This window comes from Enhygromyxa salina (assembly GCF_000737335.2).
Taxonomy (GTDB): domain Bacteria; phylum Myxococcota_A; class Polyangia; order Nannocystales; family Nannocystaceae; genus Plesiocystis; species Plesiocystis salina_C.
In genome coordinates, this window is record NZ_JMCC02000038.1 from 1 (window position 1) to 57,671 (window position 57,671).

General features: G+C 68.3%; 44 protein-coding genes (1 of these 44 running past the window's edge). 13 read left to right on the forward strand and 31 right to left on the reverse strand.

Annotation, left to right across the window (positions count from 1 at the left end; translation table 11 throughout):
• Window positions 1–516 precede the first annotated feature (516 nt).
• The 6 genes from DB30_RS15690 to DB30_RS15715 form a co-directional block, all read right to left on the reverse strand.
• On the reverse strand, window positions 517–1,257 hold the full coding sequence (locus DB30_RS15690; RefSeq protein ID WP_052549657.1) for a hypothetical protein: 741 nt from the start codon (window positions 1,255–1,257) through the stop codon (window positions 517–519).
• A 119-nt stretch (window positions 1,258–1,376) separates the two neighbouring features.
• On the reverse strand, window positions 1,377–2,036 hold the full coding sequence (locus tag DB30_RS15695) for a hypothetical protein (RefSeq protein WP_052549659.1): 660 nt from the start codon (window positions 2,034–2,036) through the stop codon (window positions 1,377–1,379).
• A 64-nt stretch (window positions 2,037–2,100) separates the two neighbouring features.
• A complete protein-coding gene (locus DB30_RS15700) occupies window positions 2,101–2,916 on the reverse strand; it encodes an ABC transporter permease (RefSeq protein WP_052549662.1) in 816 nt (271 codons plus the stop codon).
• Complete coding sequence (locus tag DB30_RS15705; protein ID WP_052549664.1) at window positions 2,913–3,713, reverse strand: ABC transporter permease; 801 nt, start codon at window positions 3,711–3,713, stop codon at window positions 2,913–2,915. The genes DB30_RS15700 and DB30_RS15705 overlap by 4 nt, the downstream gene beginning before the upstream one ends.
• Window positions 3,710–4,744: an ABC transporter ATP-binding protein gene (locus DB30_RS15710; RefSeq protein WP_146659099.1), complete on the reverse strand. Its 1,035-nt coding sequence runs from the start codon at window positions 4,742–4,744 to the stop codon at window positions 3,710–3,712. Before DB30_RS15710 ends, DB30_RS15705 begins: the two co-directional genes overlap by 4 nt.
• Window positions 4,745–4,791: 47 nt before the next feature.
• Complete coding sequence (locus tag DB30_RS15715) at window positions 4,792–6,135, reverse strand: M24 family metallopeptidase (RefSeq protein WP_052549667.1); 1,344 nt, start codon at window positions 6,133–6,135, stop codon at window positions 4,792–4,794.
• Window positions 6,136–6,285: 150 nt separating this feature from the next.
• Here DB30_RS15715 and DB30_RS15720 point away from each other — a divergent pair, with 150 nt between their 5' ends.
• Complete coding sequence (locus tag DB30_RS15720; RefSeq protein WP_052549669.1) at window positions 6,286–6,687, forward strand: hypothetical protein; 402 nt, start codon at window positions 6,286–6,288, stop codon at window positions 6,685–6,687.
• Between the two features lie 5 nt (window positions 6,688–6,692).
• Here the strand turns inward: DB30_RS15720 and DB30_RS15725 are convergent, their stop codons facing one another.
• Both DB30_RS15725 and DB30_RS15730 read right to left on the reverse strand, forming a co-directional pair.
• On the reverse strand, window positions 6,693–7,754 hold the full coding sequence (locus DB30_RS15725; RefSeq protein ID WP_052549670.1) for a Glu/Leu/Phe/Val dehydrogenase dimerization domain-containing protein: 1,062 nt from the start codon (window positions 7,752–7,754) through the stop codon (window positions 6,693–6,695).
• Window positions 7,747–9,579: an alanine/glycine:cation symporter family protein gene (locus DB30_RS15730; RefSeq protein WP_240480244.1), complete on the reverse strand. Its 1,833-nt coding sequence runs from the start codon at window positions 9,577–9,579 to the stop codon at window positions 7,747–7,749. The genes DB30_RS15725 and DB30_RS15730 overlap by 8 nt, the downstream gene beginning before the upstream one ends.
• A 106-nt stretch (window positions 9,580–9,685) precedes the next feature.
• On the opposite strand from DB30_RS15730, the gene DB30_RS15735 reads away from it, so the two are divergent.
• Both DB30_RS15735 and DB30_RS15740 read left to right on the forward strand, forming a co-directional pair.
• Window positions 9,686–10,570 (forward strand): DUF481 domain-containing protein, encoded by an 885-nt coding sequence (locus DB30_RS15735; RefSeq protein ID WP_146659101.1) that lies wholly within the window; start codon window positions 9,686–9,688, stop codon window positions 10,568–10,570.
• A gap of 263 nt (window positions 10,571–10,833) precedes the next feature.
• The gene (locus DB30_RS15740) at window positions 10,834–11,604 is read left to right on the forward strand and encodes a hypothetical protein (RefSeq protein ID WP_205632992.1); all 771 of its coding nucleotides are present in this window, start codon (window positions 10,834–10,836) and stop codon (window positions 11,602–11,604) included.
• A 164-nt stretch (window positions 11,605–11,768) separates the two neighbouring features.
• Here the strand turns inward: DB30_RS15740 and DB30_RS15745 are convergent, their stop codons facing one another.
• The 6 genes from DB30_RS15745 to DB30_RS15770 all read right to left on the reverse strand — a co-directional run bounded on the left by DB30_RS15745 (window position 11,769) and on the right by DB30_RS15770 (window position 19,888).
• Complete coding sequence (locus DB30_RS15745) at window positions 11,769–14,471, reverse strand: penicillin-binding protein 1A (RefSeq protein ID WP_146659105.1); 2,703 nt, start codon at window positions 14,469–14,471, stop codon at window positions 11,769–11,771.
• Between the two features lie 9 nt (window positions 14,472–14,480).
• Entirely contained in the window at window positions 14,481–15,197 is a 717-nt protein-coding gene (locus tag DB30_RS15750; RefSeq protein ID WP_052549676.1) for a TrmH family RNA methyltransferase, read from the reverse strand.
• A gap of 57 nt (window positions 15,198–15,254) precedes the next feature.
• A complete protein-coding gene (locus tag DB30_RS15755; protein WP_165703789.1) occupies window positions 15,255–17,618 on the reverse strand; it encodes a biosynthetic peptidoglycan transglycosylase in 2,364 nt (787 codons plus the stop codon).
• 289 nt (window positions 17,619–17,907) lie between these two features.
• Window positions 17,908–18,426 carry a hypothetical protein gene (locus tag DB30_RS15760; RefSeq protein WP_052549680.1) on the reverse strand — a complete coding sequence of 173 codons (519 nt, stop codon included), beginning with the start codon at window positions 18,424–18,426 and terminating at the stop codon, window positions 17,908–17,910.
• Window positions 18,423–19,217 carry a hypothetical protein gene (locus DB30_RS15765; RefSeq protein WP_052549682.1) on the reverse strand — a complete coding sequence of 265 codons (795 nt, stop codon included), beginning with the start codon at window positions 19,215–19,217 and terminating at the stop codon, window positions 18,423–18,425. The genes DB30_RS15760 and DB30_RS15765 overlap by 4 nt, the downstream gene beginning before the upstream one ends.
• Window positions 19,217–19,888, reverse strand: a complete 672-nt coding sequence (locus DB30_RS15770) for an RNA polymerase sigma factor (protein ID WP_240480245.1) — start codon at window positions 19,886–19,888, stop codon at window positions 19,217–19,219. The genes DB30_RS15765 and DB30_RS15770 overlap by 1 nt, the downstream gene beginning before the upstream one ends.
• 389 nt (window positions 19,889–20,277) lie before the next feature.
• Here DB30_RS15770 and DB30_RS15775 point away from each other — a divergent pair, with 389 nt between their 5' ends.
• Window positions 20,278–21,450: a hypothetical protein gene (locus DB30_RS15775; protein ID WP_052549684.1), complete on the forward strand. Its 1,173-nt coding sequence runs from the start codon at window positions 20,278–20,280 to the stop codon at window positions 21,448–21,450.
• On the opposite strand, the gene DB30_RS15780 is transcribed toward DB30_RS15775, so the two are convergent.
• Genes DB30_RS15780 through DB30_RS15800 form a run of 5 tightly spaced genes read right to left on the reverse strand, consistent with a single transcriptional unit; the run spans window position 21,430 to window position 26,770 of the window.
• Complete coding sequence (locus tag DB30_RS15780) at window positions 21,430–22,242, reverse strand: hypothetical protein (protein WP_052549686.1); 813 nt, start codon at window positions 22,240–22,242, stop codon at window positions 21,430–21,432. The genes DB30_RS15775 and DB30_RS15780 overlap by 21 nt on opposite strands.
• Window positions 22,242–23,234, reverse strand: coding sequence for a DUF4150 domain-containing protein (locus DB30_RS15785; protein WP_052549688.1), 993 nt, complete (start codon window positions 23,232–23,234; stop codon window positions 22,242–22,244). The genes DB30_RS15780 and DB30_RS15785 overlap by 1 nt, the downstream gene beginning before the upstream one ends.
• 4 nt (window positions 23,235–23,238) lie before the next feature.
• Window positions 23,239–24,285, reverse strand: a complete 1,047-nt coding sequence (locus tag DB30_RS15790) for a hypothetical protein (protein WP_052549690.1) — start codon at window positions 24,283–24,285, stop codon at window positions 23,239–23,241.
• Window positions 24,282–25,358, reverse strand: coding sequence for a DUF2169 family type VI secretion system accessory protein (locus tag DB30_RS15795; protein ID WP_052549692.1), 1,077 nt, complete (start codon window positions 25,356–25,358; stop codon window positions 24,282–24,284). Before DB30_RS15795 ends, DB30_RS15790 begins: the two co-directional genes overlap by 4 nt.
• 5 nt (window positions 25,359–25,363) lie before the next feature.
• Window positions 25,364–26,770, reverse strand: coding sequence for a hypothetical protein (locus DB30_RS15800; RefSeq protein WP_146659111.1), 1,407 nt, complete (start codon window positions 26,768–26,770; stop codon window positions 25,364–25,366).
• 41 nt (window positions 26,771–26,811) lie between these two features.
• Between DB30_RS15800 and DB30_RS15805 the strand changes: the two genes are divergently transcribed.
• Both DB30_RS15805 and DB30_RS15810 read left to right on the forward strand, forming a co-directional pair.
• Entirely contained in the window at window positions 26,812–30,000 is a 3,189-nt protein-coding gene (locus DB30_RS15805; protein ID WP_052549696.1) for a coiled-coil domain-containing protein, read from the forward strand.
• Entirely contained in the window at window positions 29,997–31,760 is a 1,764-nt protein-coding gene (locus DB30_RS15810; protein ID WP_146659113.1) for a peptidase MA family metallohydrolase, read from the forward strand. Before DB30_RS15805 ends, DB30_RS15810 begins: the two co-directional genes overlap by 4 nt.
• Window positions 31,761–31,778: 18 nt before the next feature.
• On the opposite strand, the gene DB30_RS15815 is transcribed toward DB30_RS15810, so the two are convergent.
• On the reverse strand, window positions 31,779–33,347 hold the full coding sequence (locus DB30_RS15815; RefSeq protein ID WP_052549699.1) for a zinc metalloprotease: 1,569 nt from the start codon (window positions 33,345–33,347) through the stop codon (window positions 31,779–31,781).
• Between the two features lie 351 nt (window positions 33,348–33,698).
• Between DB30_RS15815 and DB30_RS15820 the strand changes: the two genes are divergently transcribed.
• Entirely contained in the window at window positions 33,699–35,303 is a 1,605-nt protein-coding gene (locus DB30_RS15820) for a zinc metalloprotease (RefSeq protein WP_146659115.1), read from the forward strand.
• Window positions 35,304–35,351: 48 nt separating this feature from the next.
• Here DB30_RS15820 and DB30_RS15825 read toward each other — a convergent pair whose 3' ends face one another.
• Complete coding sequence (locus tag DB30_RS15825; RefSeq protein WP_420870672.1) at window positions 35,352–36,035, reverse strand: hypothetical protein; 684 nt, start codon at window positions 36,033–36,035, stop codon at window positions 35,352–35,354.
• A gap of 15 nt (window positions 36,036–36,050) precedes the next feature.
• Here DB30_RS15825 and DB30_RS15830 point away from each other — a divergent pair, with 15 nt between their 5' ends.
• The 3 genes from DB30_RS15830 (at window position 36,051) to csrA (ending at window position 38,550) form a co-directional block, all read left to right on the forward strand.
• The gene (locus DB30_RS15830) at window positions 36,051–36,575 is read left to right on the forward strand and encodes a hypothetical protein (protein ID WP_165703788.1); all 525 of its coding nucleotides are present in this window, start codon (window positions 36,051–36,053) and stop codon (window positions 36,573–36,575) included.
• Window positions 36,576–36,921: 346 nt separating this feature from the next.
• Window positions 36,922–38,043: a hypothetical protein gene (locus tag DB30_RS15835; RefSeq protein ID WP_052549704.1), complete on the forward strand. Its 1,122-nt coding sequence runs from the start codon at window positions 36,922–36,924 to the stop codon at window positions 38,041–38,043.
• A gap of 249 nt (window positions 38,044–38,292) precedes the next feature.
• Window positions 38,293–38,550: a carbon storage regulator CsrA gene (gene csrA / locus DB30_RS42290; RefSeq protein ID WP_052549706.1), complete on the forward strand. Its 258-nt coding sequence runs from the start codon at window positions 38,293–38,295 to the stop codon at window positions 38,548–38,550.
• 9 nt (window positions 38,551–38,559) lie between these two features.
• Here csrA and DB30_RS15845 read toward each other — a convergent pair whose 3' ends face one another.
• On the reverse strand, window positions 38,560–39,360 hold the full coding sequence (locus tag DB30_RS15845) for a M15 family metallopeptidase (protein WP_052549708.1): 801 nt from the start codon (window positions 39,358–39,360) through the stop codon (window positions 38,560–38,562).
• A gap of 35 nt (window positions 39,361–39,395) precedes the next feature.
• Between DB30_RS15845 and DB30_RS15850 the strand changes: the two genes are divergently transcribed.
• A complete protein-coding gene (locus DB30_RS15850) occupies window positions 39,396–41,633 on the forward strand; it encodes a molybdopterin-dependent oxidoreductase (RefSeq protein WP_052549710.1) in 2,238 nt (745 codons plus the stop codon).
• Between the two features lie 68 nt (window positions 41,634–41,701).
• Here DB30_RS15850 and DB30_RS15855 read toward each other — a convergent pair whose 3' ends face one another.
• From DB30_RS15855 to DB30_RS15875, 5 genes are all read right to left on the reverse strand, one after another.
• Window positions 41,702–42,997: a flotillin family protein gene (locus DB30_RS15855; protein WP_240480246.1), complete on the reverse strand. Its 1,296-nt coding sequence runs from the start codon at window positions 42,995–42,997 to the stop codon at window positions 41,702–41,704.
• Between the two features lie 5 nt (window positions 42,998–43,002).
• Complete coding sequence (locus DB30_RS15860; RefSeq protein WP_052549712.1) at window positions 43,003–44,514, reverse strand: flotillin family protein; 1,512 nt, start codon at window positions 44,512–44,514, stop codon at window positions 43,003–43,005.
• Window positions 44,515–44,621: 107 nt separating this feature from the next.
• A complete protein-coding gene (locus DB30_RS15865; protein ID WP_153258336.1) occupies window positions 44,622–45,185 on the reverse strand; it encodes an NfeD family protein in 564 nt (187 codons plus the stop codon).
• 234 nt (window positions 45,186–45,419) lie between these two features.
• Window positions 45,420–46,901, reverse strand: a complete 1,482-nt coding sequence (locus DB30_RS15870) for a hypothetical protein (protein ID WP_052549716.1) — start codon at window positions 46,899–46,901, stop codon at window positions 45,420–45,422.
• Between the two features lie 63 nt (window positions 46,902–46,964).
• Window positions 46,965–48,350 (reverse strand): aldehyde dehydrogenase family protein, encoded by a 1,386-nt coding sequence (locus DB30_RS15875; RefSeq protein WP_165703792.1) that lies wholly within the window; start codon window positions 48,348–48,350, stop codon window positions 46,965–46,967.
• 159 nt (window positions 48,351–48,509) lie between these two features.
• On the opposite strand from DB30_RS15875, the gene cls reads away from it, so the two are divergent.
• Window positions 48,510–50,015 (forward strand): cardiolipin synthase, encoded by a 1,506-nt coding sequence (gene cls / locus DB30_RS15880; RefSeq protein ID WP_052549720.1) that lies wholly within the window; start codon window positions 48,510–48,512, stop codon window positions 50,013–50,015.
• A gap of 28 nt (window positions 50,016–50,043) precedes the next feature.
• On the opposite strand, the gene DB30_RS15885 is transcribed toward cls, so the two are convergent.
• The 4 genes from DB30_RS15885 to DB30_RS15900 all read right to left on the reverse strand — a co-directional run bounded on the left by DB30_RS15885 (window position 50,044) and on the right by DB30_RS15900 (window position 55,411).
• Window positions 50,044–50,448 (reverse strand): hypothetical protein, encoded by a 405-nt coding sequence (locus DB30_RS15885; protein ID WP_052549721.1) that lies wholly within the window; start codon window positions 50,446–50,448, stop codon window positions 50,044–50,046.
• 33 nt (window positions 50,449–50,481) lie between these two features.
• On the reverse strand, window positions 50,482–52,596 hold the full coding sequence (locus DB30_RS15890; RefSeq protein WP_052549723.1) for an ammonia-forming cytochrome c nitrite reductase subunit c552: 2,115 nt from the start codon (window positions 52,594–52,596) through the stop codon (window positions 50,482–50,484).
• Between the two features lie 21 nt (window positions 52,597–52,617).
• Window positions 52,618–53,856 carry an FHA domain-containing serine/threonine-protein kinase gene (locus tag DB30_RS15895; protein ID WP_052549724.1) on the reverse strand — a complete coding sequence of 413 codons (1,239 nt, stop codon included), beginning with the start codon at window positions 53,854–53,856 and terminating at the stop codon, window positions 52,618–52,620.
• Between the two features lie 664 nt (window positions 53,857–54,520).
• Window positions 54,521–55,411 carry a metallophosphoesterase family protein gene (locus DB30_RS15900; protein WP_052549726.1) on the reverse strand — a complete coding sequence of 297 codons (891 nt, stop codon included), beginning with the start codon at window positions 55,409–55,411 and terminating at the stop codon, window positions 54,521–54,523.
• A 1,106-nt stretch (window positions 55,412–56,517) separates the two neighbouring features.
• Here DB30_RS15900 and aspS point away from each other — a divergent pair.
• A protein-coding gene (gene aspS, locus DB30_RS15905) for an aspartate--tRNA ligase (protein ID WP_052549728.1) crosses the window boundary here: on the forward strand, window positions 56,518–57,671 show its 5' portion. 700 nt of this gene lie beyond the right edge of the window; only the first 1,154 of its 1,854 coding nucleotides appear in the window; it begins with the start codon at window positions 56,518–56,520; its stop codon lies beyond the right edge, outside the window.

The window sequence follows — 57,671 nt, forward strand, 5'->3', positions numbered from 1 at the left end:
CGAGTTTCATCCCCGGACGCTAGCACCCGCACACCGCGCCCGCTCCGCCATGACCTTCCAGCCCTTCCGGGGGCCCACACATACCCGTGGGCATCAACAGACGACACGCAATTGGAGAGCCCCCCCACCAGCCTCCAGGTGGTCAGACAAGAGCCCCCCTTCGAGCCCTTCGAGGGCCACACATACCTGTGTGCATCAAAAGACAACACGTAAATGGAGAGCCCCCCACCAGCCTCTAGAGCACCGACCAGTTTGAATTCACGACGCCAGGCACATCTGGGGCCGCTCCTGCCGTTGTCGACTCGGCGCTCGCAGTATGCCGGATACAGCTTCGGCCTCGCTCCTAGTCAGGAACGGCCCCAGACGCACCTGACGACGCGACTCCAAACTGATCGGCGCTCTAGGTGGTCAGACGAGAGCCCCCTTCGAGGGGGCCACACATACCCCCGCGAACAAACGGCCCACTGGGAGCGAGCGAAGCGAGTGACCGCGCGGTGCGAAGCCGCCTGTGGGGGTCTAAAAAGAAGAAGGACAGCTGAGCTCGACGAGCAAGTCCAGTCGCATGATCGGCTCACTGCCGTACAGCGTCTTGTGTCGCGCACCGTAGTGCAGCGCCCACTCCCCGCCCATGTCCGCCATGGGGTTGTCGACGAGATCACGCACCCCCACGCTGCCGCGACTCGTGTAGTGCAGGAACACGCCAACGCGCGCGCGCGACTCCGGATCGCTGCTGGCCATGTCGGACCGCCGCTCGTTGAGGTCGTTGCACAGCTCGGCGGGGATCGGCCGACTGAGCTGCAGCGCCAACACCTCGGGCCGATCGTCGTAGCCAACCAGCGAGGTCACCACCATCGGCGGCTCGTAGTTGTCGCCGCCAGACAGATCGTAGTAGTAGCCGCTCGCGTAGCCTGCCCCGTAGTCGGTGGTCGAGTAGGCCATGCTCAGGCGAAACTGCCGCGGGTTGACCTGCGCCGTGGGTGCGAGGGCCTCGCTGAAGGTCAGCTGCACGCGGTCACGCTCGACGAAGCGAGCGCCAAGCACGACCGGCGGCTCTTGGTCACCGCTCGTTCCGGGGCGCGGCCGCGCCGGGGCTGCCGGCGCCCGATCGCAGTCGGCGTCCGCCGTCGAGTTGTTGGCCACCGCTTCGCCCCCGGCCTCGGGGTCCACGACGGCCGTCGGGGTCTTGCGACACCCGGCGGGGACCAACAGGACGCAGGAGGCGACGCCCGTCGCGAGTTCGCGGATGCGCACGCTCATCCTGGCGATGGTACTCCAAGATCCCCGGTGCTCGCGCTCGGGGTGAGTTCAGAGGCCCCGAGCGCAGTCCCTGCTCGCGCGGCCGCTCGACGAGCGCGCGACCGGTGGCTGGCACGCGGCTACTCGTCGGCCTCGAACAGGCCCACGAGCGAGACCACGCCGTCGCCGGTTGTCTCGGTCCGCATGGACTGGCCGTGATAGTAAAACTCGCCCGACAGCCGCCCTCCGTTGATCCACAGGATGGCGCCAAACACCTGAGTCATGTCCCACTCGGCCTTCTCGTGCAGTTCGTCCGAGAACAGGCTGATCGGGGAGTACTGCGGCGACGCACCGTAGGCATCCCCCGCCATGTCTTGCCGCAGGGCGGTGACCGGGACGCTGAGGATCACGGCGTCCTGCTCGTCGGTGATCGTTAGCGTCCCATCGACCATGACCGTCTGCCCGTCGCACGCGATCCCGCGACCGCCCGCGACATGGTCGCTGAATCGAATGGTGGTTGGGTCGTGGACATAGGTCGCCCACGCAGGCTGCTCGAAGCCGCTCTGATCGATCTCGATCGACTCGGTGCTGTCGCCCCACCGCCAAGTGCCGTGCTGCGGGACCTCCAGGGCAGCGATGTCATCGGCGGGCGTCGTGCCCCACGGGGTCTCGGCGTCGGCAGCGAGCGAGACCACTTCATACTCGCAGGGCGAGTCGTCCCCGCCCACGCAGCTGGTGCACAGGGTCTCACGCAGCAGCAGCGCGCAGGCGAGCGGAGCGATCAGACTCGTTCGAAGCAAGGCTGTTGCTGTTGTCACACATGCGAGCCAACCACCACGCCGAAGATTCTGCGTCCCACGCCGATCAGCTCGACGCCGACGTGTACCCACGCAGCGCCCGCCCCCAGATCACCCGCGCCCCCACCGTCAACGCGAGCGTGGTCCCAACCGCGCCCAACAGCTCCGCCCAGCCAAGCCCGCCGATCAAGCTCTGCGCCGGGTAGCTGGTCATCACGGCAAATGGCACCACGAAGGTGAACACCAGCTTGAGCGGGCCACGAAACACGGAGACCGGCCAGTGGGCGAAGCCCAGCAGCGTCTCCATCAGCGACGTCAGGTTCTGCAGCTCCATCGCCTTGAAGCTCGCGCTGAGCATCAGCACGCCCAGCGCGACCAACGACAGCAGCCCGCACACCAACACCACCGCGAGCGCGCCAAGCTGCCCAACGCTTGGCGACAGGCCCAACTTCGCGGTCGCCACGATCACCACCACGATCCCCGTCAGCGTCTCGATCAAGCTCCACGGCTCGAACTGCGCCGTCAGACACGAGGCCAGCGGATCGACCGGACGCAGCAGCAGATAGTCCAGCGTGCCCGTGCGGATCTGCGTCATCGACCGCGACACCGCCGGCTGGACCACGGCCGCGTACACCCCCGAGATGATCAAGAAGAACCCCGTGAGCAGGACCAGCTCCCAGGGCCCCCAACCCGCGACGTCCGAGCGGTGCTCGAAGGCAACCACCAACGGTACGACCCCGCCCAGGCTCCACGCCAATCCGACCACGCCCTCGGTCCAAAACCCAACCCGGTACTCGAGGGCGGCCAGGGTCGACAGCCGCAGCTGCGCGCCAAGCAACCGCAGGTGGCGGCGCGCCGCGCCGTGCTCGAAGCCCGCGCTCATGCCCCGAACGCCCCGTATGCTCGCAGCCCGCGGCGCCAGGCCAGCGCCGCGATCCCCCCGATCACGACCAGCCACACCAGCTGCAGACCAATGCCCGCCAACGCCTGCGCCGACGACAGCCGCCCGATCAACAGCTCGACCGGGAACCCCAGCGCCGCGTGAAAGGGCAGCACCCGCGCGACCTCGGCCAACCCCGCAGGAAACAGGCTGGTCGGCACCAAGTACCCTGCCAGCACGACGTACGCCCCGATCCAGACGTCGTAGAGCGCGGCCGCCTTGGTCAGCCAAAACGCCAGGCAGCCGATCGCCAGCTGGGTCAGGAAATTCAGACACCACGCCAACACCAGCGCCGGGATCGCCAGCGCCAGCGCCACCGGGTTGGTGGTGATCGACATGCCCCCCGTGACCAACAGCACCGCGATCGCCACCGGCGCCGCGAGGGCCGTGCGCAGCGGCAGCGCGGCCAGGTTGATCATCACGTGGTGCGCGACCGGATGGACCGGGCGCATCAGCAGCGCGCTCAGGGCCCCGGTGCGGATCTGTCCGTCGAGATCCCAGACGACCCAAGACACGCTGAGCTGCCGGACCACGAACGCCGCGATGAAGTAGCTGTCGAACCCGGCCTGATCGTAGTCGCCGATCGGCCCGCCACGCGCCAGCGCCCGCCACAACACCAGGCTGATCAACGGCATGGTCGTGGCCAGCACCCAGACCAACAATGAGGTGCGATACGCGGTGGCCTCGGCCACGCCCAGGCGCCACAGCGCGCCGAGCTTGCGCAGCTGGACCCCGCTCACGCGCCGTCCCCGGTGTCCGTGGCGCCCTCGCGGACCGAAGCTCGCCGCGCGAACAGCTCGCGCATGACCTCCTCGAGCGGGGCATCCTGGACCTCCAGATCGCGCGCGCCTGGAACCGCGAGCAACCTGGCCACCACCTCGGGCACGCGCTCGGGATCGACGTCCAAGGCCAGGCGCGGCGGGCCGACCAGCGCGAGCTGGCCAAGCTGCTCGAGCGCGCGCTCCTGACCTTCGTCGAGCCGTTGCGTCACGCGGATCGCAACCCGCCGCAGCGGTCGGATCCGTCGGACCAGCTCGCCAATGCTCCCGTCGAAGCACAGCCGGCCCTCATCAATCACCAAGATCCGCTCACACAGGGCGGCGACGTCCTCCATGTAGTGGCTGGTCAACACCAAGGTCGCCCCGTGGCGGCGGTGGTACTCGCGAATGAACTCGCGGATCGCCAGCTGCATCGAGACGTCCATGCCGATCGTCGGCTCGTCGAGGAACAGCACCTCGGGCGCGTGCAGCAGCGCCGCGACCAGCTCGCACTTCATGCGCTCACCGAGCGAGAGCGTGCGGACGGGCTTGCGCACGACCTCGCCAAGATCGAGCAGCTCGGTCATCTCGGCCAGGCGGCGCTCATACAGCTCGCGGGGGACGTCAAACACCACGCGGTTCAACTCGAACGTATCGAGCGACGGCAGATCCCAGCTCAGCTGTCGCTTCTGGCCCATGACCAGGGCGATCCGGCGCAAGAATTCGGGTCGCCGATCCGCGGGGTCGAAGCCAAGCACCCGCGCCCGCCCGCCGCTTGGATACAGCAGGCCAGCGAGCAGCTTGAGCGTGGTGGTCTTGCCCGCGCCGTTGGGGCCCAAGAAGCCGACCCGCTCGCCGCGCTGGATCTCGAACGAGAGCTCGGCGACCGCCGCGACCTCGACCCACTCACGCCGGAACAGGGCCCGGATCGCCGGCCACAGCCCAGGCTCGCGCTGGCTGACCCGAAAGTTCTTCTCGAGCCCCTGCAGCGAGATCGCGGGCTCGTCAGCCACGCCGCGAGGGTACTTGGTCGTCGCGGCCCCGGCCAGACCACGCCCGACTACCCCCCAAACGGAGCGGCCAGCGAGTCCGCGCGCGGGCCAAACACTTCGGCCCCCTCTGCTGTGACGGCGACGATGTCCTCGAGTCGGATCCCGTAGCGCCCGGCCAGGTACAGCCCCGGCTCGTCGGACATGGTGTTGCCGACCTCGAGCCGATGCTCGGCGTCGCGGACCAAGTACGGGGCCTCGTGCACCTCCATCCCGATCCCGTGGCCAAGCCTGTGGCTGAAGTGGCCGTAGTCCGGATCAAAGCCAGCGGCGGCGATGACCGCCCGCGCGGCGGCGTCGACCTCGGCGCAGCGAACTCCTGGGCGAATCGTGTCGAGCGCGGCGGTCTGGGCCGCGCGCACCACCTCCCACGCGCGCTGGCGATCCGCGTCGATCGCCGACGGCTCGGGAAACGCCCACGTCCGGGTGATGTCGCTGGCGTAGCCGTGCAAGAAGCCGCCGGTGTCGACCAAGATCAGGTCACCCGGCGCCAGCTCGCGCCCCTCGGGGGTGCCGTGGGGATACGCAGCGTTCGGGCCGAACAGCGCCAGCACCCACACGTTGTCCAGGCCCGCGGCGAGCTGAGCCGCGCGCACGTGATCGGCGAACTCGTGCTCGTGCATGCCCGCGCGCACGTGGGCCGCGGCCGACTCGATCGCGCGCTTGGTGGCTTCGTTGGCCCGACGCAGCAGCGCGAGCTCGGCTGGGCTCTTGACCCGCCGACACGCCTCGATCGCAGCCTGCCCTGGGCCGAAGCTCCGACTCGGGGCCGCGTCGCGCAGGCCATCGATCACGAAGCTGCGCGTGGCCGGCCCCGTTGCGATGATCGCCTCGGCCTTGATCCTGGCGTCGCTCAGGCTGGCGAAGACCAGCGCGTAGGGGCTCTCGTGCTCCTCCCAGGTCCGCACCGCGAACGCCAGCGGACCGCGGCGGGCCTCGAGGGTCCCACGCTCGAACGCCGGGCCGACCAGCAGCGGCTCGCCGTCGCGGGGGATCACCAACATCAAGGGACGCTCGCTCTGGCCCCAGCGGGGGCCGCCGAAGTAGCGCATGTCGACCCCCGCCTCGAGGATCAGCGCCCCCTGCCCCGCCTCGGCCAGCTTGGCGCGGACCCGCTCGATCCGGCGCTCGTACTCGGACGCAGCGATCGGCTCGACGCCGTCACAAAACCCGGCCAGCTCCGCGAACGGATCATCGCCAGGGCCGGCGGCGGCCGATGGCGCCTCGGTGACCGCTGGAGCCTTGGCCCGCCCACACCCCAGCGCCGGCGCGCAGGCCCCGAACGCCCCAAGACCGACGACAAAGCCCCTCCGACCGCGATCCATGCGGATCAGGCTCGCGCCCCGTTCACGCATCTGTCAAGCGAGGTTGACCTGACGAGATCACGATCCACCTTCGGCGACGTGACTGACCAACCCGGCGCTTCCGCTCGATCCAATGTCAGCTCGGGCAAGCCTTCTCGCCCCGTCACCGGGGGCCAGCGCCGGCTTGGATTGCGCCGAAGCATGGCCGCGCTCACGGTCGCCGACGGAAAGCTCGGCTGGGCGCCGATCTTCGCCGCGCTTGCGATCGACCTGGCCGACTTCGCAACTGCAGGTCCGATCGGCCTGGTCATGGGGCTGTTCGTCGGTGGCATGCTCACCACGATCGTCGCCGGGCTCAGCGGCGCTCGCCTGAGTCGCGCGGTTGGGTTGGGCATGTTGGGCGCGGTCTACTGCGCGCTGCCGCTGACCGAGCCGGTCCCGCTCGCAACCATGCTCACCGCGTTGCACGTGTTCTTGTCCCGCCGCAAACACGCCGAGCTGGAAGCGACGACCACCCCAACCTCGCAGGGCGCCAGTGAAGACGTGGCGGGTGGCGGCCGGGTGATCCAGGTTGGGCCTGGGCAGCGAGCCGCGACCGGCTGAACGCATCAGCTCACGGGACCGCGCAGGGCCGCGCGGGCCTGCTCGATCGCCAGCTCTGACACGCAGCGATCTTCGGCCCGGGCCCGCAACAGCAGCTGCGCGCAACGATCCGCGATCGCCTCGATGGCGTGGTCAACGCGATCCCGGACATCACTTTGATCCCCCTGCGGACCCGCGCCGACCGTCGTCGCGACCCCTTCGATCACCGCTCCCGCGTTGACCACGAAGTCTGGTGCCCACGCGATCCCACGTTGCCGCAGGGCCGCCGCTGCGCCCTGATCCGCGAGCTGGTTGTTGGCCGAGCCACACACCGCCCGCCACGGCGCGCGCTCGCACAGCTCGCGCGTGAGCGTGTGGCCGAGCGCGCACGGCATGAACACGTCGCAGGGTTCGGACACCAGCGCGGCCGGATCCAACAGCTCCACGCCCAGCGCCTTGGCCCGCGCGCGCGCAGACGGATCGGGATCCCAACCTGCCACAGACGCCCCCGCGCTCAGCAACGCAGCCGCCAGCGCCGAGCCGACGCCACCCAAGCCCTGGATCACGCAGCGCCGGCCGGCTGGGCTCGGGTCGTTGAACACCACGCGCAACAGCCCGCGAAGCCCCGACACCACGCCCGCCGCGGTCGAGCGGCTCGCGTCGTTCTGCGCTGGGTTGACCCAGCTGGTCGCGCGCCGCAACGCCGCGAGCTCGGCCTCGCCGGTCCCGACATCGGGCCCGCACACGTACGCACCGCCCAGCCCCTGAATGACGTCACCGAGCGCCGCGTAGCCAGCTTCACGATCGAGCTGGGGCCCGTCGAAGATCACCGTCTTGCCGCCGCCTGCGGGCAGCCCCGCGAGCGCGCACTTGAGGCTCATCGACTCTGCGAGCCGCTTGGCGTCGGCCAAGCCTGCGCGCTCGCTCGCGTACGCGACCCGACGCACCCCACCAAACGCGGGCCCGCGGGCCAGGCTGTGCAACACCACGATCGCACGTAGGCCCGCGCTCGCGTCCTGCACGGCGATCAGCCGCGACCAGTCCCCACCCGGCTCATCGCCCCCAAACAGCGACACGATCTCAGCCACTGGTGGCGTCTCGCTTGGCGCCAGGCTCGTAGCGCTTCATCTCCCCGCTGCGCAGCTTGGCCATGTAGGCGTCGAGGCGCCCCTTGACCGTTCCGCTGAGCAGCACCAACCCAAGCACGTTCGGGAAGCCCATCGACAGGATCATCAGATCGCCGAAGTTGAGGATGTTGCTGGCGGTGATGATCGAGCCCAGGAACACGAACACCACGTAGATGATCTTGTAGGTGGTCGAGGCCCGATCGCCGAACAGGTACACGAAGCAGCGCTCGCCGTAGTAGGACCACGAGATCATCGTCGAGTACGCGAACAGCACGACCGCGACGGTGAGCACCCACGGGAACCACGAGATCTCAGCCCCCATTGCCCTGGCGGTGAGCGCTGCGCCCTCGGAGCTGGCGATCACGTCGAAGTTGTCGGGGTTCTCGTACGCCCCGGTGATCACGATCACCAGGCCCGTCATCGTGCACACGACGATCGTGTCGATGAAGGGCTCGAGCAGCGCGACGATGCCCTCGCGGACCGGGTACTCGGTCTTGGCGGCCGAGTGAGCGATCGAGGCCGAGCCGACGCCGGCTTCGTTGGAGAACACCGCCCGCCGGATACCGGTGACCAACACGCCCACGAACCCACCAAGCCCGGCCGTCGGCGTGAACGCCTCGGACACGATCCGGCCGAACGCAGCCGGGATCGCGCCCACGTGCGTGATCAGGATGAACAAGCACGCGGCCACGTAGATCCCACACATCAGCGGGACGATCTTCTCTGCGGTCGCCGCGATCCGCTTGATCCCACCCAGGATCACGACCCCCACCGCCGCCGCCATCACCAGCCCGTAGATCCACGGCATGCTGTCGAACAGCGGAATCTGCGTGCGCAGGATCCCCAGCGACTGGCTGACTTGGAAGGTGTTGCCGCCGCCAAACGACCCGCCAATGCACAGCACCGCGAACATCACGGCCAGGACCTTGCCGAGCGGCTTCATGCCCTTCTCGGTCAAGCCCGCGTCCAGGTAGGACATGGGCCCGCCCAGCACCCGACCGTCGGGCCGAACCTTGCGATAAACCTGCCCAAGCGTGCACTCGACGAACTTCGAGGACATGCCCAAGAACCCCGCGATGATCATCCAGAACACCGCGCCCGGACCCCCCATCGCAACCGCGATCGCGACCCCAGCGATGTTGCCAAGCCCAACGGTGGCCGACAGCGCCGACGCCAGCGCCTGAAAGTGCGAGACCTCGCCCTCGTCGTCGGGGTTGTCGTACAGACCGCGGACCACGTCGATCGCGTGGCGGAAGCCCCGAAGGTTGATGAACCCCATGCGCACGGTGAAGAACACCGCGCCAAGCAGCAGCCACAGCGCGATGATCGGGATCCCGCCGGTCTTGGCCGCGAGCGTCGAGCCTTTCGCGTCCTCGCTGCGGACGACCGTGAACGTGCGCGTGCCCTTTGGGATCGTTGGGACCACGGCCGCGCCAAGCTTGGTCGTGAGCGCCGCGGCCTGCTCCTCGGTGACCGCGCTGGCCGGCACCGTGAGCGTCAGGCTCGCGTTCTCGAGCGCGAATTCCTTGGCTTCGATCTGCGCGACCAGGGCTTCGATCTCGGAGACTTCATCAACGAGAATGTCGCTGCTCGCCGACGCCTCGCTGGCAAACAGCGGCGCGAACAAGACCGTGTTCAGCCCGTTGACCACCACGCCGAACGCCTCGTCGACGCCCTGCTCGAGCCGACTTGGTTGCTGATCCCCCTGCCCCGCCCACGCCGGTGCGGGGCTGGCGAGGGCGCACACGAGAGCGATCAAGATCAACACAGCGTTGCGGGCTGACACGCGGCGAATGTACCAGACCGCGCCGTCGAAAACGTCGCGGCGGGGCGTCCGATCCTCGCGTGGTCCCGCGCTTGGGTAGTCGGGCACGATCTGCTAGGACCATCGCGTGAGTCGGCGTCCGAGCGCGCGATCGCTGGTGCTTGGCGCCGCGCTGGCTCTTGCTGTTTGGCTGTGGTCCGCGACCGCGACCGCGACCGGTCTCAACGTCGAGCAAGTCCGACTGCACCCCGATCAAGACGGCCTCTACGGCGGCGTGCAATTTGGGATCGACTTCTCCGCTGGCAACACCAACCGCCTCGATCTGCGCAGCTCCGCCTCGCTCGCCTACCGCCACGGCCGCCACGTCGCGTTCTTGCTTGGCAGCAGCCAGGTCTCCACGCGCACGCAGCCCAGCGACGAGCTCTCGCAGCTGCTGCGTCCCGAGTCGCGCTTCGTCAACAAGGCCAACGCGCACCTGCGCTACAACTATGAGCTGCTCTCGTGGCTCACCGCCGAGGCCTTCACCCAGCTCGAGCGCAACGAATTTCTGCTGCTGAAGAGCCGCGTGCTGTTTGGGATTGGGCCGCGCTTCGTGGCCGTCAACAACGGCGAGTTCAGCCTCGCGCTCGGCACCGACTACATGTTCGAGCACGAGTCCCTGGATCCGGCGCGGGTCCTGAGCCCGCTGCCTCCGCAGACGAACGTGCACCGCTGGAGCTCGTACCTCAGCCTGATCTACGCCGCCAACGACCGCCTGAACATGAGCTCGACGACCTACGTGCAGCCGCGCTTCGACCTGTTCTCGGATCTTCGCTTGCTGTCCGAGGCCATGCTCGACGTGACGCTGCTCGAACCCATCTCGATCCGCTTGACCCTGCGGCTGCGCTGGGACTCGGATCCTTCAAGCTTCTGCAGCGATCCGGTTGGTCTTGGTGGTTGCCCAGCAGGCAAGGAGTTGCGGCTGCGAGAGTTCGACATCGGCGTCGAGAATTCGATCAGCGTCAGCTTCTGAAGGGTCACAGCAGCGGTGGGGCGTGCACTAGTATTTCCCATACTGACGCGATTTTCGCGCCCAGCCAGACCTGGCTCGCTTACGATCCGTACTGCCGGCAAAACCGAACGAAGCAATTCGAGCGGTCCAATGGACAGTCCCATTCATTCGAATTCGACACAATACAACCGGCGGTTTTCACGCCCACCCTTCGGGCAGCCCATCGATCGGTCGTTGTACCGAGTTGTGTGGCCTGTTAGCTTTTCCAGACTCTGATGCCTAGCTTGCCCCGACGAACGATCTTGGCGCTCAGCTGCTTGGTAGCAATCGCCAGCCCCGGATGTGGACTCGTCGATCTGATCGACGGGGATCCGGTCGCCACCGTGCGGTTCTTCGCGACCCATGCCGGCACCTTGACCCCCGACGGCTACCCGAACTACGGCGACTCCCAGACCACGCGGGTATTTTTCAACGACACGGGCTGGCAGATCGCGTTGAGCGAGGCCCGGGTCACGACCGCGAGTGTCCACTTTGTTCGCTGTCAGCAGCAAACGGGCACGGCGATCGAGATGTTTTGGGGCCCCTGCCCCGAGGCCTTCATTGCGACCGACGACCTCGAGTCCGTCCCGCTAGGCGCCGTCACCGTCAACGATGGGGTCTACTGCACGATCGACGTCAACTTCGCGCCGTTCATCCCCCCAGAGGGCGGCGATGAACACATCGTCGGCGGCGATCCAATGATCGAAGGCAACACGCTCGTGATCCGCGGCGTCGCGCGGCGTGGCGAAGCCCCGATGATTGAGGAGGTCCCGTTCGAGATCGTGAGCGACGCGAGCGTGGTGTCCCACGTCGATGTCGCCAAGCTCGAGGGCGGACTCCCCGTGCGGCTGGAGAAAGAGAACTTCGCCCGCGATCTGACGATCATCAAGACCTACGACACCTTCTTCGATGGGCTCGACTTCGCCACCGCGACGCCGGCAGACATCGAGGCCGCGGTGCTCACCAGCCTCGAGCGCGACACCTACGCGTACGACGGCACCTTCGACTTTGACTAGGTGCCGCACACCCTAAGTTCGTTCCGGGTTAGGTGCGGAGCTGAGGCCCAAGGGCGAGGAGCGGCGACGACGCTGTACCGGGCGTACTGCTAGGAGCTGCGACACTGCCATTGGGCCTCAGTGCCGTGCATAACCCGGATCGAACTTAGGGTGTGCGGCACTAGTCACAGCGACGGCAGCCCGTCGTAGTTGTCTGGATCCGCCGCGTCGTCTGACTCTGGAGCGTCGCCCGGATCTGGCTCCGCTGGCTCGGGGTTTGGAACCGGAGCTGCTGGGGGTTCATCCGCGGCGAAGTCATCGCCCGGGGGCGCGTCGTGGGCTTCGAACCCATCGAGCTCGGCGTCGGCCGGTTCGTCACCGTAGAGGTCGAGCAAGATGTCGGCTTTGGCTTCGGCGAGCGCCGGCGCGACCTCGGTCGGCTCGGTGCCCGGGATGAAGTACTCCTCCATGATCGTGTCTGCCGCTGGCGGTCGCTCGATCCCTTCAGCGTCGATCACAAACGGCGGCGCGAGCAGACCGGTCGCCTTGTCGATCGTCCGCACGCTCACGCTTGGCGGCGGCGAGAACGGTGAGCTGGACGGCGCGAAGGCTGGATCCGCGACCGGCCCTGGGCGTTCCCCCGCGGCCTGCATCGCGGCCAGCCAGATCGGCAGCGCCGCCTTGCCCCCGCTCTCGCGCTTCATCGGCTTGGGTGTGTCGAAGCCGACCCACGCGATCCCTACCAAGTCCTGGGTGAACCCCGCGAACCATGCGTCACGACTCTCGGCGGCCGTGCCGGTCTTGCCCGCGACCGGGACCCCGAGCGCCTTGGCCCGCTGACCGGTGCCGTCCTCGACGACCGAGCGCATCATGCTAGCGAGGATGAACACCAGCCCGCCGTCGACCACCTGCTCGACCGCGCGATCGGGCGTCCAGGTGGTCTGCCCCGGGATCTCGATCGAACGGATCAAGATTGGCTCGATCCGCGACCCGCCGCGGGCCAGCGTCAAGTAGCCACGCATCAGCTCGAAGGGCGTGACCTCGGCGGTTCCAAGCGCGAGCGAGAGGTTGGGCTCGAGCGCCGACTCGATCCCACAGGCGCGGGCGAACGCGATGGCCTGATCGATCCCAACCGCGTCGAGCAGCTTGATGGCGATGGTGTTGACCGAGTGGGTCAGCGCCACGCGCATGCGAATCTCACCGCGGTAGACGTCGCGCTCGTAGTTGGTGGGTCGCCACTTCTCGTAGATCTCTGGCGAGTCCTCGATCAGGCTGGCGGCCGTGAACTGCTGGCTCTGCAGGGCGGCGCCATACACGAAGGGCTTGAACGCGGAGCCCGGCTGACGGCGCGCATCGATCGCACGATCGAAGTCGCCGCGCCCGTAGCGGTAGCCGCCGACCATGGCCAGGACCTCACCGGTGTCGACGTCGGTGACGATCGTGGCCGCCTCGGGCCCCGAGCCGATCTCTGCGAGGCCCCAGCCCTCAGGCAAGCCCCGCTCCTTCGCGTTCGGCAGCGAGAGCGCGAGCACCCGCCCCATGGTGATCCCGCCCGCTGGGAACTGCTCGAGGTGCGAGAGCTTTGGATCGTCGAAGCGGCTGCCCTCCGGGACCTGCACCCAGACATGAAAGTCCTCGCCGATCACGGCCGGGAAGCCTTGGCTGAGCGCCGCGGGCGGCAGCGCCTCGTCGCGCGCCTGGATGATGACCGGATACGTCCGCCCAACCACCGGCGGACCATCGGCCGCGCCCGTCTTGATCGCGCGCGCGGTGTTCTTGGCCTTCGCTGGCTTGATCCCGTGCCCCCATCCGCGGCGCTTGTCCATCGCCACCAAGCCATCGAGCACCGCCGCGCGAGCCTGGCGCTGCAGCTCGAGATCCACGGTCATCGTGACCGTCGCGCCGAGCTCTCCAAGCGCCTCCTCGCCGTATCGCTCGATCAACTCCGCCCGCGCGACGTCGACGAATTCTTCGGCGCCGGGCGAGACCTTGGATGCCCGCGTTGGATCGGTCTCGGTGTCCGCGTCCGCGTCGGGCGAGCGATCCACGATATCGAGCGGGGCCTCGATGTAGCGCGCGACCTCTTCGGGCTTGGCGAACCCGTGCTTTTGCATCTGCTCGAGCACGTAGACCTGCCGGGTCTTGGCCTTGTCGTAGTTCTTGTACGGCGTTGCGACGCTGGGCGCCTTGGGCAAGGTCGCGAGCAGCGCGGCCTGGCCAAGGTTGATCTCGGCGATGCCCTTGCCAAAGTAGAACAGGCTGGCTTCCTCGATGCCGTAGCGACCGTGGCCCAGGTAGATGTCGTTGAGGTACAGCTCGAGGATCTCGCTCTTGTCGAGCAACTCCTCGATGCGCCGGGACAAGATCAGCTCCTGCACCTTGCGATCGAAGGTGCGCTCTTGGGAGAGCAAGAAATTCTTGACGACCTGCTGGGTGATCGTTGACGCGCCCTGGCGAAGCGAGCGCGCGCGCACGTTGGCGACCAGCGCACGCACCATGCCGACGTAGTCCATGCCCTCGTGGCGATAAAAGTCCGCGTCCTCGGCCGCCAAGAACGCGTTCTCCACGTGCGCCGGGATGTCCTTGTAGGCCACGAAGGTGCGGCGCTGGCTGAAGATCTCACCGATCAGGGTGCCGTTGCGATCGACCACCCGCGTGACCTGGGGCGGCCGATAGTCACGCAGCGCGGCCTCGTCGATCTCCGCGACATCGCGGCCGTAGTACCAGAAGATCCCCACCACGCCGGCGACGCTGCCGAGCACACCGAGCAGGCCGGTGATGGTCACGATCAGCACCGTGATCTTGAGCCAGCGTGGCGGCGCGTAGCGCTGGCGTGGTCCCTGTTCAGCCACGCTCGCGCCCCCTTGCTGCGGAACTTGATCGACCACGGCCGCAGTCTACTCCAGGCTTGGAAACAACACCCGAACGTGCCGCGGCTGGACGCTGCGCATGTACCAGCGCGCGCGCTCGAGCTCGACGGCGGTGTCATCGAGATCACCCGCTCGGCCCAGGGTCGCGCGGCGCCGGGTGGTCTGGGAGTAGAGGCTGAGCGCCGCGGCGACCGACAGGTTGTAGCTCTCGGCGAAGCCATGGATCGGAATGCGAAACCGCACCGAACACGCCGCCTGGGCCTCTGGGCTGAGTCCGGCGTGCTCGTTGCCGAACAGCAGGCAGATCGGTCGGTCGGTCGGCAACTCCTCGAGCATGTGCGTCGCGTCGACGCACGCACCGGCCAGCAGCATTCCCGATGGGTTGTCAGCGCCTGGCCCCGATGGCTGTTCGAGCGCGGACAAGAATTCCTCGAGCCCGTCGTGGTGGCGGGTCTCGATCCAGTGATGCGTGCCCTTGGTGGTCCCGCTCGCCTGCAAGATCCGCTGGCTGGCCGCGATCACGTGCACGGTCCAGGCGCCGACCGCCTCGGCGCTGCGCACCACCGCCGCAGCGTTGTGCGGGTCATAGGGGTTCTCGATCGCAACCGCGACGCTGCGCAGGCGGCCGGCGAGGACGGTCTCGATCCGCGCCCGCCGGTTCTCGCTCACGAAGTCTCGCAGGCCAGCGACAATTGCCGGCGCGCCGTAGTGCGCGGCGAGCCGCTCGAATTCGCCGCGTTTCACGGTCGTCCTCCCTGGGTTGCGCTCCGCGTCACACCGCAGTTGCTAAACAATCGCGCCTCACTCGTCCATTGCCGGGATCCCGGGCGCGTCGGAATTGGCGGGATCGTGCTCGAAGGGATCCTGCGGGAGCGAGGGCTCGAGCCGTTGGCCTGGGGCGCGCTCGCCGTCTGGACCGAACCACTCCGCGCCGCTGGGATCGAACACGGGCAGCGGCGGGCGCACGCCCCAGGTGCGGCTGGGCGCGGTCGCGCCCCAATCCACCGCGTCCAGGCTGTCCCCCGTGTCTCCGCCGTCTCCGAGCAAGCCAGACAGCGATCGCTGGGTCTGGGTCGCGGCCATCAGCGTCTCGATCTCTTCGAGGCACGCCTCGGGATCGCCACGCTCGTAGGGATCAAAGCTGATCAACGTGGCCGCGTAGACCTCGTGCTCTTGCGCGGTGATCCGCTCGCGCTCGAGCATGAGATCGTGAATCCAGCGGACCTTCTGATCAAAGCGCTCGCTCAGCTGATCGTCGCAATAATAGACGTGGCGACGCACGGGGCTGGGCAGCATTGAAGCCAGGTACGCAGCCTCGAGCGAGCTCAGCTCGCCGGGGTGCTTGCCAAAATAGTGGCGACTGGCGTCGGTGACCCCGTAGACCCCGGGGCCAAACTCGATCACGTTCAAGTACAGCTCCATGATCCGCTGCTTGCTCAGCGCCTGCTCGACCCACCAGGTCAAGAACAGCTCCTGCAGCTTGCGCGAGAGCGTGCGCTCGTGACTGAGCAGCACATTCTTGACCATCTGCATGGTGATCGTGGAAGCCCCCAGGCGGACCTTGCCCGACTCGAGGTTGCGACGCAGCGCGACCTCGAGTTGCGACCGGTTGAAGCCGTCGTGGCGGCGGAAGCTGCCGTCCTCGGTCGTGAGCACGGCCTCCGCCATGTAGCGAGAGATCGCGTCGAGGGGCGTGTAGTTGCTCGATCCCGCGTACAACCCAACCCGCCGCGTCCGCCCGTCACGCATGGTCACGCGGTGGACAAAGCCGCCGTTGAGGTGCGCCGCGCTGGCCAGGCGGGGGGCGGCGCGTACCCGACACGCCTCAAAGTCTATGTCGGCGTCGAGCTTCAACGCTGCGAGATCCGCAAAGTCAGCGTCAACGTTCACGTGCGCCGCGAACTGCCCTTCCAACTCGAAGCCAGCCAGGCCGGGCACCAGCTCGCGGGGGATCGCGTCGAGCACCTCTTGGCAGCCGACCGCAGGGATCTCGAGATCGACCTGGTAGCGACGCTGCTCGCGGACCCGGGCGTGGACCAGCTCGCCGCGAACGAGCAGCACGACCCCAGCCCGCTGGACGGCGAGCCGGCGCACCGACAACTTGCGCGCGGCGGGATCCACCAACGCGTCGATCTCGACGCTGAAGCCGACGTCGCGCACCACGTCGCGCGCGAGCAGCTGATGACTGACGTTGAGACCCGCCAGACTCAGCTTGCCGTCGAGCTGCGCCACGCCGTCGCCAAAATCGATCTCGAGATGCCCGCCGAGGGTCGCAAGGTCCGACTCGACGACCGGCAGGCTGGCCAGCACCTCGGGGACCCGACCGAGCTCGAAGGCGGCCATGTCCACGGCGATCTTTCCGGCCGAGAGATCACGCGCGAACCGGCCCGATACAGACCACAGATCTCCGCCTTCGATCTCGGCCTCCTCGTTGGCGCCGAGCTGCGCGAAGCCGCCAGCGAGGTCGACACTGATCTCGGTGGCGTCGCGATCGTGCGCTGTGATCGTGCCATGTACGCCGGCCACGGCGATGTTCTCGTCGACCTCGGCGGCGACTCCAGCCAGGGTCGAGGTGATCGGGAACAATAGCTCTCCGTCGCGCTGCTCGAGCGACGTTCGCAGCGACGCCGCGCGCAGCGGACGACCCAGGCCGAGCTCAGCGACCAGACTGGTGACGCGCAGCTCGACGCGCCGCTGGGCCGGCTCGACCGTCGCGGCCATGCTGCCAGTCGCTCGCCGATCGCCGTCGCGCAGCGTGAAGCTCAGGCCCCGCAGCTCGACCGCGTCGGGGGTCAAGCGAGTGCGCCGGCGCAACCATCCGTGCGCGCCCTCGGCCTCGCCCTCGAGCTCACGCAGCTCTTGGACGATCTGTGTCAGCGCGTCGCGGCTGCCGTGGAGGTATCCGCCGACCGCTTCGATCTCCACAACCTCGACCCGACCCGACCACAGCGCTTGCCGATCCACGCTCACGTGGACAGCGTCGACGCGCGCGTCGAGGTCAGCGAGCCGCAGGGTGACGTCGTGCAGCTCGGCGCCGCTCCAGTTGGCCGTGAGCTCGGCGATCTCGACTTCGGCGCCCAAGCGAGCGCCGACCCGCCGCTCGAGCTCGGCCTTGATCCTGCCAGCACCCCAGCGGGGCGCCGTGAAGATCGCGACGGCGGACACGAGGAGCACGAGCCCCAGCGCGCCGCCGCTCCACGCAGCGATCCTTCCCCATCGCGGGCGGCGACGAGGAGCACGGTGGGCGGCGCCGCTCGTGGAACGGCTCGGAGGCGAGGCCTCGATCATGCTCTGGGACCATAGCGCAGGCACTCTTGGCTCGACGCGTGGCGGGGCTGATCTCGTCCCGCGCGGCCGACCGCGCAATCGACGTCAGCCTCGCGGGCGAGACCGATACCAAATGCGAAAGCGGAGGACCTCAGGCCCCCCGCTCCTCGCCGTTGATGCGCACTCGCTATCGGTGCTTGCACTGGTACGCAAAGATGATGGTTTGATCGCCGCGCCTGACCGGGATCAACATGATCTGGTTGCTGCCGACCACGAAGTCCATGTCGACCAGGTTGGAGCTGCCCCGCTTGAGCTTGGTGTTGAGCTCGAGCTTGCTGTCCTTCTCGCCGAGCAACGTCAGCTCGACGTTGTGACCGGACTTGAACTTGTGATCGACGACCTTGTTGAGCTCGAGCTTGAAGTCGAGCGTGTCGATCAAGCGAAACTCCCTGTAGCGGGCGAATTCAGGGGCTCGCAGGCGATCCGCCAAGAAGTCGAGGTTGGCGGGGATCCCACCCTCGCCCTTCTCGAGCGCCTCGACTGCGTGGATCCGACAGGCGGAGTCCTGGACCGTGGCTTGCGACACGCTGGGGGTCGCCAGCGCGAGCACCCCGGCGAGCGCGGGCAGCCCGAACACGAGCGCGGTGGTGAGGGCCGGGGCCAATGAGAAGGCCAGGGACTTCGAGTAGGTGCTGCGGTGCGTCATAGCGAACGCTCACTGTCGACAGGGCCGTCGTCTTCGGTCACCCAGATCACCGTGGTCGTGCCCCGCGTGCCCTCGACCTGCGAGATGGTGCCGGTCCGTCCGCCAAATTCGATGCGGCGGATCTCGGCTTCACCTGGCTCGGGCTGCGGGTACATCTCGGGGGCGATCTCGGGGCTGGGTGGTTCTGGGGCGACGGCGACCCGGGGAACGGGCTCGGGTGCCGGTGCAGGCGCGGGGTTGGTGCGCGCCTGCGCTGTGGGCTCGGCATCAGACGCCGGCTCATCCTGTGTATTCGAGGGCTGCGAATTCGCGGCGACCGCCGGGTCGTGCGCCCCGACATCGTTCGGCGCCCCGGCCGAGCGAGCGAACACCAACACGAGCGCGCCGGCTGCACCCACGACCGCGAGCGGCAGCCGAACGGGCCGAATCCACTCGGACAGCCGCTGCCACACGGAAGGCGGCGCCTCGGCGGCCTCTTGCAGCCGGGACTCGCGCTCGAGCGCCTGCTCGAAGCCATCCCAAACTTGCTCGAAGCGGGCTTCGGGGACGCGCTCTGCCTGGTGCTCGAGCGCGCCAACGATCATCGTTCGCATGAACGCGAGATCCGCCAACTTTGCGGCCAGCTCTTCGTCGCTGTCGAGATCGCCCGGAGTCTCAGCATTGACGAGCGCTCGCAGTGTCGCACCCAGCGACTCGGCGTCGCCCGCGTCCAAGCTGCCGTCACCGAGCTCCCCATCAAAGTAGGCGGACAGTTGCTCGTCGAATTCCGTAACGATGGACTGGTTGTTCATCAGATCCCTCCGCCCGCGACACCGGCGGTGTGTAGCCCATGGCTGGCGTTGCGCTCGAGCGCGCGCGCTTCGATCTCTGTGGCGTCCTGGGCCGGCACGCATGCGCCAAGCCGGTCCGTGAGGAGCTTTTGCATGTTGCGACGCGCATGAAACAGGCGGCTCATGATCGTGCCCTTGGAGCACTTCATGCTCTGCGCCATTTCCTCGTAGGACATGCCCTGCAGCTCACGCATGACGATCACCGCGCGGTGCTTGTCGCTGAGATGCTCGAGGCTGGCTTCGACTGCCGCGAGGATCTCTTTGCGCCGCAACATGTCCGACGGATCTCCAAACTGGGCCAGATGCGGCAGCAAGTCCGACGGTGGCTCGTCCTTGCCGTCGTGCCGCAGCCCGTCATCGAATTCGACGTCGCGGTGCCGCTTGGCCTTGCGCAGATGATCGATGCAGAGGTTCGCCACGATTCGGTACAGCCAGGTGTAGAAACTAGAGTTGCCTTCGAACTTGCCGATGTAGCGGTGGACCTTGATGAAGCTCTCTTGGACGACATCGAGCGCGTCCTCTTGGTTACGAAGAAACCCGTAGGCAACCGCGTAGACCTTGCGCTGATAGCGCTGCATCAGGACCTTGAAGGCACGTTTGTCTCCGCCTTTGACGGCGGTTACGAGGGCCAAGTCCTCGGCGTCTGGGGGGACCACGTGTGTCGCTGCCTTTGGACGGGTGCTCAATGCCGCTATTCAGCGGCGGGGAGATGGGAGGGATCGGGTTCCGGGAACGCCGGCGTACAGGACATGCCGGTCTCGAGACCGCGCACTTCTCGCTCCGCGAGGGTTGTCCCGTCTCGACGGTTATACCCAATGCAGGCATTTGTGGCCCCGTGCAAGCCAGGAACCTGGCCCTGAGGCTGTGAAGACCAACATCCTGGGCATATCGGCGCGGCGAGGGCCGCGGCCGCGCAAGGGCGAGAACTGCGATCTGAGCCGTCCGGGCTTCAGGTGCGGCTGCGACACTCGCTACGTGTTCAGTGCGCCCACACACGCCCGAAGTTGGGCATCCTGGAGACATGCAGATCAACCAACTCCTCGCGCTCATGCGCGAGCTCGAGGAGATCGCACCATGGTGGCGTGGGTGGAGCAGGCCGATCGACGCGGCCGAGGTCGCGCGCTTCGAAGTGACCCACGCGATCACGCTGCCGTCTGGGTATCGCCAGGTGCTCGAGGCGATCGGCGATCATGCCCCGCTGCCGGCGAGACCGGGGGGGGCCGTGCTCCCGCTGGCCGAAGCGCGAGCGCTGCCGACCGCGAGCGCATTCCTGGGACCGCTGTGCTCGCCCTTCCCCCACTCCGGCGCCGCGGCCGTCGAGATCGCCTGGGACGAGATCAGCGACGACTACGAAGATCCCGCGTGGCTGCGCGGGTGTCTGCCCCTCGCTGGCGCTGGCTGCGATGAGAGCTACGTGCTGGTCGTCACCGGGCCGGACCGGGGACGGGTGTGGGGCGTGACCCCGAGCGGGTCGCCACAACTGCACCCGACGGGGCTCGAGTTCACGCGCTGGTATCAGGCGGAACTCGAGCGTGGCTTGGCCCCAGCGCGGGCCCGCGTTCGTGAGCTCGCCGCGCTCGAGCGGCGGCTCGCGGATGCTGACGATGTCGACCAGGAGGCAGCGATCGCGCTCGGTCGAGCGCTGCTGTTCGAGGATCGGGCGCGCGCCGAGTCGCTGCTCGAGCAGGCATGGGCGCGAGTCGGCGCTGGCACCCGCGAGCTCGACCGGGCGATCACCGAGCTCGACCTGTTGACGGGCCGCGTGGATCGCCTCGACGCGATCGCCGCTCAGGGCGACCCATGGCTGCGAGCACACGCCGCGATCGGGGCGGTCCGAGCGGGCGATGATCAGCGCGGACTCGAATGGTTCGCAGGTGGTGGCCACCCGGCGACCCTCGCTCCGCTCGTCGCTGGTTATCACGGCCTCGCGCTGTGGCGCAGCGGTCAGCCCGAGCGCGCCCTCGAGGTCCTTCGTGCGGGCGCGACGAGCCTGGCCAACGTCGCGCTCGCGGCCAAGATCCAAGCCGAGCTCGGTGAGGTCGAGGCAGCGCGAACGAGCTGGCAGCGCGTGCGTCTTGGGCTGACCCACGCACCCGAGCAACCACCGCAGCGACCGCAGCTCGCCAGCTTCATCGCCCTGGCCACGCCCGAGTTGACCGAGGTGGACGCGGCGCTAGCCGGGCTTTCGGAGTGATGTTGGGCGCGTGCGCAGCTCGAGGTTGTCCGAGAGGAGCTCGACGAGCTGCATGAGCTCGACGCGCTGGTCCGCGGCGACCCGGACGTCGGGCGTGAACCCAGGGCACTCGTACATCATGACGGCCGCGCCGGCTCGCTCGCCGCACACACACCACGGCCCGGTGTTGGCGATCGTGGCGAAGCCGAGCTGCCCGAGGATCCAGGTGAACCGCGGCAGCCACCGACCGGATTGCCGACCCGATTGACTGCCTGGAAACCGCGGAGGCTGGGTCCCTGGCGACTCCAGATGCAGCTCCCAAGCATGACGTGGCAGGCACTTGGTGAGGAACGCGAACCCGAACAGCATCGCGGCGAACGAGCTGTGCTCGAGGGTGATCGCGGGTCGCTCGCCGTCGCCAAACCCCAGCCGCACCAGCGGCACCTGCTCGGGCTGCCCGCGGCGATCGAACATCAAGAGCGGCACGATCTCCTCGCTGGGGACGCCCGCGATCACGAACGCGCGCGGGTCCGGGTTGAACCCGGCCTCGATGAACTCGAGCAGCGCCTGCGCACGCAGATCAATGACGTCGTCACCGTACGCGTTGAGCCCGTCGCTGTCGGCCCCCATCCGCTCGAGGAAGGCCCGATGCACGGGTTCGAGCACGGCGCCGAGCCCGGCGCCGAGCCCGGCCTCGATCGCGTCGATGATCTGTGGCTTGGCGCCCGCCACCCGATCGCCAAAATCTGGCTGCCACGCGCTGACCAGCTGGACGAGCTCGTCGATCTTCGCGACCGCGGCCGGGTCCGTCATCAGCCCTCACCTTCGCGCGGGTTGGGGCACAGCATCGCGGCGATGTTGTCCTTGCACGACGGACACGACGGGATCGAGTGGCCGGTCGTGTGCCCCTTGTCGCGGCGCGCCCAAGTCTCGGTCATGGACTTGGGGGTGCAGCCGTTGTCGAGCGCGGTCATGATCATTTTTTGCGCAGCGCACTGACCTGGCGGGTGCTTGCCATCGATAGGCTTGCGCAGCGCCACCTCGGTCCCGCGCGCGGTCCTGACGGTCATGGGATCCTTGGGCGCGACGTTGACCGCGGGGCTCATTCCAGCGTCGGCAGCGAGGCTCGCCCAGCCCTTGAACGAGCTCGGGCCCACGGGCTGACCGGCGACCGCGACGTAGGTGTGCTTGGTCGCGTCCGGCGGGCACTCGCAGACCAACGCGCCGACCATGCCTTGTTTGCCGCCCGTGGTCTTGCCGGCGAGGATCACGTTGGAGAACTCTTCTGCGGACTTTTGGCTGTCTTCACTCTCGGGCAGCGGGAAGTTGTCCGACTCGTGCGCGCTGGCTTTCTCACCGCAGTTTGGACACACGTCGTCGCCAGACTCGAACGGATAGGCAACGTTGACGTCGCCGAGCACCAGCGTGAAGGTGTTGTCTTGGTTGCCGTTGTGGCCGGCGACGTCCGTGAACCGGATCACCCCCTTGCCCTCGAATTTCACGTTGGGGCTCGAGGTGCTCCACGACAGCTTGCCCATGTTCTTGGACGAGATCACACCGCCCGCGGTGCCAGCTTCGTCGCCCGAGCTCATGGCGATGCTCGACGACTCCAGCGCGACCGAGCAGCTCTGAATTTTGACGCTGGTGGTGCCCCCGGTCAGGTTGGAGCTCATCGCCACGTTGACGTAGGGGATCGGCACGGGACCCGCGGGTGACGGGGTCTTGCACACGTCGGGGATCGGGCAGGTGTGGGTCTTGCCGTCGCCTTGGTGGACGATCGAGAGGGTGTTGGCGTACACGGTCATGACATCACGATTTGGCCTTCTCGCCAGCTTCGACCAGACACGCGCCGAGCGTCCCGTCGTCGGATTCAGCGTAGATCAAGACCCGCCCAAGCGGGTCGCCGCGGGAGAACCGGAGGCTGGCGAACGCGAGCTGCAACGCAGCACTCGCGGCGCCACAGTCCCCGAGTTCGTCGTGGAGGCTGACGTAGTGCATGGGCTCTGGCATGAGCTCGGCGTGGCGCAGCGAGGCTAGCTTGAATTCGCGGCCCCAATGATTGGTCGTTGGCTGGCCCGAGTACACCGCGTTGGCGCGCCAGTTGGGATGCGCCTCGCGCAGCTGGGCAAACACGCGCGTGAGCCCGTCACCGAGGCAGGACTTGGGCTGCAGCAGGTGGAGGGCTTCACGACCCTCGAGCAGTCCACCGATCCACGCCAAGGGGTGGGCCTTGATCTGGCGCGGCACATCGGCGCGCGCCAACAACACGAACACGCCCGCTTCACCGGGGATCCGGCCCTGCGGGTTGTCTTCACCAAGCAGCGCGCCGCGCTTGGAGAGACGCAGCAACGAGGCTGGGTCGCAGTCGCTGTCGACCGCGCCAAGCACCACGAGCGGCTCGCCAGCGTGGAGCAGCGCGATCGCCTTCGCACAAGCGGCAAACCACCCGCCGCGTCCGCCAGCCAACCACCAATCGCTGACCGGTCGCGGGACCGCGGCGTCGCTCAGCTCGCGCAGATGGGTGATCATGAAGTCACGCGGCGCGTCGTGATCGGCGATCGGCTCGGGCCCGACCATCAGCAGCGGGACGTCGACGCGCTTCCAGTCCGGGAACCGCCGAACGAGATCGAGGTAGGCGGCGCCAGCTAGCCAGTGCAAGCGCCGTCCTCGGGCCGCGTCGAGACCCAACAGCTCGAGCGGCGCGCACACGGCCGCGCTGTCACCGGTGCCGAACGCCTCGGTCTCGACCATGCGTGACAGGCCCGCCTCGACCGCGGCGACCGAGCTCTCGGCGTCGAGGCCGAGTGAGCTGCAGACCCCGACGCCGAGCACCGCGACTGGACTGCGCGTGCTCATGAACGCGCCCCCGTGGGCGCCGGCCCGCCGGGCGACCCTGTCGGTGGCATCGGTTCCCAGGCTTCGAGGACGCGGACCAGCGAGTGGTGGTGCTGCGCCCCGCGGTCGAGCTGAACGTTGGCCCGCAGGATCAGGCTCACCCGGTTCTCGTCGGGTTCGAGGATCAGCGCGTCGAAGCGCATACCCACCCGCTCGACTTGGCCGCGAAACACCGACTTGCAGCTGAGCCTGAGCGTGGGCAGGACGAAGCCAAAGCCGCCTTCGGGGTGCATGCCAGACATCAGGACCGACTCGCCGCCCTGCAGATGGGGGATCGCGCGAAGACCCGGCGCGGCCGCCAGAAAAAAGCGCTCGTCAAAGTCGTCAGGCCACAGCGGGGCGCGTGTTCGCTTCCAGTTTTCATCGTAGGTGCCGGCAAAGCTCGCGCGCGGGAGCCAGTGCCGCGCGACTGGGCCAAACCCAACGGGCCGCGGTCGAGACCCCGGCTGGCCGATCCGCGCGCGCGGGTCTTCGATGTTGGGCAGCGCCGCGTTGGTGGCCGCTTCGAGGCTCGCGTAGAGCCCGACACCAAGGGGATTGCGCGGGTCGTAGCCGCTCGCGCCCGCCTCTATGTTCCCGCCCCCGTAGGCCCGCTCCCAGACCAAGGGCATGCGCACGAACGGCGCCGGCCGAGAGGCTCGCAGGGTGCCGGCGGTGTTGACCAAGACGCGGTCGCCGGTCACGTGGGCGCTCACTCGACACGGCCCGACGGCGAGATCGACATCGAGCTGGCGGACCGGACGGCCGTGGGGGGCGTGGGCGCTGCCGTTGAGATACACGTCGGTGCCCGGCCGCGCGTAGGCGCTCTGGCCCTCGTAGCGCAGGCTCGTGGTCGCCGGATCGCCCCAGTACACGTCGTCGAAGTGCGGGGGTGGCTGCTGCTCGCAGCGCACGAGCGGTCCCCGATGCACGCGCCCTGGGCGGGGCAGCTCGAAGTGCGCGGCGATCGCGACGACGACGATCTCTCGACCGTGACGATCGACGTTGGGCAGGCAAGCGAACCCGTACGGCGAGAGATTTTCGATCGGACCCATGTGGCTCAGATGTCCAGGTAGCCCCGCTGTGGATCGATGCTCGACTCGGCGAGCACGCCGAGCTGACGCAGCTGGCGAGGCGCGAACGCCCGGGTGCTTGGCTGGACCCGCGAGCGGGTCCGCAGCGTCATCTCGTAGCCAAGCAAGTGACGTCGGCGACTGGGTCCGTTGATATACACGGCGCGCGCGACCTCGAGGTTGGCGACCCGTCCCGACCAGAACCTTCGGCGCGGATCGAAGCGCCCCTTCGCGTCTGCCCACCACGCTTCGACGGCCTCGGGCTTGGGCAACGGCAGACGACGCACGGCGGGATCCAAGCCGGCGGCGGCGTCGGCCTCGACCGCGGCGTCGCGGGCCGCTTCTTTCGCCGCGAACTCGCCGTCGGGCTCGGCGAGGTCCCGATCGCCCGGACGCAGCTCGGCGACCGTGACTTGGGGGTTGTCGGGTGGGAGCCCCGTGATCGCGCAAAACGCTTCGAAGGCGAGGCGCACGATCCGTTCGTCGCGATGACGCAGCAGCTGCATGCACAGGTGGGCCGCGTAGGGTCGCCCCGAGAAACCCAGCGCCCACACCCGGGCCTCGCTGATGTGCCCGTCGACGACGCTCTTGATCAGCGCTTGGTGATCGTCAGAGCTGCCGACCACGGCGATGAGCTCGATGATCCCGGGTGGGACAGCCGGCGACTCGAACCACTCGCGACACAGATTCCAAGCGCGATGGCTGCCGACCTGCAGCCCGGCCCGCAGCGCCGCGACCCGGATCTTTGGGTCTTTGCTGTTCAAGAAATAGTCCAGCACATCGTGGACCCGATCGCCGACGCTCGCGGCCATGTCCGGCACGACCGCGAGCGCGGCCAGCACCGACGACGGATCGCCGCGCAGGCAGAAATTCACCATGTTCTCGTCGGCCGGCTGGCCCCGAACGGCGAACGTGCGCAGCCACGCAGGCCATGACCGCGCGTCCGTGCGCAGGCTCGCCTCCCACAGCGCGCGATCGGATCCATTCGTGTCCCACAGCTGCAAGGCACGGTGGAGATGGGTGGCAGACTCTGGGGCCAGTTCTTCGGTCGCGGCCGCGATCAAGCGCTCCGTCCCCGGTACCCGCTGGGCCAGGATCGACAGCGCCGCGGTCGCTCGTTGGGCTCGCTCGTCGAACGCTTCGTCGGCGCCGTCCGCACGGATCGCTGGAAACAAGATCCGCTCGACGACCGGCATGCCGCCATGGACCAAACCACGCACGTGGGCCGCGAAGCGCCGCTCCGGCCCGGCAGCGAGCCCACGCAGCGATGTATCAGCGCGGTCGAGCCCGTCCTCCCAGCCCAAGAACAAGTACTGCGCGTCCTCGAAGTGCTCCTCGAGGACGCTCCACAAGATCCGTTCGGATCGCGTGCGAGGGAGCGGAGGCAGCGACATGATTCCTTATACCCCGAGGGTCGTCTATATAGGACCTCTCGATGGTTCGGGCCGAGGCGAAGCTGCTCCACGACTACCTGCACGGCGTCCGTCGTGTCGCGCGTCGGCGAGCCGCGATCTCCCTGGTGGTCGACGCGGGGCTGTGGTGTTTGTTTTGGGCGGCGACGGTCATCGGATTTTGTGCGCTGACGCTGCGTGGTGACATTGGCGCGCCTGTTGGGGCGCTGGTCGGCGCGCTCGGGCTGGGCGTGCTCGTGGGGGCGCGGGTCCGCAAGCTGCGTGCGGTGATCGGATCGTCGGAGCAGGTCACGCTCGCGCGATCGATCTCGACCACACCTGGGCCGCTGCGCCAGGTCGCGACCGCCGAAGAGCGCGAGCGCGACATCGTCCTCCGCCACGAACTGCTGGGCGCGACCCACCTCTGGCACGCGCTCGAGCACGGGGACGGGACCGACAATTCCTCACCGGAGCTGGCCGCCGCCTATGTTCGGCGCGTGGGTGCGGCAACCCTCGAGCTCGACGCCAAGCTCGCGCTCGCGCGGCCACGCCGGGCCCCGCGGGTGGTCGGTGCCCTGCTCGCGGGGTTGGTGCTCGCGGGGCTGGTCATCGAGCCGATCGGCGCCCGCGGGATCGCGGTGTTGCTCGCGGGCACAGACGCTCGACCGCCGCCGCCGCCCCAGCCCGTGTGGCGCTCGCTGGTGCTGGTGCTCGACTACCCCGAGCACACCCGACGGCCCGATCGGCGGGTCCAAAACCCCAGCGGCACGATCCGGGCGCCCGCCGGGACCACGGTCACGCTCGAGCTCGACGCCGCCGGTCCGGCCGACGCGGTGCGACTGGTGCTCACCCACGATCGCCCGGAGCTATCTCCCGACCTGGCTCCCGACCTGGCCCCCGACCTGGCCCCCGGCTCGGGGTCGGACTTGGCGGCCGAAGTCGTCGAGTTCGAGCAAGTGGGCGGGCCCGATCAGCTGCGCTGGGTGGGCCAGTTCACCCTCCGCGCCGCCGGGAGCTGGGTCGTTGCCCTGCTCGACAGCACGGACCAAGACGACGCCGAAGCGCTGGCCGTGGCCGCCCGCCGCTCCCCGCCCATGCGGATCGAGCTCGAGCCCGACGCGCTGCCTGAAGTCGAGCTGCTGCCGCTGCCGGAGCGACAGCGCGAGGTCAGCGAGACCGATCGCGTCGAGCTGCGGTTCTCGGCCCGCGACGACTTTGGCCTCGCCGAGGCCGAGCTGGTGTACGAGCTGCGCTCCGACGATGGCGAGATCGAGCGACACCGGCTCCCGGCCGGCGAGGCCCCAGGCGGGAGCCGGACCGCACGAACCTGGCGCCATCGCTACCTCTGGGATCTGTCGACGATCCCGATCGAGCAACGCAGCAGCGTCACCTACTGGGTCGAGGTCCGCGACAACGATCCCGGGCTCGGGCTGACGCCGCTGCCCGACGGCCCCGGCAAGGTCGCGGCCTCGGCTCGGCAGCAGCTGCTCTTGCACGACGAGGAGGCCGAGCACGCGGCCAACATTCGAGACTTGCAGGCGATCCGCGACGCCGCGGTCGACATGCTCGCGGCCCGGCTCACGACCTCGGCGTTCTCGGACCTCGATCAAGTCGTCGCGCTCACCCGCAAGCTGCGAACGGCCCAGGAATTACACGAGGGCGCGGCGACCCTGTTGACGATGATCGCTGGCGCCGTCGATGCGCTCGCCGTCGACACCATGATCCCCGAGCGCGAGGTCGAGACCCTCGCGGCGATCCACGCGCGACTGCTCGCGCTCCATCGGCAAGAGGCCGCGCTGCTCGACCAGCTCCCCGTGCTCCCGAGTGGGCGCGCCGAGCGTGAGCACGAGGACGAGCGGGCGCCGCTGCTGCGCAAGCTTGGCCCCCACAATCAACGTGAGCGCGAGCAGCTCGAGGACGAGATCATCCGCCTCGACGATCTCGTGGATGGGCAGATCATCGCCCACATCGAGACCCTGGTCGCGCGCCTGCAGGCGTCGCAGCAGAAGCTCGTAGAGAAACTCGAGCAGCTCGCGGCGGGCGACGAGTCGGTCCGGCCGGAGATCGAGCAGCTCGAGCAGCGGATCCGCGAGGACATGGGCCGGGTCCAACAAGCCCGCGCGCAGCTGCGCAAGGAGCTTGGCGAAGAGTGGATGAACCTCGACGCGTTCAAGGCCATGGAAGAGCGCATGCGCAGCCAGGAGCTGCTCGAGCAGCTCGCCCGCGGGGACGTGGAGGGGGCGCTCGAGCAGGCCCGCGAGCAGCTCGACGAGATCCGGTCGCTGCGTGAGCAGGTTCAGGAGCAGGGCACGCAGAGCGAGGCCCCTGCCCTGTCTGAAGAAGATCGTCAGCGCATGAAGATGCTGCGCGAGCTCAGCCGGCTGCAGGACGAACAAACAGGCATGCGCGGCGAGACCCGGCGCCTGCGCGAGCAGTGGCGCGATGCGGTCGGACAACAGCCCGCCGAGTCCGGTGCGGTCGAGCGCGCGGGCGAGCAGGCCAAGCAGCTGCGCGAGGCGATCGCCGAGATCGACGACACGCACTTGTCACGCGAGGGCCGCAGCGCGCTCGAGGACGCACGCGAGGCGCTCGAGTCGCTCGAGGCTGCAGCGGAGGACGGCGACGCGACCCAGCTCGAGTTGTACGAGGGCGCCGCCGCAGCCAGCGAAGCGCTCGAGCGGGCCCAGGCTGGGGCCAAGCCGGGCGAGGCCGAGGCCCGAGCGCTGCGCAAGCTCGGCGGCCGCGCCGGGGGGCTGCGCGGTGAGTTGCTCGAGCCGCTGCCGCACGCCGACGAGGTTGATGTGCCCAGCCAGCAGGGCCAGGCCACGCGGCTGTCCGAGCGCGCGACAGACCTCGCCGAACGTCAGCGGGCCCTGCGAGAGCGGGCCAAGCGACTGCTCGACGATCCTGCCGCCAAGATCCTGCCTGGCCCAGGCCGCGAGGCGATGCGACGTGCCGACCAAGGCATGCGCCAAGCCGGCGATGCGCTCGAAGACGCCGCCCTCGATGGCGCCCTCAACGGTGAGCAGCAGGCTTGGAACAGCCTTCAGCAGGCGATTGACAGCCTCCGCCAGAGCTCGCCGCCCCCACCCCCGCGCGACGGCGGGGACGCGTCGACCGAGGCCGAGCGTGATCGATCGTTGCGTGATGAAGTCGTCGAGGCGATGCGCGAGGGGGATCGTGATGGGTTCGACGACAACACCAAGCGATACTATGAGGAGCTACTGCGATGAGCCCCGCCGCTAAATACCCGCGACCTCCAGCTTCGCGGGCCGCACGCCCCACGCCGCACGCCCCACGCGGTCGCGGGGCGTTTGTTCGTCGCGGCGCCTTGGCTGCGCTGATCGGCCTTGGCCTGTGCCCGCAGCTGCCCGCCCTCGCATCACCGCCGCAGACCCAGCCCCCCGCCAGCGCCACCGAGCCCGAGTCAGCGCCCGAGTCAGCGCCCGCGTCAGCGCCCGCGCCCACCACCAACGATCTGAGCGTCGGCTTCGCCGGGTTCATGGCCAGCGTCGACACCTGGGATCTCGAGGCCGCCGGTCGGCGCCGGGACGCGCTCACCGACCCACGCGAGCGCCAGCTCGCAACCGGGATCATCGCGATCTACGCCGCGCGCTACCCCGAGGCACAGAGCGTGCTCTCGGGCGTGGTCGCGGGCGCCTCGACCGCTAGCCAAGACGGCGTGACCGGTCGCGCGGCCTACTACCTCGACGTCGCGCGCGGTGCCCAGCTCGCGCTTGGCGACGCAACGACCCTGCGCAGCGACGACGGCCGGTTCGAGGCGGTGTTCGCCGATCCGCGCGACGAGCTGCTCGCGCCCTACTTGTTCGAGGCCATGGCCGCCGCCTACGACGAGCTTGGCGAGGACATCGGCGTCCACCCGGATCACCCGATCCGCTTCGAGATCTACGACGCCCCCGGCAAGCTCGCGCTGGTCACCCCGCTGACGCTCGAGAACATCTACACGACCGGGACCGTGGGCATCTGCAAGTACCGGCGGATCATGATGATCAGCCCGCGGGTGATGCTGTTTGGCTACGGCTGGCTGGACACGGCGGTCCACGAGTACGTCCACTACCTGGTGACCATGCGCAGCAACAACGCGGCGCCGGTGTGGATGCAAGAGGGTCTCGCCAAGCTCATGGAAACACGCTGGCGCGAGCCCAACGCGACCCAGCAGCTCGAACCCGGGATCCGCCGGCTGCTGTTCGAGGCGCTCGAAGCCGACGAGCTCGTGACCCTCGAGCAGATGCACCCCTCCGTCGCGATGCTGCCCAGCCAGGAGCTCGCCGCGCTCGCCTACGCCGAGGCCGAGACCATGCTGGGGCTGCTCGAAGAAAAGCGCGGGCCAACGGCCTTGGCCGCGGTGCTAGACGACGTCGCCGGAGGGGTCGACGCCAAGCAGGCGTTCGCCGACGCGTGGGGCGACGAGTTCGAGGCCTTCTTCGCGGTCTGGAAGACCACGATGCGCAGTCGCACCGCGGGCGCTGCCAGCAGCGGTCCGCTCGCCGGCATGGCGTTCCGGGACGGTGACGAAGATCCTGGCGAAGATCCAAGCTTGCACGGCGACGTGTTCTCGCACCTTGGCGGCGGGAAGGCCCGCAAGCACGCGCGCCTGGGCGTGCTGCTGAGCTTGCGCGGGCACACGGCGGCGGCGGTGATCGAGTACGAGCAAGCGCGCGCCGCCGATCGCTCGGCGCGCAACGATCCCAAGCTCGCGCGCCGCTTGGGCGAGCTGTACCTCGAGCTCGATCGCGCCGCGGAGGCCCTACCCTTGCTGTTGATCGCGGCCGCCGACGATCCAGACAACCCCAACCTCGCCGCCGCCGAAGGCCGCGCGCGCCGGCTGACGGGTGACGACGCCGGGGCCCGCCTCGCCCTCGCTCGCGCCGTGCGTCAAAACCCGTTCATTCCCAGCCTGCACTGCGACCTCGCGGCGCTAGCTGAAGACTCGGTGACCGCCGCCCACGAGCGCGCGCTGTGTATGGAGTGATCGGCACAGCAAGCCGCGTCAGCGCGGGCCCGAACCACGGATACTCGTTGGATCGAGTGCCAGCACCTGCCCGCCGTTCACGTAGCGAATCGCTGTCAGTTCGCTGATCTCGGCCGGAAGCACCACTTTGATCCAACGCGTTTGGTGATCGCTGAGCTCCGAGACATCGGCCTGCGCGACGATGCGCTCCCCGGTCGAGGTCTCGAATTCGAACCGCTCGGCGCTCGAGCGACGCCCCACATCAATTCCACCCGGCATCGTCCACCACTCCCAGCTTGGCGACCCGTCGCTGTTGGCACGGACCGCGCCGACGAGCAGCTGGGTCCGCTCATCCCCGCTGTCCCCCACGCCAGCGCCTTCGAAATCCCACGCTGTCAGGGTCTGAATGCGCGCGTGGGTCTTGGCCCAGGTCCAGTCCGAGACCCAGCTCGGCCCGCAGTAGCTCATGTAGTCGTAGACCTTGGCGGGGTCGTACACCTGCAAGCTCTCGGTCCCGACCCCCCACGCGCCGATCTGGCCGTTGGGGTGCGGGAAGCTTGGATCTGGATCGTCGGCCGCTGCCGTTGGGCACGCCACGTGAGCCAAACCCTGCGCGTGGCCGAGCTCGTGGGTGAAGGTCTCGATCGCCGCGCTTGGATCAATGTTCCAGACGACCGTCGCGCTCACCCGGCTGCCCGCGTCGTCCTTGGTGTCGTTGGCCGCATACGAGATGCCAAACACGCCGCCAAGCGACTGGCTGCCGACGTCGATCAGGGCGTGATAATAGGCGTTGGGATCCGCCCCCTCGTCGCTGCGTAGCTGGGCCAGGACCGGCAACAGCGAGCTGAGGCTGTTGAGCTGGCCGTCGTAGGGCACCGCCGCGTGCACGTCCCACCGGACCTCGGTGACGGGGTTTTGCTCGTAGACGTTGTTGACGATCCCGAGCAGCAGCTTTTCATCGAGCTTCGGCACGTCGCCCTGGTATTCGATCGGCACGATGACCAGCTCGAGCTCGAGCGGCACCGCTTCAAAGCCGATCGGGCGGTGTCCAACGTCGGGGTTCGACCACGCGCCCGGCTCGAAGCCTTCGCCGATGCTGGGTTGCCGATCCCACAGCTCGACCTGGTACTGCGTACCCGCGCGCGTCTGTTCGTCGTCGGTCTCGAGCCGAAACACAAAGGGACCGTTCAGGTCGTCGCGCCGCGAGCTGGCTTTGACTGTTCGGACCTCCACGAACGAGTCCTCCGAGCCGTCTGGATATTGCAGCGAGAGCCGAGCTTCGATCTCGCGCGGGACCCAGTCTGCGTCGACGCTGTAGTGGACGCGGATGACCGCGTCGCGCGAGGCGATCGCCACGCCATCTCGCCCGTCGACGTCGATCCAGTCCGCGCCGGCGCCGATCGGCACCCGTGTCCCCTGGTTGAGCTCGACCTCGACGATCGAGATCCCAGCAGCGGGGCTCGGATCGCGCTCTTCCGCCTCGGGCCCAGTCAGGCCGCTGGCCGCGTCTTCCTCGCCAGATCCTCCGAGATCGCGGGACACACCGCCGCAGCCAAGCGACCCAGCCAGCGAGGTCGAGAGCAGCAGTGGGATGACCGATACGCGCAATATTCGCACCCCATTCTCGCAAGCAACGAGTGAGCGGGAGAGAGCGGGAGAGAACCCATCCCAGCAACAAAATGTGGGCTGATCCGTGGCCGGGTGCCAAATCTACTAGAAGCGCGTGGGTGTCGCCAACCGTGAAGTGCGGGCCTCACCAGATCGCATCAGCAGCGAGCCAGGCGCCAATTCAAGCTGTGTCCATGTCCAGCTCCTGGGCGCTCCGCGAGGCAACCCGGTCTTCGCTCCAGGGGCCGTCAACCTGTCGCTGCTTGGGTCCGCTCGCTGGCACTTCATGCGTGCCGCCCCCCGACCCTGGAGGTGTATAAAGTGGAAATGCGATCTTTGAATTCGGGCACCATGCGACGCGCCACTCTGGGTGGCGTCACTTTGTTCGGCATGAGCGTGTTGCTCGCGGGCTGCGAGACGGATCCTGGCACCGACGCCACCACGGCAGCGAGCGCTGGCGACAGCGAGAGCGACAGTGGCACCGACGAGGGCGAGCCATGGGAGCCAATCCCGGCGCGGGGCGACATCGTCTTGTCGCACGTGGTCGTCAACCAGGCGGTCGACGTGCCGATCGCCGTCGCGGGTGTGTGGGTTGGACCCCAGGATCGCAACACCTTCGTGGTCGCCAACCGTGACACCTTGCTGCGCGGCTTCTGGGACATCCCCGAGGACTGGGTCGACCGCGAGATCACGGGGCGCCTCGATCTCGAGTTCCCAGACGGCACCGCGGTCACCAAGGAGCTCGACATCTTCATCGACGCGCCCTCCTACGCGGGTGACCTCAAGCGCGCGTTCACCTTCGCGCTGATCGCCGATGAGTTCCCGCCCGGGGTCAAGTACCAGCTGTCGCTGTGGGAGGCCGGGCCGGGGTTCGAAGATCAGCGCGAGTCGACGACCGTCACCAAGTCACCGATCGACGGGCTCGAGCAGATCGGAATCCAGAGCGAGCCCGCGGAGCTCAAGGTCGTGCTGGTCCCGGTCAAGTACGAGGTCCCCGGCTGCAGCACGAACACCGCCGAGATCACCGAGGACGAAGAGAAGAACTTCCGCGACTACCTGCACGAGCAGTACCCGGTCGAGCAGGTGATCATGGACTTCCGGCGTGATTCGCCGATCGAGTGGAACCAAGAGCTGACCAGCCTCGCCCAGCTGTGGCAGCCCCTGCGTGACCTGCGAGACGTCGACTTGGCCGCGCCAAACGTCTACTACTACGCGCTCGTCGACGCGTGCACTGGCGGCATTGATGGCGCTGGCGGCATCGCGCCAGGGCTGGCAACCGACACCAAGTCAGCCGCCTACGAGCGCGTGTCGTCAGGCCTGTGGCACCGGACCGGTACCTACCACTACGAGACCATGGTCCACGAGCTCGGCCACAACCATGGCCGGGCCCACATCTTTTGCGCCAACGGGGACGCCGCGGGGACCGACCCGTCCTATCCCTACGACGACGGTGTGATCGGCGTGTGGGGGTTCGGGATCCGCTTGTTCAAGCTGCACAGCCCGACCGCGTCGTGGGAGTTCATGACCTACTGCTCGCCCACCTGGGTGTCTGACTGGGGCTGGTCGAAGGCCTACAACCGGATCCGCACCCTGACGAGCTGGGACTACGAGGGCGCCGCCCCCGACGAAGGGCCCGGCTCGGACGAGGGCGAGGTGCTGATCGGGCTGCTGTTCAAGAACGGCACCGAAGAGTGGTCCACGACCCACGGCGCGAGGGAGCCCGAGTTCTTCAGCAGCGGCGAAGTCATCAGCTTCGACTACGCGGGGGGCGAGGTCGTCGCCTCCCCGACCAACGTGCAGATTCTCGACGACGGGACCACCATGATCACGACGATGGTGCCGCGGCGCGAGGCCACGTTCGAGCGGGCGACCCGGATCGACGCTGGCGAGCCACGACCGATCGTGCTGCAGACCCCGGAGACCCGCGCGTACAAGCTCCGAGCGCCGGCTCGCTAGCCGGCCCCCACACGGAGCTGCAGCGCGGCCCGACCCGACCCGCTGAGGTCAGGCGACCCGATGCAAGCTGGTCGCCTGACGCGGATCCGAGACCGCGGAAGCCGGCCCGGCGCTGGTCGCCTCAGATGATGCTGGGCCGGCGGCGGACGCCCCGGTCCCCGCCGACCCCGAGCCAGCGCTGGCCTGCTTGCGAGCGGAGACCGCCAGCGACTTGCGGAAGCTTCGGTCGATCTGACGTAGCAGCCGCCGCAGGCTCTTGCACACGGGAGTCGCTTGGCGAACGACAACGCCGACCTGAAACCCGAGCCGGCTCGGGCCTAGCCGATCCACGACCAAGCGGTGCTCACCAACGGTCGCCTGGATCTCGGAGCCTGCGCCGTCGCCCTGCTGATCTTCGATGTCGTGGAACACCTGCGCGAGCCGAGACAGCGCGCGACCGACCACGGCTTCATCGAGGCTCGAGTCGTTGGTGCCAGCGATGATCTCTGTGTTGCGCAGCAAGTACGCGGCGAGGATGTCCGGGGTCTGGGCGAGGCGCTCGATCTTGTCGAGCACGTCGAGCGGGGCCTCGTCGAGCAGATCGCGGCCGCGCTGGGCGTCACCGAGGTCGCGCTCGAGCAAGCCCTCGATCCGGCCGACGATCGTGCGCGCGCTGGCGCTGCGGCCAGCGATCCACGTGGCCTTTGCGTCTGCCCACCCAAGCAGCTCGCGGACCGCGTCGGCACCTCGCACGCCGTCGCAGTGGGCGTGGACGGGCTGCCCATCTTCGAGGTGAATCGCGCCCGTCCGAGCGCCGACACGCAGATGGAGGATGCCGCTGCTGAGGGCCAAGGCGTGGAGCCGCAGCAGCTCACCGGTCTCGACCGCGCCACATCGACCCGCGAAGTCGATCTTGCGTTCCTGGGCCCGCAGTACCCGCACGAGGGCCCCCGGTTCGCATGGGCTCGGGACGATCGCCGTGGCTTCTACTTGGGCCGCGAGATCGATCGCACGATCATCGAAGCGAGGCGCGATCACGACCAACGGGAGGTCTGGGTGGCGGGCCCGGACCCGCAGCGCCAACTCACCGTGCTGCTCTCCAGCATGCTCGACCACCATGCCCAACGTCACTTCACCAATACGCGCACCATCGCCCTCGCCATCGCCCTCGCCCTCGCCCTCGCCCTCGCCCTCGCCAAAGTGCACCACCGAAACCCCGGGTCGAAGGTGCTGGACCATTTCGGCCAATGCGGCGCCCTGAGAGGGATCGTGCGCAGCAATCAACAGTTGTAGTGAGGGCGTCGGCGTCATTGGTCGTTTCTCCTGGCATCCGGTTCAGCACGTGCCGTGCCAGTTCTCAATTTCCGCGCCAAAGCCCCCAATTGCGGGAGAACGTCACTCTCAGGGCGGGTCACCCGGCGTCCGCCAGATTGCGTCTTCTGTAGATGATGTAAGCGAGATGGCAGATTCCGCTCATTTTTGGGACCTTGGGGCGTTAATCTACGGGCGCGATGCCGGAGAAAGAGCCCGGGATCCCGGTAGCTGCGCGCCCAATAGGGGTTGCCAAGCATCCCCTCCGCGAGAACGGGCGTGATAACGTGCGTCCGCTACTTGTCTTGTTCTGAGCCGGAGATTTTACATGACCAGCAAGCTGTTTTGCGCCCTGCCCCTATCCCTGCTGATGCTCTGCGCCGGATGTGGCGGCAACGACCCCAGCGGTGACACCTACAACGTGACGCTCACCGCGGGTTCGCTGACAGACGGCAACGACAGCCTGAGCGAGACCGACAGCAGCCCGGGCGATGGGGACGGAGACCCAGGTGGCGACGGCGATCCAAGTGGTGACGGCGACACGGGACCCAAGCTCGATGTGATCGGCAATGACGAAGGCATGCCCACCGCTGGCGACGCGGGTGACGGCGACGGCTGCCAGAAGGTCGACTTCCTGTTCGTGATCGACAATTCGGGGTCGATGCTGGAAGAGCAAGACAACCTCGCGGCCTCGTTTCCAAGCTTCATCAATTCGATCAGCAGCACGCTCGACGCGGCGCAGGACTACCACATCATGGTGATCGACACCGACGCGTGGGTCTACGCTGGCTGCCCGTTCCTGTGTGGATTTCCGCTCCCCGGCGTCTGCGTTGGATACGAGTGCGGCGTCACCCAGCCGGCCCAGTGCGAGGACGTCCTCGGTGCTGGGGTCACGTGGCCCAAGGGCGCCAACTCGAGCAACGCCAACTGCAACTTCGTCAACGGCAAGCGCTTCATGACCGACGCCGAGCCCAACTTGCCGGGCGCCTTCCAATGCGCGGCCCGGGTCGGCACCGACTCGACCGACGACCCCGAGCGCCCCATGGAAGCGATGGCCGCCGCGGTCTCTGGCCAGGGCCTGGCGGGGAACTGCAACTACGACTTCCTGCGCGATGACGCGATCTTGGTCGTCACCTACATCACGGACGAAGACGACAACGCGGGCGACGGCTCCAGCGGCGGCGTCGATACCTGGCGTCAGGCGCTGATCGACGCCAAGAACGGCGACGAGTCTGCGATCGTGGTGCTCGGCTTGTTTGGCGACGACGACCTGCCCAACGCGCAGTGCAACGGCGGAGCCGAGACCTCGCCGCGGCTGCGCAGCTTCCTCGACTCTTGGGGCGACAAGGGCATCTTCGGCTCGATCTGCGCCCCCGACTACGATGACTTCTTCCAGACCGCGGTCGACATCATCGATACGACCTGCGACGAGTTCGTGCCGCCCGAGTGATCCGAGCGACCGGTGTGCGCGCCACACGGGCAGGTCCACTGATCCTCTGGTCATCGTAGACGATGCTCGAGCGGTGATCCGTGGATCAGTGATCGGCCGTGTGCGGCAAAAAAAGCCCGGTTTCGGACCGAAAATCTTTGCAGGTGTGATTGCGCCGCCGCGTGGGCGTGCGATCGTGCGTCCACCGAACGTTTCGGACCACCACCCAACCTCGGGTGGGCAATCGAATACGCCGCCAAGGAGGGCAGCATGCTGACGCTAACAAGGAAGGCCGGCCAGAAGATCCGCATCGGCGACAACATCGAGATCGTCGTACGCGAGATTCGAGGTCGACAAGTGCGACTGGGAATCTCGGCGCCCGAAGGTCTCGAAGTGTTCCGCGAGGAGCTCTACCAGCAGATCCTCGCCGAAGAGGGCAGCGAGCCTGCCGACGCGGAAGCTGGCGCAGCAGCATCGACGCCACGCGAGCGTCAGCCGGCTCGATCCCCCGGGGCGAGCGACGAGTAGCCCCCAAGTCTACCGCCGCTGCTGCGCACACGAGTAAGCCCGGTCACGGACCGGCGCGGGTGTGTCGGCCTCGAACCCAAAGTGCCACCACTCGCGCGTGTAGGGCCGAAACCCCACCTGCACCAGCGCCGCCCGCAGCTCGAGCCGGTTGCGCAATGGCTCGCCTTCGACCCCACGCAAGAAGCTGGTTTGATCAAACTGATCCCAGCGCGAGCCCATGTCGAGCGCCGTCCCGTCCGCTCGCGCGAGGCCCAGATCGATCGCGCGACCGCGGGAGTGGGCCGAGTGTGCGGCGACCCAGCCGTCGTCGAGCAGGTCTTGGCGGTCGTGCGCCCTGCACCACTCGACCATCGCCTCGCTCGCGCGACGCGGGCGATAGGCGTCGTAGACGATCAGCCGCAGACCGCTCGCCTCGAGTCGAGCGGCCGCGCGGGCGAGGGCGTTGGCGGCGTCGGCCTCGAGCCAGGCCCCCGCCGCTTCGTATCCGGGCAACGGGGCGCCGGTAAAATTGTCGTGGCGGTGGTAGCCGGCGACGATGATCACCGAAGGGATCAGCACGCGAAGGTCGACGAGTCCCGCCGGTGGTTCGACGAGCGCGCAGGTCGGCGCGTGCGCAAGCTCGGGCGGTGGCTCATCGACCGGCCTCGCCGGCGCCGTCGTCGGTTCCCGTGGCGGCTCGCGCGGCGGCTCAACAGCAGGTCGCGCGCTCCGACGCGGCGGCGAGGGCTCGGGGTCCGCCCCACAAGCAACCAGACAGATCGACAGCAGCCCAGCCGCGCGAGCCGTCCAGGCGCGAGCTCGGGTGGCCATCGAAGCACGCACAGCGCGTACGTATACTCCCGAACATGAGCGCGCGCGCGACCCACTTTCGCACCTGCAACTTGTGCGAGGCCATGTGCGGGCTGGCGATCGAGACCGAGGGCGAGCAGATCATTGCGATCCGCGGCGACCAAGACGACGTGTTCAGCCGCGGGCACCTGTGCCCCAAGGGGCCCGCGCTCGCGCAGATCCACACGGATCCAGATCGGCTCCGGCGACCGCTGCAGCGCACGCGCAGCGGCTGGCGCGAGCTCGAGTGGGACGACGCCCTCGACGCTGCCGCCGAGGGCCTCCACCGGGTCCAACGCGAGCACGGCAACGACGCGCTGGCGGTCTACCTGGGCAACCCGGCGGTCCACAACCACGCGGTGGTGCTGTACGGGCCGCCGTTCCTGCGCGAGCTGAAGACTCGACACCGCTACTCGGCGACTTCTGTCGACCAGCTCCCCCAGATGCTGGTCGCCCACCTGATGTTTGGGCATCAGCTGTTGCTGCCGATCCCGGACATCGATCGCACCCAGTACATGCTGATCGTGGGCGCCAACCCGCTGGTGTCGAACGGCAGCATCATGAGCGCGCCAGACGTGCGCCGACGGCTGCGGGGGATCCAGATGCGGGGTGGCAAGCTCGTGGTCGTTGATCCGCGCCGAACCCAGACCGCCAAGCTCGCTGACGAGCACCTGTTCGTGCGGCCCGGCACCGACGCGCTGTTGCTGCTCGCGCTCTTGCAAGTGATCGCCAGCGAGGGGCGCGAGCAACCTGGCCGGCTCGCGACCATGGTGGAGGGCGCGGACCGGGTCCGGCGCGCGGTCGAGGGCTTCACACCCGAGCGCGTGGCCGGGCCAACGGGGATCGACGCCGATCGAATCCGCACCCTCGCCCGCGAGCTGGTCACCCATCGCGGCGTCACCTATGGACGCGTGGGCGCAGCCACCCAACGGTTTGGGGCGCTCGCGCACTGGGCGATCAACCTGCTCAACGTGTTCACCGGCGCGCTGGATCGGGTCGGCGGCTCGATGTTCACGCGCCCCGCCGTGGATCCGATCGCCATGCCCAAGGGCCTGGGCGTGGGGCCCGGCGCGTTCGGACGCTGGCGCAGTCGGGTCCGTGGGCTGCCCGAGTTTAGCGGTGAGCTGCCGGTTGCGAGCTTCGCCGAGGACGTGCTCGCGGGGCACGAGGGGCGTCGGGGCGAGGGCGAACCGCTGGCGCCGATCCGCGGGCTTTTGACGCTGGCCGGCAACCCGGTGCTCTCGACCCCGGCCGGCAGCGCGCTGGGGGACGCGCTCGAGCGGCTCGAGTTCGTGCTCAGCGTTGACATGTACATGAACGAGACGACCCGGCACGCGGACCTGATTCTGCCGCCAACGTCGCCGCTCGAGCGCAGCCACTACGATCTGGTGTTCCATCTGCTGGCTGTGCGCAACACCGCCAAGTGGTCGCCCGCGCTGTTCGAGCCGCCGGCCGACGCCCGCCACGACTGGCAGATCCTGCATGGCTTGTGGGCGCGCCTGGATCGCCTCCGCGGCGACGACGGGGTGGTCAAGCGCGGGCTGCATCAACTGCTCGAGCGCCTCGGTCCCGACGGCATGATCGACCTCGGCCTTCGAGCTGGCCCACACGGCCGGCTGCTCCCTGCCGCCCTGCGCCCGCTGCTGGGCGACCGCGCGGGTGGGCTGAACCTCGAGACCTTGGCCGCGCGACCGCACGGCGTCGACCTGGGTCCGCTCGAGCCTTGCCTGCCCGATCGCCTGCCGGGCAAGCGCCGCCGGATCGAGCTCGCGCCGGCCCTGCTCATCGAGGATCTGAGCCGGCTCGAGCGCAGCTTTCCGCTTGGCGCCGCCGCGGTCCGCCCGCCCACTGAGGCCGAGCCAAAGTTCTCGCTGATCGGCCGACGACTGCTTCGCAGCAACAACTCGTGGATGCACAACGTGCCCAAGCTGATGGCGGGCAAGCCCGCGTGCACCCTGCTGATGCACCCCGACGACGCCGAGCGCCTCGCGCTACGGCCCGGAGACGAGGTCTGCGTGCGCTCGCGTGTCGGCGAGGTCGAGGTCCCCCTCGAGCTCGACGCCGACATGATGCCCGGCGTCGTGAGCCTGCCCCACGGGTTCGGCCACAACCGCGAGGGCAGCCGCATGCAGGTCGCAGCGGAACACGCCGGGGTCAGCATCAACGACCTCACGGACCCGGCCGAGATCGACGAACTCTCGGGGGTCGCGGCGCTCTCGGGCGTCAGCGTCGAGGTCCGCTTGGCGCGGTCATGAACCAAAAAAGCGGGCGCCCACCCGGGCGCCCGCAAACATGTGACCTGATGGCCTGTTGGCCCTGTGGCCTACCCGAGCTTGGCCTTGACCATCGCCGGGACGTCGATGCCGGTCGCGGCTTTGATCTGCTCGCTGTAGTTGATCAGCTTGCCAGCCACGTCGCCGCCTTCGCTCCCCTCGCCGCCCTTGCCGAGCACGGTGAGCCGGTCGACCTTGAGGTTGCCCATGCTGCTGGACATCTTGGTCATGAGGGGAACGAGCTTTTGCATGAGCAGGATGTCGCGTCCGGCCCGGCCCATGTTGTTGTAGCGCTCGGCGATGTCGGTGAGGACCTTGGCGGTTGCCTGGCCCTGCTCGACGATCTTGGCGGCGTCGCCCTTCGCGTCTTCCTCGGCGGCCTTGCGGGCGGCCTCGGCTGGCTGGATCACGTCGGCGTCGAGCTGGGCGCGGACCTGCTCGATCCGGGCCTGCTGGGTGTCGACCTCGGCGTTGGCCTGCGCGACCGAGGCTTGGACCGCGGCGAGCTGCTCGGCGATCATCGCGTCGCGGCGGGTCCGAGCGTCGGCGACCCGACGCTCGTTCTCTTTGCGGGCGATCTCGATCTCGGCCTCGAGCTTGGACAGCTCACCGTTCATGGTGTTGCGCCACTTTTGCTCGGCGGCCTCGGCCCGCGCCTCGGCTTCGGCGATCTGGGCCGAGCGGCGGATCTGCGCGCTGATCTGGCGCCCGATCGCGTCGAGGTAGCCGACGTCATCCGAGACGTTCTGGATCTTGAGGGTGTCGACGACGAGTCCGAGGTGACTGAGATCCTGCTCGGCTTCCTCGGCGAGCTTGGCCGCAAACTCCTCTTTGTCCTTGTTGACCTGCTCGGGGGTCAGACCCGCGAGCACCCCGCGCAAGTTACCCTCGAGGGTCTCGCGGGCGATCTTCATGATCTCCTCGCGGGACTGACCCAAGAAGCGCTCGAGGCAGTTGTTGAGCAGCGGCTCCTCGCCGGGGACCTTGATGTTGGCGACGCCCTGAACCGAGAGCGGGATGCCGCCCTTGGAGTAGGCGTTTTGGACCCGGACCTCGATGATCATGTTGGTCAGATCCATGCGGTCGACGATCTCGAACAGCGGGATCCGAAGCGCACCGCCGCCGCGAATGATGCGATAGCCGGCCACCCGACCGTTACCGGCGACGCGCCGACGGCCCGAGAACACCAGCACCTCGCTGGGTTGGCACACGTAGTAGACGCGCTTGGCGACCATTGCGATGACGAACAAGAAGACGGTGCCGATCGCCAACAACCCGACGAGCGCCTCGGGTTCGATGAACGAGCCCGCTTCCATCATGAATGCAAGTGCGAGTGCGACAGACATGGACATCATGACAGCTCCTTGGGGGCCAGCGGGTTGGAGGGTGAGGTCGACAGGCTGGGAGGCTTGAGACCGCCGCCTGCTGGCTTGGATGGGCCGAGGCCGAGGCGCCCGAGCCCCGCGCCCGAGCCCCCGCCGCCACCGCCGCTCGGCGTGTCGCCGCTTGCGAGCACCGAGGGGACGTCGATGCCGATCGTCTCGCGCAGCGCCCGAAGCACGGCCGCCACAGTCTGCGGGTACGAAGCCGCGTAGGCTGCGAGCGCGGAGCCGTCACCACGATCGAGCACGTTGACCTCGCCAACGTCGATGCTGTCCATGTGATCGACGACCGTCGAGATGATCTCCTCGAGGTGCTGGATCACGTAGATCTCTTTCGCGTTGTCGCCCATCGCGGTCCAGGCCGCCGTCGTCGCCGCGAGCACCTCGACGAGCGCGCGCCCGTTCTCGGCCGTTGGCGCGGCGTCCCCCTTGGCGCGGATCGCCTCGGCGGTGCGGCGCGCTTCGGCGGGGATGACCACGTCGGCTTGCAGGCGCCGCTCTTCGAGCTTGGCGCGGATCCGTTGCAGCTCCTGCTCGGCCTGGGCGCGCGCGGTGTTGGCCGCCGCGACGGCCTCGCGCTCGACCGACATGGCCTCACCGTCGAGCTCGGCCCTGACCTTGGCCAGTTGGTTGCGCTGCTGAAGGATCGCGGTCTCGGCCTGGGCCTTGGCGACCTCCGAGCGGCGCTTGGCGGTTGCCTGGGCCTGCGTGACCTCCTGCAGCGCCTGGTTCTCTGCGTTCTCGGCGTCACGCAAGACCTTGGCGATCTGCGGGCGGCCAAGCGAGTCGAGGTAGTTGGTCGAGTCGGCGACGTTTTGGATCTTGAGGGTGTCGAGCTCGAGCCCGAGCTTGTCGAAGTCCTTGACGGCGCTCTCGATCAGCTTCTCTGCGAAGGTCAGCCGATCTTCGTTGACCTGCTCGGGGGTCATGTCGGCGACGACCTCGCGCACGGCCCCTTCTAGGGTCTGCTGGGCGACGATGTAGATCTCGCGCAGGTCTCGACCCAAGAAGCGCTCAATCGCGTTGCGGATCTTCGTTGGGTCCGACTGGATCTTGACGTTGGCGATCGCGTGGATCTGCAGCGGGATGTTGCCCGCCGAGTAGGCGTTCTCGACCACGATGTCGATCGACAGGTTTCGCATGTCCATGCGATCGACCCGCTCGATGATTGGGATCCGCCACTTTCGACCGCGCCCGCCCCCAGCCAACACCTCGGGCTGGTCTTCACGGCCGTGCGGCATGATGACCATGGGGCCAAGATCGACCCCGTCAGCCATGCGCTTGCGCCCCGTGAAGATCAGGACCTCATTGGGCTGGCAGATGTGCAGAAAGTTCTTGATCAGCAAGATCGTCAACAGAAAGAAGCCGGCGACCGCTCCGGCCGCGGCGACCACCGCGGGGAGGGTGATCTCGGCGAGAGGCGGGGCCAGGGCCAGGGCCCCAAACTGGTCCCCGAACTGGGATAGCGCTGCGTGGTACATGATGGGTGAGTTCTCCTGCGAGTCTCGGGTCGGTGAGAGGGGATCTGTGAAGTCAAAGAGGACGAGCCGCGGGCGTCCCCATGGGGACGGCGCGGCTCGTAGTGAAGCTAGGCACGGACGGCTGGGACGGCGCGGGCTGCCGACTCGTACTTGACGACGACGGCCTTGTTTCCGCGCATCTCGAGGATCAGCGCTTGCTCGCCGCGGCTGATCAGATCGTCTTCGGACTCCGCGAGTACGTCGACGGTGGTGCCCATCAGCTCGATGCGAACCTTGCCGAGTCGGCCGGGGCCCACGGCGATCAACATCTCGCCAGACTTGCCAACGTAGTCACTGACGCCAGCGACGACGCCAGTGTCGTTGGCAGACAGCCGGCGGAGGATCGCTACCGCCGTCCAGCCAGTCGCAAACCCAACACCGATCGCCAGGCCAAGCGCGGCGTAGGTCGCCGCGAGATCGAGGCCATCGAGGACCAGTCCAGTGAGACCAAAGAATGCGGCGAAAAAGGTCCAAAACCGCATCGAGCCAAACACGCCGAAGAATCCGCCGAGGTCGCCGTGGGCGTCGTGGCCGGCGTCGGCGTGGGTGTCGAGGTCGCCGTCGAGGTCGCCGTCGGCGTCGAGCTCGGCGTCACCATCGAAGTCACTGTCAGCGTCGTGGTCTCCCCCCATGAGGAGAGACGCTCCCAACAATATGGAACCAAGGACGAGGGCGAACACGTACGCGTAGATGAGCATCTTGACCTCCGGGCGCGGGGTACTGGGGACCCGCTCGCACTATTTCATACCAGGCGAGCGAGACGCGCGGGTGCCTCGCGACAAAACAGGTGTGGTGGGCGGCCCAGGCCAACGGCGCCGCGGTTGCTGGGGTCCGTCGCGGGGGGTGGGCGAGGATCTGTGCGAGCGTCACAGCGCGAGCAGCTTCGGGCCCTGTTCGCCCGGCTCGATCGTCAGCGTGAGCTGACTGTCCAACCACTGCTCGGCGCGATCGGTCGCCGAAACCCCCAAGAGCACGCGCCTGGCCCCTTCTGGGGTCCTGGCGCGGGTCTCGACGAGGACCCGGTAGCCCTCTTCGAGACGGCGAAGGATCCAGCCCAGCAGCCGGCTGGGGTTCTCACAACGAACGATCAAGATCGCGCCAGCTGGCATCCCGCGCACGCGGGTCCAGACCTCGGCGGGGTCAGCCTGGTCGTCGATCGTGATCGATGGCGACAAGAACGCCTGGGCGAGCGTGTCGATGAACCCTGGCTCGCGGACGTAGACGAGCGTGCCCTCACCGATGTCCGCGACGATCTCGTTCAGCTCCGCCTCGCCGTGTCCAAAACTGGGGAGTTCGCGCAGCGTGTCTGCCTCGGGTGATCGGATCGCCGTCATCTCGCGGCGCGTGGAGGCCCGCGCCGCAGCTGCAGCCGTCGCCGCGTTCCCGTGGTCGAGGCGCGTGACCGTCCCCGCCGTACCGGACACGCTCATGCCGCCGGCGGCGCTCATCTCGGCCCTGTCCCGCGCAACCTCTGCCTGGTTCATGGCCGGCGCAGCCGGGGCTGGCGACGCGCTCATGGCCTTCACGGTCGGCGACAGCCTGTTGCGACGATCGACATCCGATGCCGGCGACGACTCTGGGAACGGATCGAACTGCGCCGCTTCGTCATCGTCGTCAGCGGGGACGCCGATGTGGCCGTCGGCCGGGGGCACAATCGCGAAGCCCCGCGCCCCAAACTCTTCCGCCTCGGGCATCGGGCTGGGTCGGACGGGCCGAGAGTCGACGCCTTCCCCGAGCGTCCCGAGGCTCCCGTACTCGTCGGTTCCAAGCGCAGGACCCCCAAATTCATCGTCTTCTGCGAGCGCCCAGGTGCCGCTCTCGAACGCGGCTTCGGCTGGCAACGGCCCGCTGATGCTGTAGTCGACGCTGCCCGGTTCGTCTACGGCAGGGGTGTCGAGCGCCTCTTCAGACAGATCCCGGCGCCGGTTGCCGGTTGGAACATCGTCGGCGTCATCGGGATCATCGAGGCCAAGGGGGAGCGCGGCCGCGGAAGCGACCTCGCCGTCGTCGTCGAGCTCGATCTCCAGGCCCCCGCGGGCTGGGCTCGCGTCGACCCCACCCCGATGCGCGCGCACAGTGATCCCCTCCATGCCCGGCTCGGCGTAGACCGTCCAGCTCGCGCCGGCATCGATCGAGAACTCGACTGGGTTCCCGACCGCGAGCTCAACCTGATGGGCGTCGTCGACCGCCGCGACGATCATCTCGAACAGCTCGGTCGGCGGCAGCACGGTGCTCTCTGCTTCGGCCCCCCGCGCGGTCGTGTAGACCACGGGCTGCCCCGACTCGAGGGTGACCGCAGATGCCGAGCGCCGAACCGCACCATCGAGCAGGCTGAGCAAGGACCGCATGCCGGAACGATATCAAACATGCCACGCTCGTTCGAAGTTGGATCCGCCTTGGGATCTGACGACTCACTCGGGCGCTGGCAGATTGCGGGCGTGGGTGCGCGGCCGCATGAAATTGCGCATGCCGGCGGTGCTGCGCGTGTACCCGAAGCCCGACATTTTCCACCCAACCCACGGCGCACCTGCGGCTGCGCTCAGGCCCCGGTTGATGCCGATCATCCCGGCCTCGAGGCGCTCGGCGACGGCGTCGGTCGAGGCCCCAGCAGGGCCCCAGACCGAGGCGCCGAGCCCATAGTCGGTCGAATTGGCCCGGCGAACCGCCTCGTCGACGTCGGCGTAGCTCGAAATCGCCACCACCGGACCAAAGGTCTCTTCACGAGCGATGCGCATGTCGTCGGAGACCGCCCGCACCACGCTTGGCCCGAGCCAGTAGCCTGGACTCCGGACCTCACCCTCGATCACGAACTGGGCACCGCGATCGCGCGCGTCGGCCAGCTGGGCGAGCACAATCGCACGCTGGGCCTCGCTCGCCATCGGTCCAACGTCTGTATCCTCTGCGAGCGGGTCGCCGATCCGATACGCGCAGACGAGCTGACGAACCTGCTCGACGAACGCTTCCTGCACGTCCTGATGCACGAACACCCGCTCGGTGGCGACACAGATCTGCCCGCTGTTGTTGAGCGAATTTTGGACGGCAAACCGGGCCGCGGCGTCGAGGTCGGCACCCGGAAGCACGATCATCGGATCCTTGCCGCCAAGCTCGAGCACCAGCCGCTTCATCCCGCGGGCAGCTTCGCGCATGATCGCTTGACCGGTCGCGATCGAGCCCGTGAACGCGACCATGTCGATGTTGGCCTCGACGAGCGCCCGCCCGACGCTGCCGCCACCTTGCACGAGGCCAAACACCCCCGCCGGCAGCGTGGCCGCGAGCAGCTCGTGATAGAGCGCCCCGCTGCGCGGGGTGAACTCCGAGGGCTTGAGCACCACCGCGTTGCCGGTCAGCAGCGCCGACATGACCAGGTTGTTTGGCGTGCTGATCGGGAAGTTCCACGGCGCGATCACGGCCGCGACGCCGAGCGGCCGCCACTGGGTCGTGACCTGGATCGCGCCTTCGCTCCCGACCTCGTCTTGGCAGGCCTCGCGGGCCCGCTCGATGAACGCTTCGGTTCGCGTGTGGAGGTTCTTGACCTCGGCGCGGGCGTGCTTGATCGGCTTGCCCATCTCCGTGGTGATCGCTCGCGCGAGCGCCTCGGCAACCTCTTTATCGTCACGGATCCGCGCGGCGAAGCGACGGGCGACCTCGGCCCGCGCCTCGAACCCCAGCGCCTGCCAGCTCGACGCGGCTGCAGCCGCAGACGCGACCTCGCGCTGAATTTGCTCGGGCGTGGAAGCCTCGACGCTGGGTAGCAAGGCTCCGGTCGCGGGGTTGCGGGTCTCGATCGTGTCCGACACGCGGCGCAGTGTAAACGTCAGGAGCCGCATTTCCAGCGCCTCGCGGGTCTGGCGGCCTCGTTCGCGTGCACATCACACGGTCCGCGCTAGCTTGCGATACAGTCGCGCGCGCGTCCTGCTCGACGCGTCTCGATCACCCCTGCCCTCTCCTTCGTTGACGTGATCGAATGGTCGCAAGAGCTGCTCCTGGCGATCGAGATCGGCCTGCTCGCCTATGGGGTGTTTGCTGGGATCACGATCGTGCTCGAGCGTCGGCGGCCGGCGGCGACGCTCGCGTGGATCCTCGTGCTGGTGCTCGTGCCGGTCGTGGGCTTGGTCGCGTACCTGCTCATCGGGCGGCGCAAGGCCAGGCGTAGCCGACGCAGCCGGCGCCGGCTGCGGCTGCGGCCCACCGAGGCGACCGCCGAGATCGCCAACCTCGAGGCGTCGCCAGAGACCATGACGCCCCAAGTGACGGGGTTGCTGCATCTGGCGCTCTCGCACTCGGCGGCACCGATCCGCCACGCGAACGGCGTCGAGATCCTGCGACCGCGTCCGGCCTTCGAGGCGATCGAGCTCGCGATCGCGGCGGCCCAGCACCGCATTCACCTGCAGTTCTACATCTGGCGCGGCGACTCGACCGGCCAGCGCTTGATCGAGCTGCTCACCGAGCGCGCCGCGGCGGGCGTCAAGGTCCGGCTGCTCTACGATGACATCGGCAGCATCGGGACGCCGCTGCGCCACTTCGAGCCGCTGCAGGCCGCTGGGGGTGAAGTCGCTCGCTTCGGTCCGCTGCGCCTGCGCTTCGCCCGACCCAGCGGGCGCCTGGACTTTCGCAACCACCGCAAGCTGCTGTGCATCGACGGCGAGCTGGGCTTCACCGGCGGGCTCAACGTGGGTGACGAGTATCGGGGTGCGAGTCGCAGCGGGCGGGTGTGGAACGACCTGTTCGTGCGGATGACCGGTGACGCCGTGCTCGGGCTCGAGGCCGTGTTCGTAGAGGACTGGCTGACCGCGACCGACGAGCTGGTCGAGCTCTACGCGGATCTTCCACACCGCGACGCGACCCGTTCGATGCTCGAGCGCCCAAGCACGCCAGTGACCTCAACGGGGCCGCTGGTCCAGATCATCCCGAGCGGCCCGGACCAAACCCGTCGGCGCGGTGAGAACAACGCCTCGGTGATCGCGGCGACCTTCGTGGCCGCGATCGGCACCGCGCTCGAGCGGGTCTGGATCGTCACGCCCTATTTCATCCCCGACGAGCCGCTGATCCTGATCTTGCAGACGGCGGCGATGCGGGGCGTCGACGTCAAGATCCTGGTGCCCAACCCGACCGACAACGACCTGCGCTTGGTCGCCTGGGCCGCGCGAAGCTACTACGACGAGCTGATCGCGGTGGGCTGTGAGATCCACGAGTATCGGCCCGGCATGATCCACGCGAAGTACATGGTGATCGATGACAGCGTCGCGATGATCGGGTCAGCCAACATGGACGTGCGCAGCCTGTACCTGAACTACGAGGTCACGGCGATGTTCTACGACGGCGAGGTGACCAAGGCGCTCGCCCAGGTGTTCCTCGACGATCTCGCCGACGGCGTTCAGGTCTGCCGGAAGGATCGCACGGATCTGCGACTGCGCTGGCGGCTCGCAGAGGGCTTCGCGCGGATCCTCTCTCCGCTGCTGTAGTTCTAGGGTTCAATTCTAGGCTTCAATTCTAGTCTTCCGGTTTGACGAGCGCCGTTGCGACCAGGGAGCTGAGCAGCAGCATCGCGCCAGCTGGGACCGCGAGCACGGGCGGCCCCGGATCAGTGGGGCCGTGGAGCAGGCCCCCGAGCATGAAGCCCAGACCGACGAGCGCCGCCCCGAGCAGCGCGGCGCCGCGGATCTTTCGGGCCCAACCCGCAGGGGTATTCAGGCGCTCGAGCGCCCACGCGAGCGCGATGTTGACGATCTCGAGCAGGCCGCCGTGGGCGTGACCGAGGCGCAAGAATTCGCGGCGCAAGGGATCGTCGATCCAGCCCTCGGCGCGCAGTCCATACATCGCCTCGAGCCACAAGCCGGTGGCCAAGAACAGCGCGACCAGGGCGATCGAGGCGCGAAGGTGTCGATCGGCGCTCAAGCGGTTCGGTTGTAGCGCCGAATCTGGCCCTCGTCACTCGCCGATCCAGATCGCCAAGCCCCAGCGATCGCTCGTCAGGCGATCGTGCAGGTCCGGGTGCTCGGCCAGCGGCGCCGGACCAACCAGCGCGCGCACGCGGGTGATGACCTCGACGCGGGCGTCGATCGGCCCGAGGTAGTCGAACTGCGCCAACGCCTCGAGCAGGGCTTCTCGCCCGCTTGCGGACGCGTTCGTGGACTGGTCCACCGACGGCAGCCAGCTGTTTTCAGCTCGGGCGAGGGCTTCTCGCCCGCTTGCGGACGCCTTCCCAGACTGGTTCACCGAGGGCAGCCAAGTGGTATCGGAGCCCGTCTCAGGGTCCAGCTGCTCGACCAGTGATCGGAGCCCCCGCCACGCGAACCACCGGACCGAGGGGTACTCGTCCTCGAGCCCTTCGGCGATCCACGCCATCCGAGCTTCGATCGATCCGGTCGCGTCCGGCCGCGCGAGCGCGTGCGCGGCCAAGTTGCGCTGGATCGGATCGCCCCCCAGCAAGTCCAAGACCACGCGAGACGCCAGCGCCTCCTCGGGCCGCGCGGCGCTCGGATCGACCGGACTGCCCCGAAGACCCAGCGCCGGCATCGACGCGGCCGCCCACGCGCGGGAGCGATCGACGTGACACTGCGTGCACGCGTCCGGCTGATCGGCGCGCCCAAGCAACGCCGCGGGATCGGGGCTCGTGATCCGGTGACTGACCATGCCCTCGAGCAAGCCGTAGGTGACCCGGGGCATGTGGCAGTCGACGCAGTCGACGCTTCGCTCGTGATCACGCAGCGCCGCGTGCCCACCGTGACCGCCCGCTCGAGCCGCGCCGCCAAGCGTGTCCGGCGAGTGACACCCAACGCAGGCGCCCTCCCCCGTCCGACCGGCGCGGGGCTGGCCGTCAGGCGTGGCGCCGTGCATGTCGTGACAGTGTCCGCAGCCCAAGCCGTCGTCGCCGACCGGGTCCCAACACGGTGACAACAGCAAGCCCTGGTACTCGTAGGCCGACAGGCGCGGGGTCCCGTCGGGCCAAAACCTCGCGGCGAATGGGCGCCCGTGGTCGAGCCCCTCGGCGCCCTCGATCGTCGAGTCGGCGAAGATCGGACGCGAGATGTCGGCGAGCTGATCACCCGCGACGAAGCCATCTCCGTCGCGCATGACCTTGGCGATGTCGCGGGCGATCCGCTGGCCGTGACATCGACCGCAGATCTCGCTCTCGCGCGCGGGGCCGAGGGTGGACGGGTTGGCGATCGATCCATCGGTGCCGGGGGTCGCGGACGCGAGCAGGCGCCGCAGCGGGTTGCCCAGGTGGCGCTCGAGGTGAGCGGTCGCCGGTCCGTGGCAGGCCTCGCACGCGATCCCGAGCTCGCCGACCCGGGTGCGAAAGCCCGGCGTGTCCGCGCCGCGCCCCGGCACCGGTTCGGTGTTGTGACAGAAAATGCAGTTGTCGTTCCAGCGGCTGAGGTGGCGCTCGTAGTCGGGCAGCGAGCCGGGCTCGCCCTCAGGCTCGACGAAGGCCCCGTTCATGTGGATCCACCGCTGCTCGGCCCGGTGCCACGCGACCGGCAGCCGCCACAGCTCGGGCGTCGCGCCGACTGGCTGCGTGCCCAACCCGGCCGGGTCGCCGCGCCCGAGCTCCGCGACATATTGCTGGTAGCGATGGCTGCCGACCGTGAGCGTGACCGCGACGTCGAGCACGGGCGGACCGACGACGGACTCCCCCGCGTCGTCGAGGCGTTGAACCAGCACGCGCGGAGCCCCGTCGTCGCCGCGATCCATGGTCGCGCGGAAGCCCCCGTAGTCGAGCTGCTCGCCGGCGAACGGCGCGAGCACGCCAGCTTGCCCGGTCGCGCCCCCCGGCCCGATCAGGGCCCGCTCGGCCGCGGCGAGGTGGCCTCGCGCCGGCTGTTGGGTCATCGTCCGGTGCCAGCTGTCGTGCCAGCTGCGCCACTGCGCCGGATGGCAGCCGCGACACGAGGACGAGCCCGCGACCGGATCTCCGTGTCGCTCGAGGTCCGCCCACGCCGGCTCATCGCTGGCCGTCCACGCGAGCCCCAGCCCCGCCGCGAGCGACCAGACCAACGCCGGACCGAACAATAGCGTTGGGGCCAGCCACGCGCGCGCCATGGTCACGCCACACGCGAGGCCTCAGGTCGCGGGCCCTGGGATCGCCTGAATGATGATCTCGCGGTCGTAGAGGCGGATCGAAGCCTTGCTGCCGTCGGTGGGAAGCGGCGAAGGGATCCCCGGGGTCATGCTGCGGCCCTGGTACACCGTGCCATTTTGGCTGTGCAGATCCGCGATCCACAGCTGCCCCCGATGACTGTAGACACACGCGTGCAGCCGGCTGAGCCGACGCGAGGTGACCTGGAACTGGCACGCCTCGTGGCGGCCGAGCACGACCGGGCCCTTGCGAACGTCGAACGCCTTGACCGTGGGATCTTGCGGGCTGCTGAACTGGATGACGGGCATCGGCAGCGGCGAAAACAGCGGCTGCGCCTGGGCCGGGGGCGCCCACAGTTGATCGGCCATGGCGGCCTGCGCGAACGCGTCGGACTGCTCGCGCGAGCTCGAGTAGCGATAGCGAGGGTCCTTCGCCATCGCCTTTTCCATGAAGCGATCGATGTTGGGCGCCGCGACCACCCGCTGCTCACTGCCGTGCAAGGTGCTGCCGTTCTCGTGGGCCTGAGCCGGGATCGGCACGCGGAGCGGGGGCACCGGCGCGTTCATGTGCTGCTGCAGCAGGTCGGGCAGGTTGCGCCCATCAAACGGCGGCCGACCGCACAGCAGCTCGTAGCAGAGCACCGCCAGCGCGTAGCGATCCGTGGCCGGACCGACGTGCTTGGTGTCGCGGAACTGCTCCGGGCTCATGTAGTGCGGGGTCCCAAACACCGAGCCGGTCGTGGTCGCGGCCTCTTCGGACAGCCACTTGGCGATCCCGAGATCGATGATCACCGGCTCCCAGCCGTCGGGGCGATTGCGCAGCAGCACGTTGTCCGGCTTGAGATCGCGGTGCAGCACGCCGTCGCCGTGGAGCTCGTCGAGGCTGCGACCCACGCCCTCGAGCATGCGGTGGACCGCCCAGCCATCGCCCGGGCGGATCACCGCGGAGGGCACCAGCCCGTCGACGAACTCCATCGCCATCCACGTGCGTCCGTAGTCGTCGACGTTCCAGGTCTCGACCCTGATCACGCCGTGCAGATGCATGCTCAGCATCAGGTCGGCCTCACGCGTGAAGCGGACGGCCGCCTCGCTGTTCTCGTGGACCTCGGCGCGCAGCCACTTCACCACGACCAAGCGGCGGTCGATAACGTCGACGCACAAGTGCACGTCGCCGACGGCCCCCTCACCGAGGGGCCGGATCCGCTTGTGCGGGCATTCGGCCATCTCCCTCACTCTACCTATTTTACACCCCCACATACACCTCAGACTTCGCCGACCGCAGCGGCTTCTTTAGACCCCCACATACACCTTAGACTTCGCCGACTGCAGCGGCTTCTTTAGACCCCCACATACACCTTAGACTTCGCCGACTGCAGCCGCTGGCGCGTCTGGTCGCTTCGCTCCTCGGGGCTGGCTGTGCGCAGGCGCATGTGTGGCCCCCTAGAAGGGGGCTCGGGTGGCTCCGGCGGACTCGTACGGGGTCCTTCGGCGGACTTGTACGGGGCCTTCGGTGGACTCCTACGGGGCCTTCGGTGGACTCGTACGGGGCCTTCGGTGGACTTGTGCGGGTCCTTCGGTGGACTCGTGCGAGGCCTTCGGTGGACTCGTGCGGGGACTCGTGCGGGTCCTTCGGTGGACTCGTACGGGTCCTTCGGTGGACTCGTACGGGTCCTTCGGTGGACTTGTACGGGGCCTTCGGTGGACTCCTACAGGGTCCTTCGGTGGACTCGTACGGGTCCTTCGGCGGGCTCGTACGGGTCCTTCGGTGGACTTGTGCGGGTCCTTCGCTGATCGCTCATCGGGGCTTCGGCGGACGCGTGAGGGTCTTCGCCGACTGCTGCTCGTGGGCGACGGGGTACTCACTTGGCCGACGACCGCTGGGGCGCTGTCACGCGAGCGCTTGTTTGGGCGCGGCCGGGGCGTCTTGGCGGAAGTCGGCGCCGTCCCAGCGATAGACTTCGCGGTCGATCTGCTGGCCCTCGACTCGATACACGCTAAACGCTGCTTCGCGGCCTGGGTGGCGCGAGGTGTTGGTCGCGGAGCTGATCCCGTGGACCGGCACGGGCGCGTTGGCGCCCGGGATCGTTCCTATGATCTCTCGGTGCTCGTGGCCGTGCAAGATCAACTCTGCGCCCTGCCGGGCGATGACCTGGCCGAAGGCTTGGAGATCGACCAAGTCATGGCGGCGCAGGGCCTCGCCGGGCATCACGGGGTGGTGGATCAACACGATCCGGGTCCGGCCCTCGACCGCGAGCTGCTCGAGCACGGCATCGAGGCGCTCGAGCTGCTCGCTGCCGACGGTCCCCACCGCGTACAGCGGCAAGCTCGCCTGCGCGGTCGAGACCCCGATGAGCGCGACCTCGTCAAAGCGCTGCACGAACGGATAGTACTGGCCATCCTCGTCGGTGCGCTCGCCCTGCATGAAGTGCCCCAGCATCGCCTCGAAGCGTCGGCTCCGCACCGAGCCGCGGGTGTAGGCGTCATGATTGCCTGGGATCACGGTCACGGGGAGCCCGATACCCGCGAGCTTGTCCGCGATGTGCTCGAACTCCTGCTCGAGCGCGAGGTTGCTGAGGTCACCCGTGATCACGACGCGATCAACCCCGAGCTCGCGGGCGTGCTCGACCAGGCGGTCGAACAGCCGGCCGTCGTGATGCTTGCCGCGCTTGAGCATCAGGTTGACCCCCCCGGTCAGCCGCTTGTTGAGGAACCGGTGGGCCCCGACCCCGCGCAGGCTCAGCAGGTGGATGTCAGAGCAATGAAGAAAGCACAGCGGCATGATCTCGTGAGCTCGGCGGCACCCGCCTGCCCACTATTTAGCACGCGATCCGCCCACCGTGGCAACGTGCGAAACCCCCGGTGAGGCAGCCACCAACCCCGACGAGCGAAGCGCCAGACGCGTCAGCCGCTGTGGTCGGCGAACCCCGTGCGCGTCCGCCGAAGCCACCCGATCCCCCTTCCAGTCCCCGTACACGTCCCCCGAAGCCACTCGAGCCCCCTTCCAGGGGGCCAAACATGCGGATGCGAACAGCCAGCCCCGAGGAGCGAAGCGACCAGAAGCCCCCGTACGCGTCCCCCAAAGCCACTCGAGCCCCCTTCCAGTCCCCGTACGCGTCCCCCGAAGCCACTCGAGCCCCCTTCCAGGGGGCCAAACATGCGGATGCGAACAGCCAGCCCCGAGGAGCGAAGCGACCAGAAGCCCCCGTACGCGTCCCCCAAAGCCACTCGAGCCCCCTTCCAGTCCCCGTACGCGTCCCCCGAAGCCACTCGAGCCCCCTTCCAGGGGGCCAAACATGCGGATGCGAACAGCCAGCCCCGAGGAGCGAAGCGACCAGAAGCCCCCGTACGCGTCCCCCAAAGCCACTCGAGCCCCCTTCCAGTCCCCGTACGCGTCCCCCGAAGCCACTCGAGCCCCCTTCCAGGGGGCCAAACATGCGGATGCGAACAGCCAGCCCCGAGGAGCGAAGCGACCAGACGCGCCAGCGGCTGCAGTCGGCGAGGTCTAAGGTCCATGTGGGGGTCTAGAGAAGCCGCAGTCGGCGAGGTCTAAGGCCTATGTGGGGGTCTAGAGAAGCCGCAGTCGGCGAGGTCTAAGGCCTATGTGGGGGTCTAGAGAAGCCGCAGTCGGCGAGGTCTAAGGCCTATGTGGGGGTCTAGAGAAGCCGCAGTCGGCGAGGTCTAAGGCCTATGTGGGGGTCTAGAGAAGCCGCAGTCGGCGAGGTCTAAGGCCTATGTGGGGGTCTAGAGAAGCCGCAGTCGGCGAGGTCTAAGGCCTATGTGGGGGTCTAGAGAAGCCGCAGTCGGCGAGGTCCAAGGTCCAAGGTCCATGTGGGGGATTTTAAGGATGATGCGAGGGGGGGCAGTTTTGTCTACATTTGCGGCGACATGCCAACCCTGCTCGAGATCGGTCGGACCCATACGTGCGGTGATTTGCGCCTGAGCAACGAAGGTGAGCGCGCGGTGTTGTTCGGCTGGGTCAACTCCCGCCGAGACCACGGCGGTCGCGTCTTCGTCGATCTGCGTGACCGCGAGGGCATGACCCAGGTCGTGTTCGGCCCCGATGTCGACGCCGCCGCCTATGAAGCCGCGCAGGCGCTGCGTGGCGAACACTGCATCGGCGTCGCCGGCAAGATCCTCCGCCGCGTCGACAACGACGGCAACCCCAACGCCAACCCCAACATGCCGACCGGCGAGATCGAGCTCGAGGTCGACAGCTTCGAGCTGTTCTCGAAGGCCGAGACCCCACCCTTCGACATCTCGAAGGACGACCGGCTCGATACCCACGAGAACTTGCGCCTGCAGTACCGCTACCTGGATCTGCGTCGGCCCTCGCTGCAGCGCAACTTCATCTTGCGGTCCCGACTCGGGACGATCACCCGCGCGCACATGTCCGATCTCGGGTTCCTCGAGCTCGAGACCCCGTACATGGTCAAGTACACGCCCGGCGGGGCCCGCAATTTCTTGGTCCCGAGCCGGCTCAACCCGGGCTGCTTCTACGCCCTGGCCGAGAGCCCGCAGATCTTCAAGCAGCTGTTCATGGTCTCGGGCTTCGACAAGTACTTTCAGATCACCCGCTGCTTCCGCGACGAAGATCTGCGCAACGATCGTCAGCCCGAGTTCACGCAGATCGACGTCGAGCTCAGCTTCGCCACGCCCGAGCGGGTGTTCGAGGTCATGGAGTCCCTGATGACCCGGCTGTGGAAGGATCTGCTGGGCGTCGAGATCCCCACGCCGTTCCGGCGCCTGACCTGGGCCGAGGCCATGGCTCGCTATGGCTCGGACAAGCCGGACACGCGGTTTGGCCTCGAGCTCTCGGATCTGACCGCGCTCACCCGTGGCTGCGGGTTCGCGGTGTTCGAGGGCGCCGAGCACGTCAAGGGGCTGTGCCTGCCTCCCGAGCACGGGCCGGGCTACGGTCGCGGCAAGATCGACAAGCTCACCGCGTTCGCCAAGAAGCGCGAGTCCGGCGGCGCCAAGGGCCTCGCCTGGGCCCGCGTCGAGGACGGCGGGACCTGGCAGGGCGGCAGCGCCAAGTTCAT

Bases quoted from the DNA above. Each gene is read 5' to 3' on its own strand.
- DB30_RS15895 (WP_052549724.1), bottom strand. From the start codon at position 53,856: ATGGCCGAATGCCCGCACAAGCGGATCCGGCCCCTCGGTGAGGGGGCC.
- DB30_RS15855 (WP_240480246.1), bottom strand. From the start codon at position 42,997: ATGTCTGTCGCACTCGCACTTGCATTCATGATGGAAGCGGGCTCGTTC.
- DB30_RS15820 (WP_146659115.1), top strand. From the start codon at position 33,699: ATGCGACGCGCCACTCTGGGTGGCGTCACTTTGTTCGGCATGAGCGTG.
- DB30_RS15900 (WP_052549726.1), bottom strand. From the start codon at position 55,411: ATGCCGCTGTGCTTTCTTCATTGCTCTGACATCCACCTGCTGAGCCTG.
- DB30_RS15765 (WP_052549682.1), bottom strand. From the start codon at position 19,217: ATGAACAACCAGTCCATCGTTACGGAATTCGACGAGCAACTGTCCGCC.
- DB30_RS15810 (WP_146659113.1), top strand. From the start codon at position 29,997: ATGAGCCCCGCCGCTAAATACCCGCGACCTCCAGCTTCGCGGGCCGCA.
- DB30_RS15835 (WP_052549704.1), top strand. From the start codon at position 36,922: ATGACCAGCAAGCTGTTTTGCGCCCTGCCCCTATCCCTGCTGATGCTC.
- DB30_RS15870 (WP_052549716.1), bottom strand. From the start codon at position 46,901: ATGCGGTCCTTGCTCAGCCTGCTCGATGGTGCGGTTCGGCGCTCGGCA.
- DB30_RS15780 (WP_052549686.1), bottom strand. From the start codon at position 22,242: ATGACGGACCCGGCCGCGGTCGCGAAGATCGACGAGCTCGTCCAGCTG.
- DB30_RS15795 (WP_052549692.1), bottom strand. From the start codon at position 25,358: ATGGGTCCGATCGAAAATCTCTCGCCGTACGGGTTCGCTTGCCTGCCC.
- DB30_RS15690 (WP_052549657.1), bottom strand. From the start codon at position 1,257: ATGAGCGTGCGCATCCGCGAACTCGCGACGGGCGTCGCCTCCTGCGTC.
- DB30_RS15715 (WP_052549667.1), bottom strand. From the start codon at position 6,135: ATGCGTGAACGGGGCGCGAGCCTGATCCGCATGGATCGCGGTCGGAGG.
- csrA (WP_052549706.1), top strand. From the start codon at position 38,293: ATGCTGACGCTAACAAGGAAGGCCGGCCAGAAGATCCGCATCGGCGAC.
- DB30_RS15890 (WP_052549723.1), bottom strand. From the start codon at position 52,596: ATGGCGCGCGCGTGGCTGGCCCCAACGCTATTGTTCGGTCCGGCGTTG.
- DB30_RS15800 (WP_146659111.1), bottom strand. From the start codon at position 26,770: ATGTCGCTGCCTCCGCTCCCTCGCACGCGATCCGAACGGATCTTGTGG.
- DB30_RS15700 (WP_052549662.1), bottom strand. From the start codon at position 2,916: ATGAGCGCGGGCTTCGAGCACGGCGCGGCGCGCCGCCACCTGCGGTTG.
- DB30_RS15850 (WP_052549710.1), top strand. From the start codon at position 39,396: ATGAGCGCGCGCGCGACCCACTTTCGCACCTGCAACTTGTGCGAGGCC.
- DB30_RS15775 (WP_052549684.1), top strand. From the start codon at position 20,278: ATGCAGATCAACCAACTCCTCGCGCTCATGCGCGAGCTCGAGGAGATC.
- DB30_RS15865 (WP_153258336.1), bottom strand. From the start codon at position 45,185: ATGGGGGGAGACCACGACGCTGACAGTGACTTCGATGGTGACGCCGAG.
- DB30_RS15790 (WP_052549690.1), bottom strand. From the start codon at position 24,285: ATGAGCACGCGCAGTCCAGTCGCGGTGCTCGGCGTCGGGGTCTGCAGC.
- DB30_RS15785 (WP_052549688.1), bottom strand. From the start codon at position 23,234: ATGACCGTGTACGCCAACACCCTCTCGATCGTCCACCAAGGCGACGGC.
- DB30_RS15845 (WP_052549708.1), bottom strand. From the start codon at position 39,360: ATGGCCACCCGAGCTCGCGCCTGGACGGCTCGCGCGGCTGGGCTGCTG.
- DB30_RS15760 (WP_052549680.1), bottom strand. From the start codon at position 18,426: ATGACGCACCGCAGCACCTACTCGAAGTCCCTGGCCTTCTCATTGGCC.
- DB30_RS15720 (WP_052549669.1), top strand. From the start codon at position 6,286: ATGGCCGCGCTCACGGTCGCCGACGGAAAGCTCGGCTGGGCGCCGATC.
- DB30_RS15805 (WP_052549696.1), top strand. From the start codon at position 26,812: ATGGTTCGGGCCGAGGCGAAGCTGCTCCACGACTACCTGCACGGCGTC.
- DB30_RS15860 (WP_052549712.1), bottom strand. From the start codon at position 44,514: ATGTACCACGCAGCGCTATCCCAGTTCGGGGACCAGTTTGGGGCCCTG.